At 64.2% G+C, this 55,785-nt stretch carries 54 protein-coding genes and 1 riboswitch (2 of these 55 running past the window's edge); of the genes, 28 read left to right on the top strand and 26 right to left on the bottom strand.

Going from position 1 to position 55,785, the window contains the following annotated elements:
• The 6 genes from AC3IR3_RS18105 to rph all read right to left on the bottom strand — a co-directional run.
• On the bottom strand, nt 1-193 hold the 5' portion of the coding sequence (locus AC3IR3_RS18105; RefSeq protein ID WP_489194189.1) for a PilZ domain-containing protein. It extends 152 nt beyond the left edge of the window; 193 of the gene's 345 nt are visible here — the first part of the coding sequence; its start codon is at nt 191-193; the stop codon falls past the left edge of the window.
• Nucleotides 190-2,397: a DUF1631 family protein gene (locus AC3IR3_RS18100; RefSeq protein ID WP_489194188.1), complete on the bottom strand. Its 2,208-nt coding sequence runs from the start codon at nt 2,395-2,397 to the stop codon at nt 190-192. Before AC3IR3_RS18100 ends, AC3IR3_RS18105 begins: the two co-directional genes overlap by 4 nt.
• A gap of 99 nt (nt 2,398-2,496) precedes the next feature.
• The gene (hemW, locus tag AC3IR3_RS18095; RefSeq protein ID WP_489194186.1) at nt 2,497-3,654 is read right to left on the bottom strand and encodes a radical SAM family heme chaperone HemW; all 1,158 of its coding nucleotides are present in this window, start codon (nt 3,652-3,654) and stop codon (nt 2,497-2,499) included.
• On the bottom strand, nt 3,654-4,244 hold the full coding sequence (gene rdgB / locus AC3IR3_RS18090) for an RdgB/HAM1 family non-canonical purine NTP pyrophosphatase (RefSeq protein WP_489194184.1): 591 nt from the start codon (nt 4,242-4,244) through the stop codon (nt 3,654-3,656). The genes hemW and rdgB overlap by 1 nt, the downstream gene beginning before the upstream one ends.
• A 4-nt stretch (nt 4,245-4,248) precedes the next feature.
• A complete protein-coding gene (locus AC3IR3_RS18085) occupies nt 4,249-4,758 on the bottom strand; it encodes a GNAT family N-acetyltransferase (RefSeq protein WP_489194182.1) in 510 nt (169 codons plus the stop codon).
• Nucleotides 4,758-5,486 carry a ribonuclease PH gene (gene rph / locus AC3IR3_RS18080; protein ID WP_132146358.1) on the bottom strand — a complete coding sequence of 243 codons (729 nt, stop codon included), beginning with the start codon at nt 5,484-5,486 and terminating at the stop codon, nt 4,758-4,760. Before rph ends, AC3IR3_RS18085 begins: the two co-directional genes overlap by 1 nt.
• 77 nt (nt 5,487-5,563) lie before the next feature.
• On the opposite strand from rph, the gene AC3IR3_RS18075 reads away from it, so the two are divergent.
• Nucleotides 5,564-6,427, top strand: a complete 864-nt coding sequence (locus AC3IR3_RS18075) for a YicC/YloC family endoribonuclease (RefSeq protein WP_489194181.1) — start codon at nt 5,564-5,566, stop codon at nt 6,425-6,427.
• A 98-nt stretch (nt 6,428-6,525) separates the two neighbouring features.
• Here the strand turns inward: AC3IR3_RS18075 and AC3IR3_RS18070 are convergent, their stop codons facing one another.
• Together AC3IR3_RS18070 and AC3IR3_RS18065 are read right to left on the bottom strand one after the other, a co-directional pair.
• Nucleotides 6,526-7,227: a lysozyme inhibitor LprI family protein gene (locus AC3IR3_RS18070; protein ID WP_489194179.1), complete on the bottom strand. Its 702-nt coding sequence runs from the start codon at nt 7,225-7,227 to the stop codon at nt 6,526-6,528.
• Nucleotides 7,228-7,265: 38 nt separating this feature from the next.
• Nucleotides 7,266-8,525, bottom strand: a complete 1,260-nt coding sequence (locus tag AC3IR3_RS18065) for a hypothetical protein (RefSeq protein ID WP_489194177.1) — start codon at nt 8,523-8,525, stop codon at nt 7,266-7,268.
• A gap of 244 nt (nt 8,526-8,769) precedes the next feature.
• Here AC3IR3_RS18065 and gmk point away from each other — a divergent pair, with 244 nt between their 5' ends.
• From gmk to AC3IR3_RS18035, 6 genes are all read left to right on the top strand, one after another.
• Nucleotides 8,770-9,387, top strand: coding sequence for a guanylate kinase (gene gmk / locus AC3IR3_RS18060; RefSeq protein WP_489194175.1), 618 nt, complete (start codon nt 8,770-8,772; stop codon nt 9,385-9,387).
• A gap of 78 nt (nt 9,388-9,465) precedes the next feature.
• Nucleotides 9,466-10,299 (top strand): ABC transporter ATP-binding protein, encoded by an 834-nt coding sequence (locus AC3IR3_RS18055; RefSeq protein WP_132146412.1) that lies wholly within the window; start codon nt 9,466-9,468, stop codon nt 10,297-10,299.
• Complete coding sequence (gene mlaE, locus AC3IR3_RS18050) at nt 10,296-11,066, top strand: lipid asymmetry maintenance ABC transporter permease subunit MlaE (RefSeq protein WP_132146415.1); 771 nt, start codon at nt 10,296-10,298, stop codon at nt 11,064-11,066. Before AC3IR3_RS18055 ends, mlaE begins: the two co-directional genes overlap by 4 nt.
• A gap of 61 nt (nt 11,067-11,127) precedes the next feature.
• On the top strand, nt 11,128-12,003 hold the full coding sequence (gene mlaD / locus AC3IR3_RS18045) for an outer membrane lipid asymmetry maintenance protein MlaD (RefSeq protein ID WP_489194173.1): 876 nt from the start codon (nt 11,128-11,130) through the stop codon (nt 12,001-12,003).
• Between the two features lie 25 nt (nt 12,004-12,028).
• Nucleotides 12,029-12,697 (top strand): MlaC/ttg2D family ABC transporter substrate-binding protein, encoded by a 669-nt coding sequence (locus AC3IR3_RS18040; protein WP_489194171.1) that lies wholly within the window; start codon nt 12,029-12,031, stop codon nt 12,695-12,697.
• A complete protein-coding gene (locus tag AC3IR3_RS18035; RefSeq protein ID WP_489194170.1) occupies nt 12,694-12,990 on the top strand; it encodes an STAS domain-containing protein in 297 nt (98 codons plus the stop codon). Before AC3IR3_RS18040 ends, AC3IR3_RS18035 begins: the two co-directional genes overlap by 4 nt.
• A gap of 188 nt (nt 12,991-13,178) precedes the next feature.
• Here the strand turns inward: AC3IR3_RS18035 and AC3IR3_RS18030 are convergent, their stop codons facing one another.
• Nucleotides 13,179-13,997, bottom strand: coding sequence for an MlaA family lipoprotein (locus AC3IR3_RS18030; protein WP_489194169.1), 819 nt, complete (start codon nt 13,995-13,997; stop codon nt 13,179-13,181).
• A gap of 178 nt (nt 13,998-14,175) precedes the next feature.
• Here AC3IR3_RS18030 and rpoZ point away from each other — a divergent pair, with 178 nt between their 5' ends.
• The 4 genes from rpoZ (at nt 14,176) to recG (ending at nt 19,493) form a co-directional block, all read left to right on the top strand.
• Complete coding sequence (gene rpoZ, locus AC3IR3_RS18025) at nt 14,176-14,466, top strand: DNA-directed RNA polymerase subunit omega (protein WP_132146430.1); 291 nt, start codon at nt 14,176-14,178, stop codon at nt 14,464-14,466.
• A gap of 121 nt (nt 14,467-14,587) precedes the next feature.
• Nucleotides 14,588-16,753, top strand: coding sequence for a RelA/SpoT family protein (locus tag AC3IR3_RS18020; RefSeq protein WP_489194166.1), 2,166 nt, complete (start codon nt 14,588-14,590; stop codon nt 16,751-16,753).
• A 240-nt stretch (nt 16,754-16,993) separates the two neighbouring features.
• Nucleotides 16,994-17,377 carry a RidA family protein gene (locus AC3IR3_RS18015; RefSeq protein WP_489194164.1) on the top strand — a complete coding sequence of 128 codons (384 nt, stop codon included), beginning with the start codon at nt 16,994-16,996 and terminating at the stop codon, nt 17,375-17,377.
• Between the two features lie 7 nt (nt 17,378-17,384).
• On the top strand, nt 17,385-19,493 hold the full coding sequence (gene recG / locus AC3IR3_RS18010; protein WP_489196963.1) for an ATP-dependent DNA helicase RecG: 2,109 nt from the start codon (nt 17,385-17,387) through the stop codon (nt 19,491-19,493).
• Nucleotides 19,494-19,532: 39 nt separating this feature from the next.
• Here the strand turns inward: recG and AC3IR3_RS18005 are convergent, their stop codons facing one another.
• The 3 genes from AC3IR3_RS18005 to AC3IR3_RS17995 form a co-directional block, all read right to left on the bottom strand.
• Nucleotides 19,533-19,946 (bottom strand): hypothetical protein, encoded by a 414-nt coding sequence (locus AC3IR3_RS18005; RefSeq protein ID WP_489194163.1) that lies wholly within the window; start codon nt 19,944-19,946, stop codon nt 19,533-19,535.
• 57 nt (nt 19,947-20,003) lie between these two features.
• Nucleotides 20,004-20,441, bottom strand: coding sequence for a hypothetical protein (locus AC3IR3_RS18000; protein WP_489194161.1), 438 nt, complete (start codon nt 20,439-20,441; stop codon nt 20,004-20,006).
• A gap of 155 nt (nt 20,442-20,596) precedes the next feature.
• Nucleotides 20,597-21,574 (bottom strand): mitochondrial fission ELM1 family protein, encoded by a 978-nt coding sequence (locus tag AC3IR3_RS17995; protein ID WP_489194159.1) that lies wholly within the window; start codon nt 21,572-21,574, stop codon nt 20,597-20,599.
• Between the two features lie 145 nt (nt 21,575-21,719).
• Here AC3IR3_RS17995 and AC3IR3_RS17990 point away from each other — a divergent pair, with 145 nt between their 5' ends.
• The 6 genes from AC3IR3_RS17990 (at nt 21,720) to AC3IR3_RS17965 (ending at nt 26,897) form a co-directional block, all read left to right on the top strand.
• Nucleotides 21,720-22,313 carry a malonic semialdehyde reductase gene (locus AC3IR3_RS17990; RefSeq protein WP_489194157.1) on the top strand — a complete coding sequence of 198 codons (594 nt, stop codon included), beginning with the start codon at nt 21,720-21,722 and terminating at the stop codon, nt 22,311-22,313.
• A gap of 66 nt (nt 22,314-22,379) precedes the next feature.
• Nucleotides 22,380-22,982, top strand: a complete 603-nt coding sequence (locus tag AC3IR3_RS17985; protein WP_489194155.1) for a YceI family protein — start codon at nt 22,380-22,382, stop codon at nt 22,980-22,982.
• Nucleotides 22,983-23,273: 291 nt separating this feature from the next.
• On the top strand, nt 23,274-23,480 hold the full coding sequence (locus AC3IR3_RS17980) for a zinc-finger domain-containing protein (protein WP_132146451.1): 207 nt from the start codon (nt 23,274-23,276) through the stop codon (nt 23,478-23,480).
• Nucleotides 23,481-23,575: 95 nt separating this feature from the next.
• Nucleotides 23,576-24,673, top strand: a complete 1,098-nt coding sequence (locus tag AC3IR3_RS17975) for a glycosyltransferase (RefSeq protein WP_489196962.1) — start codon at nt 23,576-23,578, stop codon at nt 24,671-24,673.
• A gap of 228 nt (nt 24,674-24,901) precedes the next feature.
• The gene (locus tag AC3IR3_RS17970; RefSeq protein ID WP_489194153.1) at nt 24,902-26,158 is read left to right on the top strand and encodes an O-antigen ligase family protein; all 1,257 of its coding nucleotides are present in this window, start codon (nt 24,902-24,904) and stop codon (nt 26,156-26,158) included.
• Nucleotides 26,151-26,897, top strand: a complete 747-nt coding sequence (locus tag AC3IR3_RS17965; RefSeq protein WP_489194151.1) for a glycosyltransferase family 2 protein — start codon at nt 26,151-26,153, stop codon at nt 26,895-26,897. The genes AC3IR3_RS17970 and AC3IR3_RS17965 overlap by 8 nt, the downstream gene beginning before the upstream one ends.
• Here the strand turns inward: AC3IR3_RS17965 and AC3IR3_RS17960 are convergent, their stop codons facing one another.
• Nucleotides 26,898-27,815, bottom strand: a complete 918-nt coding sequence (locus AC3IR3_RS17960) for a VirK/YbjX family protein (RefSeq protein ID WP_489194149.1) — start codon at nt 27,813-27,815, stop codon at nt 26,898-26,900. It lies immediately after the preceding gene.
• Between the two features lie 90 nt (nt 27,816-27,905).
• Nucleotides 27,906-28,832 carry an LpxL/LpxP family Kdo(2)-lipid IV(A) lauroyl/palmitoleoyl acyltransferase gene (gene lpxL, locus AC3IR3_RS17955; RefSeq protein ID WP_489194148.1) on the bottom strand — a complete coding sequence of 309 codons (927 nt, stop codon included), beginning with the start codon at nt 28,830-28,832 and terminating at the stop codon, nt 27,906-27,908.
• An 86-nt stretch (nt 28,833-28,918) separates the two neighbouring features.
• Here lpxL and waaA point away from each other — a divergent pair, with 86 nt between their 5' ends.
• Nucleotides 28,919-30,184: a lipid IV(A) 3-deoxy-D-manno-octulosonic acid transferase gene (gene waaA / locus AC3IR3_RS17950; RefSeq protein WP_489194146.1), complete on the top strand. Its 1,266-nt coding sequence runs from the start codon at nt 28,919-28,921 to the stop codon at nt 30,182-30,184.
• Nucleotides 30,185-30,277: 93 nt separating this feature from the next.
• Here the strand turns inward: waaA and AC3IR3_RS17945 are convergent, their stop codons facing one another.
• The 4 genes from AC3IR3_RS17945 to AC3IR3_RS17930 all read right to left on the bottom strand — a co-directional run bounded on the left by AC3IR3_RS17945 (nt 30,278) and on the right by AC3IR3_RS17930 (nt 33,513).
• On the bottom strand, nt 30,278-30,646 hold the full coding sequence (locus AC3IR3_RS17945; RefSeq protein ID WP_489194144.1) for a hypothetical protein: 369 nt from the start codon (nt 30,644-30,646) through the stop codon (nt 30,278-30,280).
• A 229-nt stretch (nt 30,647-30,875) separates the two neighbouring features.
• Entirely contained in the window at nt 30,876-32,231 is a 1,356-nt protein-coding gene (locus tag AC3IR3_RS17940; RefSeq protein WP_489194142.1) for a TolC family outer membrane protein, read from the bottom strand.
• 37 nt (nt 32,232-32,268) lie between these two features.
• Nucleotides 32,269-32,928, bottom strand: coding sequence for a protein-L-isoaspartate O-methyltransferase family protein (locus AC3IR3_RS17935; RefSeq protein ID WP_489194140.1), 660 nt, complete (start codon nt 32,926-32,928; stop codon nt 32,269-32,271).
• Between the two features lie 252 nt (nt 32,929-33,180).
• Nucleotides 33,181-33,513, bottom strand: coding sequence for a hypothetical protein (locus tag AC3IR3_RS17930; protein ID WP_132146478.1), 333 nt, complete (start codon nt 33,511-33,513; stop codon nt 33,181-33,183).
• 96 nt (nt 33,514-33,609) lie between these two features.
• Between AC3IR3_RS17930 and AC3IR3_RS17925 the strand changes: the two genes are divergently transcribed.
• The 4 genes from AC3IR3_RS17925 to AC3IR3_RS17910 all read left to right on the top strand — a co-directional run bounded on the left by AC3IR3_RS17925 (nt 33,610) and on the right by AC3IR3_RS17910 (nt 38,171).
• Nucleotides 33,610-34,272, top strand: coding sequence for a TetR/AcrR family transcriptional regulator (locus tag AC3IR3_RS17925; RefSeq protein ID WP_489194138.1), 663 nt, complete (start codon nt 33,610-33,612; stop codon nt 34,270-34,272).
• A 48-nt stretch (nt 34,273-34,320) separates the two neighbouring features.
• Nucleotides 34,321-34,411: riboswitch (TPP riboswitch) on the top strand.
• A 66-nt stretch (nt 34,412-34,477) separates the two neighbouring features.
• The gene (gene thiC, locus AC3IR3_RS17920; protein WP_489194137.1) at nt 34,478-36,355 is read left to right on the top strand and encodes a phosphomethylpyrimidine synthase ThiC; all 1,878 of its coding nucleotides are present in this window, start codon (nt 34,478-34,480) and stop codon (nt 36,353-36,355) included.
• Nucleotides 36,356-36,516: 161 nt separating this feature from the next.
• Nucleotides 36,517-37,089: a ferritin-like domain-containing protein gene (locus AC3IR3_RS17915; RefSeq protein WP_489194135.1), complete on the top strand. Its 573-nt coding sequence runs from the start codon at nt 36,517-36,519 to the stop codon at nt 37,087-37,089.
• Between the two features lie 65 nt (nt 37,090-37,154).
• A complete protein-coding gene (locus tag AC3IR3_RS17910) occupies nt 37,155-38,171 on the top strand; it encodes a DUF2333 family protein (protein ID WP_489194133.1) in 1,017 nt (338 codons plus the stop codon).
• A gap of 718 nt (nt 38,172-38,889) precedes the next feature.
• Here AC3IR3_RS17910 and ppa read toward each other — a convergent pair.
• The 7 genes from ppa to AC3IR3_RS17875 form a co-directional block, all read right to left on the bottom strand.
• A complete protein-coding gene (gene ppa, locus AC3IR3_RS17905; RefSeq protein WP_489194132.1) occupies nt 38,890-39,426 on the bottom strand; it encodes an inorganic diphosphatase in 537 nt (178 codons plus the stop codon).
• Between the two features lie 219 nt (nt 39,427-39,645).
• Nucleotides 39,646-41,724 (bottom strand): prolyl oligopeptidase family serine peptidase, encoded by a 2,079-nt coding sequence (locus AC3IR3_RS17900; RefSeq protein ID WP_489196961.1) that lies wholly within the window; start codon nt 41,722-41,724, stop codon nt 39,646-39,648.
• A gap of 209 nt (nt 41,725-41,933) precedes the next feature.
• Entirely contained in the window at nt 41,934-43,982 is a 2,049-nt protein-coding gene (locus AC3IR3_RS17895; RefSeq protein ID WP_489194130.1) for a sodium-translocating pyrophosphatase, read from the bottom strand.
• Nucleotides 43,983-44,151: 169 nt separating this feature from the next.
• Entirely contained in the window at nt 44,152-44,601 is a 450-nt protein-coding gene (locus AC3IR3_RS17890; protein WP_489194129.1) for an RcnB family protein, read from the bottom strand.
• 23 nt (nt 44,602-44,624) lie between these two features.
• Complete coding sequence (locus AC3IR3_RS17885; protein WP_489194128.1) at nt 44,625-45,059, bottom strand: RcnB family protein; 435 nt, start codon at nt 45,057-45,059, stop codon at nt 44,625-44,627.
• Between the two features lie 120 nt (nt 45,060-45,179).
• Nucleotides 45,180-46,466: an amidohydrolase family protein gene (locus AC3IR3_RS17880; RefSeq protein WP_489194126.1), complete on the bottom strand. Its 1,287-nt coding sequence runs from the start codon at nt 46,464-46,466 to the stop codon at nt 45,180-45,182.
• A gap of 79 nt (nt 46,467-46,545) precedes the next feature.
• Entirely contained in the window at nt 46,546-47,802 is a 1,257-nt protein-coding gene (locus AC3IR3_RS17875) for a 6-phosphofructokinase (protein WP_489194124.1), read from the bottom strand.
• 163 nt (nt 47,803-47,965) lie between these two features.
• Between AC3IR3_RS17875 and AC3IR3_RS17870 the strand changes: the two genes are divergently transcribed.
• From AC3IR3_RS17870 to AC3IR3_RS17845, 6 genes are all read left to right on the top strand, one after another.
• The gene (locus tag AC3IR3_RS17870; RefSeq protein WP_132146508.1) at nt 47,966-48,550 is read left to right on the top strand and encodes an adenylate kinase; all 585 of its coding nucleotides are present in this window, start codon (nt 47,966-47,968) and stop codon (nt 48,548-48,550) included.
• 81 nt (nt 48,551-48,631) lie between these two features.
• A complete protein-coding gene (gene mpl, locus AC3IR3_RS17865) occupies nt 48,632-49,990 on the top strand; it encodes a UDP-N-acetylmuramate:L-alanyl-gamma-D-glutamyl-meso-diaminopimelate ligase (protein WP_489194122.1) in 1,359 nt (452 codons plus the stop codon).
• 10 nt (nt 49,991-50,000) lie between these two features.
• Nucleotides 50,001-50,603 (top strand): LON peptidase substrate-binding domain-containing protein, encoded by a 603-nt coding sequence (locus tag AC3IR3_RS17860; RefSeq protein ID WP_489194120.1) that lies wholly within the window; start codon nt 50,001-50,003, stop codon nt 50,601-50,603.
• Nucleotides 50,604-50,620: 17 nt separating this feature from the next.
• The gene (locus tag AC3IR3_RS17855) at nt 50,621-51,436 is read left to right on the top strand and encodes an SDR family oxidoreductase (protein ID WP_489194117.1); all 816 of its coding nucleotides are present in this window, start codon (nt 50,621-50,623) and stop codon (nt 51,434-51,436) included.
• Nucleotides 51,437-51,656: 220 nt separating this feature from the next.
• Nucleotides 51,657-52,997 carry a sigma-54 interaction domain-containing protein gene (locus AC3IR3_RS17850; RefSeq protein WP_489194115.1) on the top strand — a complete coding sequence of 447 codons (1,341 nt, stop codon included), beginning with the start codon at nt 51,657-51,659 and terminating at the stop codon, nt 52,995-52,997.
• Nucleotides 52,998-53,526: 529 nt separating this feature from the next.
• Entirely contained in the window at nt 53,527-54,768 is a 1,242-nt protein-coding gene (locus AC3IR3_RS17845) for an acetylornithine transaminase (RefSeq protein WP_489194113.1), read from the top strand.
• Nucleotides 54,769-54,837: 69 nt separating this feature from the next.
• Here the strand turns inward: AC3IR3_RS17845 and hemL are convergent, their stop codons facing one another.
• A protein-coding gene (gene hemL / locus AC3IR3_RS17840; protein WP_489194111.1) for a glutamate-1-semialdehyde 2,1-aminomutase crosses the window boundary here: on the bottom strand, nt 54,838-55,785 show its 3' portion. Its footprint extends 336 nt past the window's final position; the window shows 948 of its 1,284 coding nt (coding positions 337-1,284); its start codon lies beyond the right edge, outside the window — the gene reads right to left on this strand; it ends in the stop codon at nt 54,838-54,840.

The following is a 55,785-nucleotide window of genomic DNA, read 5'->3' as shown; positions in this document are numbered from 1 at the left end:
GCTGGGTATCGCGCAGCGCGAAGGCGACCTGGTAAATGCCGGCCATGCGCGGCGCTTCGAGTCCGATGAGCATCATTCCCGTGGCGGAAAGATTGCCCAGCTGGCCGACGACGCGATCGGTCATGACGTCGACCACGGGCATGGGCGATGTGGCGCGTTTTCGCGGTGCGCGACGCTGTTCGAGTTCGTTCATGCGGAGTCCGCCAAGGAATCGGTACGCAGGCCCGCCCTGCGGAGGTTGCGCGCCACGGCCGCCCAGGCGCGATCGATGAAGGACGCGCGCCGGTCGGTCCATTCCTTTGCTTCGCCACTGGCGACGAGACGTGCGAGCCGGGTCAGGTCGATGTCGTCGCAGCGCACGCCGCGCGCATTCACGAAGAGACAGCGTCCCGTCGCCGGCGAGAACCAGGCGAGTTTGCGGTGCGTGGCCGTGCCATCGGCATAGCGGAATTCGAACCAGGTGCCGAAGCGAAGATCCGCGAAGCCGTCGTAAATGCGTTTGGACCGCGGGTCCAGCGGTGTCGGACGAACATCCGGCGCGGGCTCGTGTCCGGAGACGCTGCTTTCGCCCAGGCGCGGCCGTTGTTTCAGCCGCATGGCAACATCGGTAGGCGTCAGCCGTTCGGCATTCCCCGTGGGCGCGTCGGGCGTTTCCAGAAGGCCGCGCGCTACCTGCGACGCCTCGTCCCGATGCATGCCGAGGTGTTCCAGCCCGGCTTCGACATCCGTGCGCAGGCGCTCGGCATCGACGACCGGGTGCCGGCCAAGCAGCTGATCGGTGACATCGAGGCAGGCGGCGAAGGCTTCGCCGGTTTCTCCGCCGCGCAGGATGTGCAGCGCGAGCACGTCGGACCAGGTACGTTCCAGCAGGATGCGCAGCACACCGCGCGGCGCGGCCGGCCCGAAACCCAGGCGTTCGCGCATCAGTTCGCCGGCGCGACGCCGCGCCCGATCCAGGCGGTCGCGTCCTTCCATCGTTTCGATCTGTCGACGTTCGGCGACATGCGCCTTGCGCTTCAGCTGCGCGACCTGTTGTTCGATATCGGCGCGCCAGGCCGGATCGATGACCTGGCCCTGTCCGGCGTCGAGGACAAGACGTTCGAGACGGTCGACCAGCCCGCGGTCGGCTTCGCCGTCGGCGGGATCGAGCCAGTCGTGGGCCGCTTCCGCGACGGTGTCCAGAAGTTGACGCGCGGGATGTTCCCGCTGGTCGAAGAAACCGCGATCGTTCACGGCCGCCCGCAGGATCGGCCATTGCAGACCGCCCAGTACCGAGCGGCCGGCGCCGTGCGTCTGCAGTTCGCGCGCCAGATTCTCGAACAGCATCGCGGTCAGTTCGACGGTATCGCCGTGTTCCGGCGTCAGTTCGGCGGGCGCCGAACCGGCCGGGCGAACACTGTCGAGCTGGGCGAGCAATTCGTCGCGCAGTCGCTGGGCGCTGCGGATTTCGCGCGACGCCTTGTCGGCGACATCGGTCAGATGGCCTTGCAAGGCCGAAAGCGCCGTCTGCAGTTCGTCGTCGGTCGCCAGGCGAGCTTGTGTCGCTACCGGTGCATGGCCGTGTTGCGCGCGTTGTGCGAGCAGATCGCGCAGGCTTTCCAGTACGCCGATGTTCTGACGGGTTACCGCATCCGCGAGGGGCGTATGCGCGTTATCGCCCGGCGCCGCGGTTTCCGTGATGCGTGCTCGTGGCGTGGATGCCACGCGCGCATGCGGAAAAATACGAAACCCGGCGAGAATGCCGCGTGTCTTGTAGTACTCGTTGAGTGCGCCGTAGAGCGAATCCGCCGCGGTTATCAGACGACTGTCGACAGCCTGGAAAAGCAGGATTCTGTGTGCGGCCGACAGCTCGATCGGCTCGGCCGCGACGCGCAGGGCGGCGGCAAGAGCGCGCGGGCCGACCGGCAACGCGTCGCCTTCCAGCGGTGGCGTGCCCGCCAGAACGGCCATGCGATAGCCCAGTTCGAAAAGTGTGCTCGCGTTGCGTGCCTCGCCACGCGCCGCGATGCTGGCCAGCGCGTCGCCCTGTTCCTGTTCGACGGGGTCGACGAGGCTCAGGGCCAGGTGCTCGGTGGGAGCGGTGTGTTCTTCGGGCGTATCGCCCAGGGAACGGAAACGCTGCACTACGTACGCTGCGAAGCGTTCCTGGAAGCCACCGGCTTCACGCTGGATGGCGGCGCGGCTGTCGAAGCATGCCTGCTGATCGAGATGGTCGCGGATGCTCTCGGCCCGGGAAAACAGGCGCTGATCGAAGTCGCGCAACGATTCGCGCAATGGCATCTGCAACCAGTGCAGGCACAGGCTCAGTCCTTCGCCGACCTCGTGTTCCGCGCGCGCGGAAAGAGCGACCCGGGTCGCCCGTTGCCTGTAAGAAGGGGCCTGCGGCTCTGCGCTCATGACATTAAAGGTCCTCCCCGACCTTCAATGCAGTCTAAGGGCGTCGCCGTAGGCGCGCCAGCGCGACCCGCATCCACCATCCGGCCTAGACCGGACCGGTTAGTGCATGAACGCGCCGATGACGTCGTTGAGGAATCGTTGGCCGAGCGCCGTGGTATGCAGCGCTTCCGGATCGTTCTGGAGCCAGCCCCGGGCGACGCATGCGGCGATATCCGTGGCGATGGTGTCCGCCGGCAGGCCCGTGCGTTGCGCAAAATCGGCAAGCGGCACGCCGTCGATCAGACGTAGCGCGTTGAGCATGTATTCGAAGGGCAGGTCGGATGCGTCGATGACGGTGTCGCCGCCGATCCGTTCGGGTTGTCCCGGCGTTTGCAGATACGCGTTCGGATGGCGCGTCTTCCAGCGCCGGCGTACGCCGTTCGCATCGCTGATCTTTCCGTGCGCACCGGCGCCGATGCCGAGGTAATCGCCGAAGCGCCAGTAGTTGAGATTGTGCGCGCAGCGTCGATCCGGCCGGGCATAAGCCGAGATTTCATACTGGCCGTAACCTGCCGCGGCGAGCCGCGCCTCGCAGGCTTCCTGGATCGCCCATGCGTCGTCGTCGTCGGGCAGCGGCGGCGGATTGGCCGCGAATGCCGTGTTCGGCTCCAGCGTGAGCTGGTAATGCGAGATATGCGTGGGCGCGAGTGCGATGGCGCGCTCGACATCGTTCAGTGCGCCATCCAGCGTTTGTTTCGGCAACGCGTACATCAGGTCGAGATTGATGTTGTCGTAACCGGCATCCTGCGCCTTGCGAACCGCGTCGGCTGCTTCATCCGAGGAATGGATGCGTCCGAGGCGACGCAATGCGTCGTCGTCGAAACTTTGTACGCCGAAGGAAATGCGGTTCACGCCAGCGGCGAGATAACCGTCGAAACGACCGTGCTCGACCGTGCCGGGATTGGTTTCCAGCGTCACTTCGGCGGCATCGACGAAAGGCAGACGTTCGCGCGCGCCATCGAGGAAGCGCGCGACTAGTTCCGGGGAGAACAGGCTTGGCGTACCGCCGCCAAAGAAAACCGTTTCGATCGGACGGCCTTCCACAGCTTCGCCGAAGTCGCGAAGATCGGTATCCAGATCGGCCAGCAGCGCGGCGATGTAATCGTCGTAAGGCGGCGCACCGCGCAGCCCGTGCGAATTGAAATCGCAGTAAGGACACTTCTTTACGCACCACGGCATGTGGACGTAAAGCGAAAGCGGCGGCGGCCGGAGGATCATCAGAATTCCGCGAAGCGCGCGCGAAGGGTCTCGAGCGCCTGGCCACGATGGCTCAGCCGGTTCTTGGTGGCCGGATCGAGTTCGGCGGCGCTGACGTCGTGGCCGTCGGGAAGGAAGAGCGGGTCGTAACCGAAGCCCTGTTCGCCGCGCGGCGCTTCGAGGATGCGGCCATGCCAGCGTCCTTCGGCGATCAGCGGCGCCGGATCGTCGGCATGGCGCAGCAGGACCAGTACGGCGATGAAGTACGCGCGACGGAATTCGGGTTGTACGCCGTCGAGTTCGCGTAGCAGCTTTGCGTTATTCGCCGCGTTGTCGCCATGCGTGCCGGCGTAGCGGGCCGCGTAAAGTCCCGGGGCGCCCCCGAGCGCGTCGACGCAGATGCCGGAGTCGTCGGCCAGCGCGGGAAAACCCGTGACGCGCGCTGCGTGACGCGCCTTGATCAGCGCGTTCTCGACGAAGGTCAGGCCCGTTTCGTCGGCGTCGGAAACGCCGAGCGAGGACTGGGTGACCAGGTCGATGCCGCTGCCATCGAGCAGTTGGTTTAGTTCGGCCACTTTGCCGGCATTGCTGGAACCCAGGACGATACGCATGCGATTACGTTCCGAGCGAGGCGAATTCGGGCGCGTACTCGACGCGTCCGCGATAGTCGCCGAGACCGTCGACTGTCAGCGGCATGACCTGGAATGCGTTGCCGCCTTCGTAGGCGTCGTGCAGGTCGTGCGCGGACGCTTTACCGAAACCGAAGCCCGAGTAATACACCGGCGAGCCGAGCACGAAGATCGCACGCGCATTCGCGACGAAGCAGGCGCCGATGCCTTCTTCGATCAACAAGCGGCCGATGCCCTGGCGCTGGAGTTCGGGCAACACGCCGACTGGCGCGAGGCCGAGCGATTTGCCGTCGTCGCCGTGTTCGATCGTCACGGGCGAAAACAGCACATGGCCCACGATGGCGCCGTCGTCGTCGGCCACCAGCGAAACGGTGGCCCGGCCGGCTTCATGGAGAAGAATCGCGAGATTCGCCTCGCCATCGCGACCGAACGCGGCGCGGTGTACCGCGGCGATGCCTTCGAGGTCGTCTGGTGTAGCGGCGCGGATATCGACCATTACGGCAGTTCCAGTGCGGCGCGCTGGGCGACGACCAGTTCGGTGACGCCCTTGCCGGCCAGTTCGAGCAGCGCGTCGAGTTCGTCGCGACGGAAGGCATGGCCTTCGGCGGTGCCCTGCAGCTCGATGAAGCCGCCGCCGTCGTTCATGACAACGTTCATGTCGGTATCGCAGTTCGCGTCCTCGGCGTAGTCGAGGTCGAGTACCGGCATGCCCTGGTAGATGCCGACCGAGACGGCCGCCACGGCGCCGAGGATCGGATTGCGCTTGATGGCGCCGCGCTTGGTCAGCGTGGCGACGGCATCCACCAGTGCGACGTACGCACCGGTGATAGCGGCGGTACGGGTGCCGCCATCGGCCTGGATCACGTCGCAATCGAGCGTGATGACACGCTCGCCGAGGGCGGCGCGGTCGACGCAGGCGCGCAGCGAGCGGCCGATCAGACGCTGGATTTCCATGGTGCGACCGCCCTGGCCGCCGCGCGCGGCTTCGCGCTGAGTGCGGTCGGAGGTGGCGCGGGGGAGCATGCCGTACTCGGCCGTGACCCAGCCCTCACCCTTGCCGCGCAGCCAGGGTGGCACGCGTTCTTCGATGCTGGCCGTGCACAGGACGCGGGTGTCGCCGAAGGAGACCAGGACGGAACCCTCCGCGTGGCGGGTGTAGTGGCGCTCGATGGTGACGGCGCGCAGCTGGTCGGCGGCGCGTCCGCTGGGTCGGGAGACGGTCATAGGAATGGCTTGAGTTGGGGCGGCGGGTGGGAAAGTTTACCATTGCCACCTTTCCCTCCGTGCAAGCAGGCTTCCCGATGATTCGCAGCATGACCGCCTACGCCTCCGCGGAGCACGCCGGCCCTTCCGGGTCCCTGACCTGCGAACTGCGCACGGTGAACCACCGTTACCTCGAAATCAGCCCCCGGCTGCCCGAGGACATGCGCAACTTCGAAGGCGCGCTGCGCGAGCGGATCGCCAGCCGCCTGTCGCGCGGCAAGGTCGACGTAACCGTGCGCCTGCGCAGCGAGGGCCTGGCCGCCGATACCCTCAAGATCAACGGCTCGGTGCTGGCGCGTCTGTCCGAGCTGGCGCTGGACATGGAGGCGCGGTTTCCGCGCATGTCGATCGAATTCACCGAACTGCTGCGTTTTCCGGGCGTGCTCCAGCAGACGGAAACCGATACCGACGCGTTGCAGGCGGCGCTGATGGACGTTCTCGACCGCGCGCTGGTCGCGCTGGCCGATACCCGCGGCCGCGAAGGCCAGAAGCTGGGGGAGATGATCGCCGAGCGCCTGGACCAGATCGAACGCATTGTCGGCGACGTGCGCGGCTGGCTGCCGGAGATCCGCACCGCCCTGCGCGCCCGCCTGGAAACGCGGCTGGCCGATGTGCGCCAGCCGGTCGAACCGGGCCGGCTGGAGCAGGAACTGGTACTCCAGATCACCCGGGTCGACGTCGACGAAGAGCTGGATCGCCTGAAAACCCATATTTTCGAGGCCCGCCGCGTGCTGGCGTTGAAGGAGCCGGTGGGTCGCCGCCTGGACTTCCTGATGCAGGAGTTCAACCGCGAAGCCAATACGCTGGGCTCCAAGTCCATCGACTCGCGCACGACCAATGCCGCGGTTGAGCTCAAGGTGCTGATCGAGCAGATGCGCGAGCAGGTTCAGAATATTGAGTAATGTTCAAGGTCGTCCGAACTGGTATGACTTTTCCTGGAATCCACTTCAGGTCGGAACCGGACCCTCAATGAGGGGTCTGCGACCGACATGCGGATGTCTCATCGGCTTTCGTCGATGAGTAGGTACGGCTTGCCGTGCTCCCGTTGGATTGTGCCCGACCACCATGCGAAGGGCTTCTGATGGCACAGGGTCTCGATCTGTGCCTGCTCCAGTTGGGCGAAGCGCACCGGTAGGATGGCACCCTTGTGTTGAATGCGGCCGTCGAGCGATGTCGCGTAGCGGATGTCGCAGGCATCCAACTGCAAGGAGCCGAACGCCTTGACCTTGCGCCTCTCGTAAGGTTCGGCGAACTGGTTAATGTAGGCTGGTTCGACGAAACGATAGCTCGCCACGGTGGTCATCAGCGCCTCGTGGGTGGGCACCAGGTGCTCGAGCAAGCTGGCCCTTTCCTCCATTTGCCTGGCGAGGCAGCTGCGGACATCCGGGAACTCGCCGGTCGCCGGGACATTGGCGCAATTGTTGCGCTCGACCAGCCAGAGTTTCTGACCGGCGACGAAGCTGCCGGCATCCACGCCTTTAAAGGCCGCTCGCAAGCGGCCGAAGGCGACTGCGATCCGCCGATCCGCTTCCAGCAATTCGGGACGCGAGCAGATCGATGCTTCCACACCCTGGCCGGCGTGCGAACAGGCTATGCCGCCCGGCGCTTCCTCGGCGACCGCCCTGGGCGACGCGAGAGATAAGCAGAGCCCGAACGCTGCCAGCAGCGAGGTGAGAATGGATATGGGATTCGATCGAAGCATGGGCAAGCAAGATTCCTGGTTGAGCCGGTACTGCAAAATCAGTGCGCGTATCCTATGGGCAAGCCGTGGTCGGGCTGCGGATTGTCCGGCCCATAACCGGGATAGCCGAGACGTTTCAGGCCTTCCGGCGTCAGCTGTTCGATAGAGAGCCGCGGCGCCGGCACGTCATCGTTCTCCGGCATGCCCAGGTCGAGATGTCCATCGAGCCGATTTACAACGTACACGCCGTCCTCGACATGGAGCAGCGCATCCGGCGCGGAGACTCCGGTTGCGGGGCCGCGCAGCCGATGTTCGTCGCCCGAGCCGTCCTCGACGATCCACGCGTTGGCGCGCACGGTCGCCGGACAGCCGTCCCGCGTGACGCCGGGCAGCAAGACATTGGCCCATAGCGCCACGAAAATGAGCCGCCGCTTGTCGTCCACGCCAGCGAGCTGCCACATCCGGGCGGCATCGGCACCGCTGCGGGTATAGTCGTCCAGGGTTGCCTCCGCCAGATTGGCGATCGGCGCGAACTGCACGTCGCGGCCGGACATGCCCGGCTGCCGGCATTGCCGCCCATAGGCAGCGCGCGCGGAAGCATCGGCCAGTTGCGCGCGCGTCTCGTCCACCAGGGCCTGGCGAACCATCGGCCATAGTTTTTGCCGCAAGGCGGAGATCCGGTTGCCCGGCATGAGGTCTTCCAACGGTCGGAAGGGCTGGACGCTGGCATGCGAGGAGGTGCTGACCGGAATCGCCGGGTCGCCTGAGAAGCCCGAGGTCGTTAGTTTGCCGCAGTCGACGGTGGTCGCCGCCAGCGACAGCTCGCGCACCGGAACCTCGGTCGGCACGCCATCCGCGCTGTCCTGAAAGGCGGCTGTAGCATCTCGCGTGTCGGTCCGGTATGCGCCGCAGTACCAGGTCAGGCCATGCAGCCCCTGTGCGTTGAATCCAAACTTCCCTTCGGCGACCGCAAGGCGGCACGCGGCGCGCGTGTCCGGCTTATCCGCGGCACAGCGCGAAAGCGCCTTGCCGTAAGCATCCATAGCCTCCTCGCGCAGCGGTGCGCCGACGCCGGCGAACCGCCCATCGCGAAGAAACCCCCATGGTCGCAGTGCCGACAGCGGCTGTGTGATGCGCGCGCCAGGCCCCGGCGGGTCCTGGCTATCGCTGAAGGGCATGCCGGATCGCAGGCGCGCCGGAAAGGCGCCGGGAACGTATTCGCCCAGCCAGATCGCACCATCGCGAGCCGGCGTGGCTGGATACGATGGCGCTGCGATGGTGGCCGTGGCGAGTATGCATGCCAGTGCCACTCGCTTCATTCGAGACTCGTTGCAGTTGCCGGATGGGTCCGCATGGACGGGCGACCCATGCGATCTTCGCAGTACCCTGCTTGCCCTGAACTTCATAGCCATCCCCCGATGCCACTGTCTTGCGTTGCAGTGCGATTTAGTGAATGTACTTCGGGTTTAGGTGCAATATCGAGCGAGAGGGCAGGGAAGCCGCTACCCCGCTATAATCCATGGCCACCCACGAAACCCGACCCCGGATAGTGCGGAATATCGAATGATCGAAGGCACCCTTTTCGTGGTCGCAGCCCCCTCGGGCGCCGGCAAATCCACGCTGGTCAACGCGCTGCTCGACTGCGAGCCGGATATTTCGCTGTCCATCTCCCATACGACGCGGCCGCCGCGCGTGGGCGAGGAATACGGCCGGCACTATTACTTCGTCGAGCGCACCGAGTTCGAGCGCGAGATCGCCGAGGACATCTTTCTCGAGCATGCCGAGGTCCACGGCAACCTGTACGGCACGTCGCGCACGGTAGTGCACGACAAGCTCGGGTCGGGTGCCGATGTCCTGCTGGAAATCGACTGGCAGGGGGCCCGTCAGGTGCGCGCCCGCAAACCCGACTGTGTCAGCGTGTTCATCCTGCCGCCCTCGCGTCCGGAGCTGGAACGCCGCCTGCGTGGACGGGGTTCGGACGCACCGGAAGTCATCGAACGCCGGCTGTTCAACTCGCGCGAGGAAATCGCGCATGCCAACGAATTCGACTACATCATCATCAACGATCGCTTCGAGGACGCCCTGGGCGACCTGCGCTCCATCGTGCATGCGGTGCGCAAACGCGCACCGTTGCAGTGGCGCCGCCACGAATCGCTGATCGAGGAACTGCTTGCGCCCTGACCTGTCCCATCACCGGCCGGATAGCTTGCCCGGACGGCTTCCGCTACTTTGTCCTCTTGCCATGCGAATGACCTGCCCATGACCGACCCCGTCAGTTCCCGTTCCGACGACACGATCGTCCGCGTGCGCGGGCTCACCACGGTCCTGAACGGCAAGACGATCTTCGATTCGCTGGATCTCGATATTCCGCGCGGCAAGATCACGGCCATCATGGGCCCCAGCGGCACGGGCAAGACGACATTGCTCAAGCACATCACGGGCCAGATGCGCGGCGATCGCGGCGAGGTGTCCGTCGATGGCCAGAACGTGCCGGATCTGTCCCGCGAGAACCTGTTCCGTCTGCGCGAGCGCATCGGTTACCTGTTCCAGAATTCGGCCTTGCTGACCGATTTCGACGTTTTCGAAAACGTGGCCTTTCCATTGCGCCAGCATACGAAGCTGCCGGAAGTGCTGATTCGCAACATCGTGCTGACCAAGCTGCAGGCCGTGGGTTTGCGCGGTGCGGCGCGGCTGATGCCGACCGAACTTTCCGGCGGCATGGCTCGCCGCGTGGCGCTGGCGCGCGCCATCGTTTTCGACCCGGCGCTGATTCTCTACGACGAACCCTTCGTCGGTCTGGACCCCATCGCCCTGAACCAGGTCCTGAAACTGATCCGCACACTGAACAAGACGCTCGGCATCACCAGCATCCTGGTGGCGCACGAACTGGCCGCCGTGCAGCACGTCGCCGATCACGTATTCCTGATCGCCAACGGCAAGGTCGTGGCTCAGGGCGATGCGGCCACGCTGGCCAACGACGGATCGCCGTGGACGCGGCAGTTCTTCGGCGGCGAAGCGGACGGTCCCGTGCCGTTCCAGTATCCGGCCGGCGATTACGGCACGGCACTCGGTTTCCCCGGAGGTTCCCTATGAGCGCCCGTATGGATCGCGGCGTTGTCACCCAGAGCCTGGCGCAGATCGGCGCATGCGGGCTGTTCCTGCTGACGCTGCTGGCGGCCATTCCGCGCAGCTTCCGCTACGGTCGCGAAACCGTGCGGCAGATCTGGTTCGTGGGTGCGATGAGCCTGACCATCGTGATGACCTGCGGCCTGTTCGTCGGCATGGTGCTGGGGCTGCAGCTGTACGACGTGCTGTCGATCTTCGGCGGTACGTCGGCGACGGGTACGGTCGTGGCCATCGCCATTTACCGCGAACTGGGGCCGGTGGTCACCGCGCTGCTCTTCGCCGGTCGCGCGGGTACGTCGATCACGGCCGAGATCGGCCTGATGCGTGCCACGGACCAGCTCGACGCCATGGAAATGATGGCGGTCGATCCGATCGCCTATGTCGCCGCGCCGCGTTTCCTGGCCGGTATCGTGGCGTTGCCGCTGCTGGGCGTCGTGTTCTGCGCCATGGGCGTGTTCGGTGGACACCTGGTCGGCGTGACCTGGCTCGGCATCGACAACGGCACGTTCTGGTCGAATATGACCGCGACGGTCGACGTCCACAAAGACATCATCAATGGCGTACTGCTCAAGAGCATCGCGTTCGGCATCGTGGTTTCGCTGATCGCCGTGTACCAGGGCTATACCACGCCACCCACGAGCGAAGGCGTCGCCTATGCGACCACCCGCACCGTGGTCGCCTCGTCCATCGCCATTCTGGCGCTGGACTTCGTCCTCACCTCGTTCCTGATCTGAGCGACGGAGACCTCGCCATGACGCTTACCCATCTTCCGTTTTCCCATTCGAGGATCGTGCCGTGACCCAGAGACGTTCCTATGCCGTCGGCACCGGTCTGTTCATCGTGCTTGGCTTCGCCGCGCTCGCCTATCTGGCGACGCAGACCACCTCGGTGGCCAACGCGCGGCAGGGCGACAGCTATACGCTGGAAACCCATTTCGCCAACGTCGGGCAGCTGAAGGCCCGCGCGCCGGTGAAAATCGCCGGCGTCCGCGTCGGTTCGGTACAGGCCATCGACCTCGTTCCGGGCAAGGAAGAGGCGAAGGTCACGCTGTCCATCGACAAGGCACACGAGGACATTCCCGACGATTCCGTCGCGACGATCTTCACCAGCGGCCTGCTCGGCGACCAGTACGTGGGCATCCAGTTCGGTCAGTCGAAGAAGGCGCTTGCCGAAGGTGGCACCATTGGCCTGACCCGTCCGGCGCAGCAGCTGGAAGAGATGATCGGCAAGTTCTTCGGCGGCGGCAGCGCGGCCGATCGCCTGGGCGGTACCTATAAGGTCACCGGCCATTTCACCAACGTCGGCTCGTTGCAGGCCGGCGCGGCCGTGAAAATGTCCGGTGTGCCGATCGGCAGCGTCGATACGGTGGTGATCCAGCCGGGGCATCTCGATGCCTTCGTGACCCTTGCTATCGACAAGCGCTATGCCCAGATACCTGATGACTCGGCAGCGGCGGTGTTCACCAGCGGTTTGATCGGCAGCCAGTATGTTGCGATCCAGCCTGGCGGCTCGCCCGAGTTCCTGAAGGAAGGCGACGAGATGGTCCTTACCCAGTCGGCATTGCAGCTGGAAGACCTGATCGGCAAGTTCCTCGTGAACGGCTCGCCGAGCGACAACAAGAATGGCGCCGGTAAGAGCGGCGGCCAGCCCGATGCATCCTCCGGCAAGTAGAAAGCCGGTACCAGGAGAAGATTCAATGGTGCGTAAACTTACTCTGGCCCTCGCGCTCGCCCTTGGCGGCGCGGTTGCCACTCCTGTCTTCGCGCAGGCACAGGCCACCGCCAGCGCCCAGCAGGCGCCGACGCAGATCGTCCAGGTCATCGCCGATCAGCTGTCGAAGGCCGTCGAAGGCCATCAGAAGGAATTGCAGGCGGATCCCGACAAGATGATCGCCGTCATCGACGACGTTTTCCTGCCGCACTTCGACATCGACTACGCGTCGATCCTGGTGCTTGGCCAGAATGCCTCGAAGGCTACTCCGGCCCAGCGCGAGCGCTTCGCCAAGGCGTTCTACAACTCCATTACGCACCGCTATGCGGAAGGCCTGGTCAACTACACGCGTGGCCGCGTGAAGGTGTTGCCGACCACTGGCGATATGAACGACAAGCGCACCATCGTCCGGACGCAGGTCATGCTCGACGATGGCAAGTCGGTTTCGGTCGACTACGCCTTCCGCAAGAGCAAGTCGGGTGACTGGAAGGCTTTCGATGTGATCATCGAAGGCATTTCCTACGTCACCAACTACCGCAACCAGGTCGATGCGGAAATCAAGAAGGAAGGTCTGGATAAGCTGACGACCGACCTGGAAACCCAGGGCGCCAAGGCCATCGACACCTTGTCGAAGGAAGGCGGTCAGGGCAAGTGAGCGTCGGCGCTTTCTCGCTAGAGACCCGCGCACCGGACACCCTTGCGGTGACCGGTGCGCTGTCGTTCGCCACTGCGGCGGCGGCGCTGGAAGCTGCCACCGCCGAACTGACGCGGGGCGGCCAGACGACGCTGGATCTGGCAGGGGTTACCCATGCCGACAGCGCCGGGCTTGCCTGCCTGCTGGCGGTTCTGGCCAGCGCCCGCTCGCAGGGCCGTACCTTGACGGTGTCGAACGTGCCGGCCGGATTGCATGCCCTGGCGCAGGTCTCCGGCGTAGATCAACTGGTCTGAGCCCGTGTTGTTGTAGGAGCGCTCTCGAGCGTTATCCGACGCGAAGCGGAATGCGAAGGATCGCCGATTCACCCCTTAAACGAAAAACGCCGCCGGTCCGAGAGGACCGGCGGCGTTTTTCGTTTCTTCCTGCGTTTCGCTCCGGCCAGATCGCGCTCGAGAGCGCTCCTGCAAAGAAGCCGGGTCGCTTACGGCTTGTCGTTCTTCTGTTCCCACTTGTGCTGCTCGTCCAGCAGCTTGTCGGGATCGAAGTTTTCTTCGTTCAGGCCCTGCATCTGTTCGATCACTTCCGCTGGCGGATTGCCGTCGTAGATCTGGTACAGGCGCTGCTGGCGGTAGGCGTCGCGCATGAAGACGTACGGATCGTACGCGGAGGCCAGGAAGCTCTCTGCGTCGATGGCGCGTGCGCGCAGGGTTACCAGGTAAAGCACCTGCGGCAGGTACTGCTGGCCGAACTTGTAGTCGTGGTTACGCGCGTAAATGCTGAGCGGGTCGAAGAAGTAGCTGTCGACCGGCAGGCGCCAGACGTCGCGAACCGTGGTCGGGCCGATCAGCGGCAGGACCAGGTAGTCGCCCTCGGGGACGCCCCAGCGAGCCAGGGTCACGCCGAAATCGTTGTCTTCCAGCGGAATACCGAGCTGGCTCGCGGGATCCATGAAGCCAGCCGCACCGATCGTCAGGTTGACCAGGAAGCGCCCGGTACTCTGGACCGCCTGTTTCGGGCGGAACTGGAGCAGGTCGTTGGCCACCGTGATCGGCAGGCGGATATTGGTGTAGAAATCGCTGAACGCGCGACGCACCGGGGGATTGGTGATCTTCCGGTAGCCGACGGCGACCGGGCGGATGACCGCCTTATCGACCGAATCGTTGAAGTTGTACATCGTCCGGTTGAACTTCTGGGCCGGATCGTCCGTACGTGGCTTCGCGATGGTGCAGCCCGCCAGCAGGGCTATCGCCAATAAGGGTAAAGCAGCGCGGAAGGCTTTCGAAATGGCGGTGGCTGGCATTCTGGCGGCTTGAATGGGGGAGGGGGACCACTTTATTGTACCGCGTGGTTCTTTAATTTGCACTGAGGCCGTCCTGGCGAGCGATAACCGGGCATCATACGCCTAGGCCAATTGCCAGCCAACGGCCCGGACCGCTAAACTGCACGGCCAGAAGTGTCTTTATTGTCAAGGATTTGAAATGGCCCGTATTACTGTCGAAGACTGCCTCGAGGTAGTCGACAACCGCTTCGAGCTCGTGCTCATGGCGACGAAGCGCGCCCGCCAGCTGTCGAGGGGCGCGGAGCCGACCATCGATCCGAACAACGACAAGCCCACCGTCCTGTCGCTGCGCGAGATCGCCGAGGGTCGCGTCACCAACGAAATGATTGAGGAAATCGACAAGGCCGCTCGCGAGCGCGCCGAGCGCGAAGCCCTCGAGTGGGCCGCGACCGAAGTTGACGACGACCTCTCGAAGGGCGGAGATGACTGATGGCGCCGGGTCGCTGTCGACCCAGGACTTCATCTAATACCGCACGACATCTCGACGCGCGGCGCGTTTCGCCGCGCGCATCCGGGGAGGCCGTCGCCTGACGGGCGACGCGAGGCCTCCCGTGGAAGTTATCCCCGCCATCGTTCCCGTCGACGACATACCCGTGCCGCCCTATGTGCAGGCACTGGAAGAGCGCGTTGGCGGTTATCTGCCGCACGCGCAGGTCATGCGCATCCGCCGCGCGTATATCGTTGGCGCCGAAGCGCACGCGGGGCAGACGCGTAAGTCGGGTGAGCCGTACATCACGCATCCCGTTGCCGTCGCGCATATCCTGGCCGAGCTCGGCCTCGATGCCGAAACGATCATCGCGGCCATCCTCCACGACACGCTGGAAGACACCAAGCTCGGCCGCGCGGAGCTGGAAAGCGAGTTCGGCGTGGCGGTGGCGGAACTGGTCGACGGCGTCACCAAGCTGGACAAGATGCGCTTCAGCAGCCGGCAGGAAGCCGATGCGGAGAGTTTCCGCAAAATGCTGCTGGCCATGGCGCGCGATCTTCGCGTCATCCTGATCAAGCTGTCCGACCGTCTGCACAATATGCGCACGCTGGGAGCGAAGGACGCCGAATCGCGCCGCCGAATTGCGCGCGAGACGCTGGAAATCTACGCCCCCATCGCGCAACGCCTCGGCATGAACAAGTTCAAGGCCGAGCTGCAGGACCTGGGCTTCCGTGCGCTGTATCCCGACCGCCATCGCGTGATCGGCGAACGCATCCGCGCCGCGCTGGGCAATCGTCGCGAGGCGATGGCGAAGATCGAGATGGCGCTGGAAGCGCGTCTTGCCGCGGAAAAGATTCCCGGTCGCGCGGTCAGCCGGATCAAATCGGCGTGGAGCATCTATTCGAAGATGCGCAACGAGCACAAGACGTTCGCGCAGCTCATGGACGTCTACGGGTTCCGCGTGATTACCGATTCGGCCATGCACTGCTACCAGGCGCTCGGTGCCGTGCATGGTCTGTACAAGCCGGTGGACAGTCGCTTCAAGGACTTCATCGCCATTCCCAAGGCCAACGGCTACCAGTCGCTGCACACGGTATTGCTGGGCCCCTTCGGTGCGCCGATCGAAATCCAGATCCGCACGTCGGAGATGGAGTCGGTCGCCGAGCGCGGCGTGGCGGCGCACTGGGCGTACAAGAGCGATTCGGGTCCCGCGAACAGCGCGCAGGCGCGTGCCCGCGAATGGCTTTCCGCCCTGGCCGATAGCCAGGCCAATACGCCGTCGGCGTCCGAGTTCCTCGAAAACGTAAAGATCGACCTCTTCCCAGACGAGGTTTATCTGTTCACGCCGCGCGGCGAAATCTTCTCGTTGCCGCGCAACGCCACCGCGCTCGACTTCGCCTATGCCGTGCATACCGACGTCGGCGATCACGCCGTCGCCGCGCGTGTCGACAAGAAGCTGGTGCCGCTGCGCACGCGTCTTACCTCGGGTCAGCAGGTCGAAATCATTACCGCGCCGTCCGCTGTGCCGAATCCGGCGTGGCTGGAAGCGGTGGTCACGGGCAAAGCCCGTACGGCGATTCGCCAGTACCTGAAACACCTGCAGCACGAGGACGCGGTCGACTTCGGTCATCGCATGCTCGATCGCGCGCTCGATGCGCGCGGCATGAACCTCGATGCCGTGCCTGCGAAAACACTGGATCGTTTCCTCGAGGAAGCCAAGCTGAAACGGCTCGAGGAACTGCTGTCGGAAATTGCTCTCGGCAATCGCATGCCCGATCAGGTCGCCGCGCAACTGGTCGCCATGCTCGGGCCGCGCGAGGAAGTGGATACGTCCACGCACGTGGCGGAAAAGATTCGCATCAGCGGTGCGGAACGCGGCGTGCTGAGTTTCGGCAACTGCTGCCATCCGTTGCCCGGCGACGAGATCATCGGTTATCTCTCGTCCGGCAAGGGTATCGTCGTCCATCGCGTCGAATGTCCGAACGTGGTCGAGTTCCGCAAGTCGCCAGAACGCTGCGTCGCCATCGAGTGGGGCCGCGACGTTACCGGCGATTACCGCGCCGAACTGCGTATCGAGGTGCTCAATCGTCCCGGTGTGCTCGCGACGGTCGCGGCGGCGATCGCGGCCGCCGAATCGAACATCGAAAATGTCGAATACATCGAGCGCGACAGCACGGCGGCGACGTTGTTGTTCGCGATCGAGGTCAAGAACCGCAAGCATCTGGCCGATGTGATGCGTCGGGTTCGCCGCACGGGCGTCGTCAGTGGCGTGTATCGGCATCCGTTGTAAACAACCCGTCGGTTCGTTTGCCGGGAACCGCTTCCTGTAGGAGCCCGCTTGCGGGCGAGAGCCGACAGGGCGGTGAAGATGTGCGTGACATCCGCAGCCCGTAGATCGGGCTCGCGGATGTGAGCATCCAGCGTCCTCGCCCTGTTGGCTTTCGCCCGCAAGCGCGGCTCCTACACGATGAAAGCGCGAGCGGCTTCTCTCCATTAAACTCGGGCATCACGCCCGCTTCGAGAGCCCCTCATGACCCGCAGCATTATCGCCACCGACAAAGCTCCTTCCGCCATCGGCCCTTACTCGCAGGCGGTACGCGCGGGGCAGACCGTGTATTTCTCCGGTCAGATTCCCCTCGATCCGGCGACCGGCGAACTCGTCACGGGCGATATCGCCGCGCAGACCCGTCGCGTGTTCGACAACCTGACCGCCGTGGCGCAGGCTGCTGGCGGCTCGCTTTCCGACATTGTGCGCGTCGGCATCTACGTCACCGACCTGGGCAATTTCGCCGCGGTCAACGCCGTCATGGCCGACTATTTCCAGCAGCCGTACCCGGCGCGCTCCACCATCGAAGTCTCCGGCCTTCCCAAGGGCGCGCAGGTCGAAGTGGACGCGATCCTCGTCCTGCCCTGATCGATTGATCGCGCGCGTGCCGCCGTCTCCATCCCTGTCCGGCGATCCCGGACACGCGCCGCTCACGTCGCTGGGCGGTGTCGGACCGGCGCTGGCGGAAACGCTCGGGCGACTTGGCCTGCGCGAGGTACAGGACCTCTGGTTCCACCTGCCGCTGCGCTACGAGGACAAAACCCACGTGTTGCCCATCGCCGATTTACGCCCGGGCGATCGGGCGCAGGTCGAAGGGACGGTGGAAGCAGTCGAGCGCGGATTTCGTTATCGCCCGCAGCTGAAGGTCCTTATAAGCGACGAATCCGGGCGTTCGCTGCTGCTGCGGTTTTTTCATTTCCGCAAAGCGCAGATCGACCAGTTCGCCGTCGGTGCGCGCATCCTGTGTTTCGGCGAAGTGCGCTATGGCGCACAGGGACTGGAGATCGTCCATCCGCAGTATCAGCGCATCGAGGCGGACGAAGCGGTCATCGTCGACGAACTGCTGACCCCTATCTATCCGACGACCGAAGGGCTGGGCCCGAAGCGTCTGGCGGGCGTGATCGGCAAGGCGTTGAGCCGCCTGCCTCCGGATGATCGTCTGGAGCTTATTCCCGAGGATATCGGTCGTTCGCTCAACCTGGTCTCGTTGCGCGAAGCGCTGCTATACGTGCACCGGCCGCCCCCGGATACCCATCTGGGCCAGCTCGGCACCGGCCGTCATCCGGCACAGCAACGGCTGGCATTCGAAGAGCTGCTGACCCAGCACCTCACGTTGCGGCGTATGCGTGCTGCTGTGAAGCGGCGTCGCGCACCCGCGCTCAAGAGTGCCGGAACGTTGCGCGATCGTCTTCTGGATGCCTTGCCGTTCGCGCTCACCGGCGCGCAGCATCGAGTCGCGAAAGAAGTCGCACGCGACCTTTCCCGCGCGCATCCGATGCTTCGCCTCGTGCAGGGCGATGTGGGCAGCGGCAAGACCGTCGTCGCGGCGCTGGCGGCGCTGGCCGCCGTCGAAAGCGGTTATCAGGTCGCCCTGATGGCACCGACCGAACTGCTGGCCGAACAGCATCTGCGCAACTTCCGCGCGTGGTTGGAGCCGCTGGGTCTCGAGGTCGTCTGGCTGGCCGGCAAGGTGCAGGGCAGGGCGCGCAAAGCCGCGCTGGAACGCGCCAACGGCGGCGCGCACGTCGTTGTCGGTACGCATGCGTTGATGCAGGAAGGCGTCGCGTTTTCGAAGCTTGGACTTGTCATCGTCGACGAGCAGCATCGTTTCGGGGTGCACCAGCGGCTGGCCTTGCGCGACAAAGGTGCGGAAGCCGATCTCGTGCCGCATCAACTCGTGCTCACCGCTACGCCTATCCCGCGCACGCTGGCCATGAGCGCTTACGCCGATCTCGATGTTTCGTCGATCGACGAACTGCCTCCGGGGCGCACGCCCGTGCATACCATCGCCCTGTCGAACAGCCGTCGCGGCGAAGTGATCGAACGGATCCATGCCGCGTGTGCCGAAGGGCGGCAGGTTTACTGGGTCTGTACTCTGATCGAGGAGTCCGAGCAGTTGAACGCGCAGGCGGCGGAAGTCGCGCATGCCGAACTCACGGCGGCGCTCCCGGACCTGGCGGTGGGACTGATCCATGGGCGTCTTAAGCCGAAGGAAAAGCAGGCCGTCATGGACGCCTTCAAGGCGGGCGAACTGGCGGTACTGGTGGCCACCACGGTGATCGAGGTGGGCGTCGATGTACCTAATGCCAGCCTGATGGTGATCGAAAACAGCGAGCGCCTGGGGCTGGCGCAGCTGCATCAACTGCGTGGCCGCGTCGGGCGCGGTGCCATCGCGTCTAACTGCGTGCTGCTCTATCAGGGGCCATTGTCGAGATTGGCGAAGGAACGATTGCAGGTGATGCGCGAGACGAACGATGGGTTTCGCATCGCCGAGAAAGACCTCGAACTGCGCGGTCCGGGCGAAGTGCTCGGCACGCGGCAGACGGGGCAGTTGCAGTTCCGTATCGCCGACCTGACCCGCGACGCGCATCTGATGCCCGAAGTGCAGCGGGTGGCGGAAGCGATGATGAAAAATCATCCCGCGCGGTGTGAGCGATTGATCGATCGGTGGGTGGGGGATGCTGCGCGGTATGTGCATGCCTGAGCGGCAACGGGAGCCGTTCGCGACGACTCCCGTGTTCAGTCAGGCTTCGCCGCACATCAGGTAAAAATCCTGTACGTCGAATTTGTCGTCTGGATAGTACGGAGAGCGGTATCCGCTTTTGACATTCACGCTGACACGCGTGCTATCGGTTGTCCGAAGTTGTGCCGTATTTTTCAGGGCGCTATCGTTATCGTTGACGATACCGCTGACTGTGCAGACGGGTGCGGTCTGGAAATTTCCGTCGTGAACGCGAAGGTGGTACGTGGATCCGCGAAGAGGATGGCGTTCGATGGTGACGGCGTCGATCCAGCCGCTACCGGCTGTCAAGGTGCCATCCGCCATGATATGTGCCTTGAACAACATGCCGGAGGGCGTCAGCGTGGGGCCGCTGCTCTGCGCGTTCGCGGAAAGTGCGGCAAGAAGGGTGGCAAGGAAGAGCATGGAACGTTTCATGTGGGGTCCTTGTGCAGGAGAGCGGCGTGGCTGTAGGAGTGGCCTGGCCAGAAGACGTCAACGGGCGGGTTCGACGCAGATGAGGTCGAAGTCCTGGCGGTTCTGCCGATCGGCGGGATAGTCGGGAAGCAGCGTCGTCGACGCGATTCTTACGAGCAACCGATCGGCCATGGTCGCGGCGGTGAACTCGACGACATTCCCGTTGGCCCTCTCCACGTCGTCGAGATCGATTTTCGAAAGGCTGCAGACAGGCGCCCGGGAAAATACGTCCGGTGCGATCCGGAGCGTGTAGGTGGACGGCCGGAAGTCGGCGAAGGCGGTGTCCACTCCTTCGATCCAGTCGGCGCCGCTTTCGACGGCACCGGATGCATCGATGTGTGCGGCGTAGGTGCGATGCGCTGTCTGCGGCATCGACGGTGTAGCCAGTGCGGGTAACGCCGCGGTTGCCAGTATCGCTGCAACGGAAGCTCTGAGACATGAGGAGACAATGGGCATGATGTTTCTCTCGACGTGGACGAAGCGCGGTATTGCGCATTCGCGCGCGGCCGGAAGGCCGCGCACGTCGAAATTACGCAGGGATGCGAACTGGCCGTATCGGCCGTGGCTGATCGTGCTGCGGGTACGTGGCCAGGTGCCTGTAGCCGTTGTGTCTAACGTGAGGTCGCCTCATGCCGGGTCCGAAGGTTCGCTCGCACCGTGGCGGCGATAGCTTCGGTCTCTCTCAGCGTCGGCTGGCTCGCCGACGTGGCCGCGCCCACGTCGTGCAGTCGTCCGCTTGCACGTAGTTCGTCGTGGAACCGCGCGATCCTCGAAGGCAACGTCCCACTGGCCATCGTATGTACCGGCCGCCCCGTCGCGCAGGCTTCCGACAGCATGTTCACCGAATCGGGCGTCACCAGAAACCGGTCGGCCCAGCCGAGCACGCCCGGATAGGGATTCGGACCGTCGCCTTCGTTAGCCCAGATGAAGCCCGGCAATCCGTCGAGCGCTTCGCGCAGTGCGGCGATGGCGTCGGGTGGCGTGCGCCGCGACGCGACGGCCATGACGCTGCCGCCGTCGAGAATGTGTCGTCTGGTGACGGCATCGACGAATCCGGCGATAGTGCGTCCGTCGAATGGCATGCCGCGACGGGGGCCTCCGAGGAGCACGGCCAGACGCGGGCCCTTGAGGTCGGTCAGATAGGCGAACGCTTCGCGTCCGTCGTCGAGCCAGACATCGTCGACCGGATTGAGCGATCCGATCGGCGTGAGTACATTCGGTCCTTCGAGCCCGTCGTGGCGGGGGGCGACCACCATGTCCCAGTGCCCGGGCGAAATATGCGGATCGAGAATCTGTACGGCGAACGTCCGTCCCTCCGAACGGACGCGCAGGCGCCGGGTGAGCAGGGCCGAAGCCCGCCCGCAGCCGATGACGACCGGTGGCCAGGGAGGGGAGAAGCGCGAACCGTCGCGCCGGCAGGCAACGTCCACGCCGGGGAGCATGCGCGGGGCGAACCATGACCAGGGGGCGCGTAAGGCGACGATAAGTTCGCGCACAGGCATGTTCAGCGCTTCGGCCAGCGCCAGCGCCTGGCGCCGGTTGCCCGCCGCGCCGTCGGTGACGACCCAGCATTCGCCTGGAATCGTCACCTTCCGGAACCCTTTCGCAGGGCGATTGTTATCGTATTTCGCACACTACGTTCCCTGGAGCCATGGTTCACGAGGGCATTGTCGCGCTTACACTGTCCGGATGCCGACCGGATCGGCAACGACAGACCAGACCCAAAGGATACCCATGAGTGCTCCGCTGAACGACGCCGCCCTCGACCAGTTGTTCCTGGCCGCCCGCACCTACAACGCGTGGCTGCCGAGGGAAGTGACCGACGAACAACTGCATCGTCTGTACGATCTGGTGAAATTCGGTCCGACCTCCGCCAACTCGTCGCCGATGCGCGTGGTGTTCGTGAAGTCGCAAGAAGCCAAGGCGAAGCTCAAGCCGGCGCTTTCGGACAGCAACAGGGCTAAGACGATGGTGGCTCCGGTCACGGCGATTGTCGCCACGGACTTCGAGTTTTACGAAAAGCTGCCGAAGCTGTTCCCGCACACGGACGCACGGAGCTGGTTCGTCGGCAACGACGCGTCGATCCAGTCCACCGGTTTCCGCAACGGTTCGCTGCAGGGCGCTTACCTGATCGTAGCGGCCCGTGCGCTCGGTCTGGACTGCGGTCCGATGTCCGGTTTCGACAATGAAACCGTGGACAAGGCGTTCTTCGCAGGCACCCAGATCAAGTCCAACTTCCTCGTTAATATCGGCTACGGCGACGCCAGCACGAATCTTTTCGGACGCCTTCCGCGTCTGGATTTCGACGAAGCCGTTACCATCGCCTGATTCCAGGCGGGCGCCTCCCGGCATCCGCCCATCCCTGGCAGTACCCACCCGCAGCTGGAGAAAACCATGCGCGCAATCCGTTACCTCGCTCTCGCCGGTCTGATCGCCGCCGGTTCGGCTCAGGCCGCTCCGGTTACCTACACGCTCGACCCGGGCCACACGATGGTCCTGTTCAGCTGGAACCACTTCGGTTACTCGAACCCGACCGCCAACCTTGGCGGCGTCCAGGGCACGCTGGTTTATGACGCCGCGGCGCCGACCAAGTCGTCCGTCGACGTAACCCTGCCGCTGGCCAGCCTCGACACCCACGTGCCGGCCCTCGACGAGCACCTGAAGAAGCCGGACTTCTTCGACGCCGACAAGTACCCGACCGTCACCTTCAAGAGCACGAAGGTCGTGGCAGCCGGCAAGGACAAGCTGAACGTCACGGGCGACCTGACGGTCCATGGCGTCACCAAGCCGGTCGTCCTCGCCGTGACGGTGAACAAGGTCGGCGAACACCCGATGCTGAAGGCCCCGGCCGCCGGCTTCGACGCCACCGCCACCATCAAGCGTTCCGACTTCGGCGTCGGCGCTTATGTGCCGAACGTTTCCGACGACATCAAGATCCGCATCACGACCGAGGGTCTCGAGTCGGCAGCCTATAAGGCGAAGATGGGCGGTAAGTAAGTTTCAGGGGCTCCCGTAGCCTCAGCTTCAGCCCGCGCCGGCGACGGCGCGGGTTTTTTTTGCCTGGGTAAAGAGCGGGGATGGGGGATGGGAAGTGGGCGCGCGTTTCCGGCGATCGCTTGAGGGGACGGCAAGCGCCCCGCAGGCGCTACATCCGCCGGACAATATCGGGCCCTCGGGCGAGCGCCGGATTTACGCCCCCGCTTCCCATCCCCCATCCCCGCTCTTTCGCCCTTCCAGCCCTGCTAACATCTGCGCCCTGACCGAATCGCTTTCTTCGGAGCACTTTTCATGACTACGACCGACGCGGCCCTGCCGCTGAAACTGGCAAACGCCGAAAATCGTTACGAAGTGACGCGCGCGGATCTGCCGTTGTCCTGCCCGATGCCTGGCATGCATCTGTGGAATTCACACCCGAAGGTGTATCTGCCTATCGAAGACGATGGCGGCGAGTCGGTTTGTTCCTATTGCGGTGCCCGCTACATCCTGCGTGACTGATTCGACGAAAGTCGGCACGTAACCTGCTTGCCGTTTCGGCAGACCATTCCGGATACCCCACCTTGGCCGCCGAAGTTACCCAAAGCCCGAAGGCGATGACGGTCGTTCAGCTGATCCCCGCGCTGCATGCCGGGGGAGCGGAACGCTCGACGCTGGAAATCGCCAGGGCGCTCGTCCAGGCGGGGCATCGCTCGGTCGTGGTGTCGGCTGGCGGACGGCTGGTCGCCCAGCTCGAGGCGGAAGGCAGTCGGCACATCGCCTTGCCGATCGGCCGGAAATCGTTCTCCACCCTGTTTACCGTCGGCAAGCTGCGCCGGGTTCTGCGCGAGCTGAAACCCGATGTCGTCCACGCGCGCTCGCGTCTGCCGGCGTGGATCGGCTGGTGGGCGATGCGCGGGGTGAAGCCGCGTCCGCACTTCGTCACCACCGTGCATGGGCTCAACAGTCCGGGGCATTACAGTGCCGTATTGATGCGTGGGGAGCGGGTCATCGTGGTGTCGCAGACCCTGCGGGACTACGTGCTGCGGCATTACCCGAAACTGGATACGGCGCGCATCGCCGTCGTTCCGCGGGGCATCGACACCGAAGCCTTTCCCTATGGCTATCGTCCCGACGACAGCTGGCAGCAGGCCTTTTTCGAACAGTATCCGCAACTGGCCGGCGCGCCGCTGTTGACGCTGCCCGGCCGTGGCACGCGCCTGAAAGGGCATCGCGATGCCATCGAACTCCTGGCCGACCTCGAACACCGTGCCATCGATGCGCGTCTGCTCCTGCTCGGGGCCGACGAGCCGGGGCGCGAGGCTTATGTTGCGGAACTTCGCGAACTGATCCACGAGCGCGGGCTTGACGATAAGGTCGTCATCTCGCCGACCCGTTCGGACGTGCGCGACGTTTACGCCATGTCCGACCTGATCCTGCAACTGTCGATCCGGCCGGAGTCCTTCGGGCGGACGGTGGTCGAAGCCCTGGCGTTGTGCCGGCCGGTCATGGGCTATGCCCACGGCGGCGTCGGCGAGCTGCTGGCTGAGCTCTATCCGGCAGGCCGGGTGCCGTTGGGCGATCGCGAGAAACTGGTCGAGCGCGCGGCGGAACTGCTGCGCTTCGCGCCGCCAATCCCGCCGCCGCGCAGCTATCGCCTGGTGGATATGCAAACGGCGACGCTGACGCTGTATGGCGAGGTGGTTGGCTCGTAGAACAACTGGCCCGGTGTTGCGTGTGTAGGAGCCCGCTTGCGGGCGAAGGCCAACGAAGCGGCGATGCCATGCGTGACATCCGCAGCCCACAGAACGGGCTCGCGGATGTGAGCCTCCATTTTCCTCACCCTGTTGGATTTCGCCCGTAAGCGGGCTCCTACGATCCGCGCTTACCGACGCCTCGCAAGCGCCCGTCTATAATCGGGCCTTCTCTGCACCGGTCATCCCATGTCGCTGAAAGCTGCGCTCCGCTCGCCCCTTCTGCCGATCTGGCTGGTGCCGGCGCTCCTGCCCTTCGGCCGTAGCGCCGAGCTGGGTGTGTTTCTTGCGCTGGTGGGTGCCGTTCTGCTGCTGGTGCGCGAGCCGCGTGCGTTGGAAACCCACGCCGGTGCCCGGCTATTCCTCTGGCTGTTCGGGGCATATGTTGTCGCCGCGCTTGTCTCGGCGGTCGATGCCGTGGCGCCGGGCCGCAGCTGGAGCACCGTGGCGGGCCTGCTGCGCTTTGCGCCGCTAGGTATCTACACATGTTTCGCTATGCGGCGACCGTCCAAAGTGCAGGCGCTGTATGTCGCCACGGCCGCCGTGGTCGCGCTGTGGGTACTGGACGCGTGGGTGCAGGCGTTGACGGGCTGGGGGCTGCGCGGTCTGTCCAATGCCGAGCGCCTGTCCGGGCTGTTCGGTGCCGAGAACCTGAAGCTCGGTCCCGCGCTGGCGGCGTGCGCGCCATTCCTGTTGTGGGCCGCTCGCGAACGCTGGGGCTGGCGCGGTCTTGTCGCTACTTACCTGCTGACCCTGGGCCCGGTGTTGCTCGCAGGTTCGCGCGCCGCATGGCTTTGTTACGGACTGGTCGGCGTTGCGTTCCTATGGCGCGAGAGTCGCACACCACTGCGTTTCCTGGCGTTCTGTGCCGGCGGCTGCGTGACCCTGTTTCTGGCCGGGGCGCTCGCCTGGCAGGTGTCGCCTCGCATCCACGAGCGCATCGAACGCACACTGGTGGTCGCGCAGGGTTCGACCGCGTCTCTCGATGCCGCGTTGACCGGGCGTCTCGATATCTGGCGAACCAGCCTGCGCATGTTTGCGGATCACCCCATCAACGGTGTCGGCGTGCGCTCGTTCCGCTATGCCTATCCGTCCTATACGACGGCGAACGATCATTTCGTCACGGCCGAAAAATGCAGCGAGGGCGAGGGCGCGTGTCACGCCCATCAGGTGATCCTCGAGGTAGCGACGGAAACCGGCGTTATCGGTCTGGCGTGCTGGCTGGCCGCTGTGGTCATGGCATGGCGCGCATGGCGACGCGTTGGCTACGCCGGGCGTGAGCGCGCTTTCCCGGCAACCGTCGCGCTGGCGTCCATATTGTTCCCGCTCAATACGCACATGGCGTTCTATTCCGCGTGGTGGGGATTGCTGTTCTGGTGGTTGCTGGCGGTGTGGTGCGCGGCGCTCTATGCCGATGTGCCGGATGCGGAGCCCGCGGATGCGTGAGCTGCTGTCCGTTGTCGTGACGACGTTCGATAACGAGGACACGCTGGACGCGTGTCTTGCGTCGGTACGTTGGGCGGACGAGATCGTGGTACTGGATTCGGGGTCTACCGACCGTACGCTTGCCATCGCCGACTCGTACGGTGCCAGGGTCCGGGTGCAGCCCTTCGCGGGATACAGTGCGCAGAAGCAGGCGGCTATCGATCTGGCGAGTCATCGCTGGGTGCTGTTGCTGGATTCGGACGAAGCGCTTCCCGCGGTTGCCGTCGAGGCGATCCAGCAGGCACTGGCCAACCCTGCCGTGGCCGGGTTCGAGCTGTGGCGTCGCGAATGGGTTTTCTGGCGCTGGCAGGCCGGACGGACGCGCCTGAATCACTATGTGCGCCTGTTCGATCGCACTCACGCGCGCATGAGTGGCCACGAAGTGCACGAAAGCGTGGTGGTCGACGGGCCCGTCGCGCAGCTGGACGCCACCATCGACCATTACGGCGAACGCGATATTGCCGGCCGCGTCGAGAAAGCCAACCGCTACTCCACACTTCAGGTCGATGACCGCCACACCCGTACGCCCCGTTTCCTCAGGCTGCGCATGGTGTTTTATCCCACCGTCGCGTTCATTCGTTACTACCTGCTGCGCGGTCACTATCGCGCAGGCTGGGCGGGCTTCGTCGCCGCCCGGGTGCATGCGTTCTACGCGTTCCTGAAGTACGCGAAGTTGTACGAGCGCCGGCGTCGCGGCTGATCAGGCGGCCATCGGCACGTCGCGGACGGCATGCTCGAAAGCCATGGCCATCACGGCGCACGCCTGGCGACGCAAGGCCTCTCGCTTGCGGAACGCACTGCGATGTTTGCTTTCTACATCGAGTTCCGAACGTACCGGCTCGAAAGGCGGCAGGTCGAACAGGCCGTCGTCCGAAAGAATCCCGTCATTCTCGGACCAGAACCCGTCGTAGTCGGCCTTGATCTTGTTCGCGATGCCGGCGAACGGATGCACCGTGTTGCCCACGGCGCGGATGCGTTCGATGCCGAATCCTTCGGCGAGCGCATAGATCAGCGACAGCAGCAGGTTCTTCGGACGCAGGCCGTGGCACTGCTTCGTCAGATCGCGGATAACCTCGCGCCCCGCACCCGCTGCGGCGCCCTGAATGCATCCGATCAGCAGTGTGCTTCCGTCGTCCGCGATGGTCACGGTGGCGAAGGACAGCTGCAGGCCGTTTTCGTCGAACAGGTAAATAGATAGCTCGCCCTCGCGTCCACGCAGCGCTGGCGCTTTGAGTACGATCCGGAGCGCTCCGCCATCGCGCAGGGCGATGGCGCCGATGTCCACGGTACGGCGCAGATAGATGGCGTCGAACAGTTCCCGCGGAAAGTGCTGGACGGCGAAGGCGTAGTGATCGCTCAGGATCGCCAGCCTGCGACGGGTGCGTAGGCTGCGGCTGATGAATCGATGCTGGTAGCGCTCGACCAGCGTCGGGTCCGCGACAGCGACGCCGGCCATGCCGGGCGTTTCTTCGAGGAAAGCCAGCCAGCGGCCATGGGGCTTCCAGGCGCGCAGGCAGCGGGCGGCATATTTGACAGCAGCTTCCGCGCCGCGCAGGCGGGTGCTGTGCCACTGGCTTCTGCCACGTAGCGAGCGGATGAAGCGGGAGAGCGACAGCATTGGAAGATCCGTCAACCAAATGGGGATACGAACGTTTTACGCGCCGATGTTTTCATGAAGCTTTCTTTAGAAAGCTGTCTCGACACCGATTCAGTAAACGGACGGCTCGCCGGGCGGTCGCGTTTTGAAGCGCTTATGCACCCACAGATATTGTTCCGGGGCTTCCCGCACCATCTGCTCGATGGCGGCATTGACGCGGGCGGTATCGATCGCGGCGTCCGTGCCCGGGAAATCTTCCAGCGGGGCACCGAGCCGCAGCACGTAGCCGCCGGTACCGGGCAGGCGACGATGGAAGAAAGGGATGACGGCCGCGCCGGACAGGCGCGCGAAGTGATGCGTGGCGGTGATCGTCGCGGCCGGCACGCCGAAGAACGGGACGAAGACGTTGTCCTTGCTGCGCATGTCCTGGTCGGGCGCGTACCAGAGCGTGCCGCCGGCCCGCAGGTACTTCACGGTGCCGCGCAGGTCGTCCTTGTCGAACATGGCGTCGGCGTAACCCAGGCGGGCACGCAATACCGTCCACTCGAACACGTCCGAATCCATCCTGCGATACATGCCCGCGATGCGGATGCGCTGGGAGACCAGTCGCGCACACAGTTCCAGATGCGAGAAATGGCCGCCGACCAGAAGCACGCCGCGGCCAGCGGCGCGTGCGGCTTCCAGGTGTTCCAGGCCTTCGATCGTCACGGGCACCTTCGCGATGGCGCGATCCGTCCCCAGCCAACCCAGTGCGAACTCCACGAGCATCATGCCCACGTCGCGCAGGTTCGCCGTGACCAGGGCTTTCTGTTCCCCGGGACTGAGTTCGGGAAAGCACAGGCCGATGTTGATAGCGGCGATGCGACGGCGCCCGGAGTTCAGGTGCAGGGCGAGGCCACCGGCCATACGGCCGAGTCCCAGCAGCGCACGAAAGGGCAGGTGGGCGATAAGCCAGATGACACCTACACCGATCCACGCCGCCCAGTGACGGGGCGCGAGCAGGCGGCGATCGAACGTGGGGCGTGGGGTACCGGGCATGACCTGCCATTGTAACGTGCCGCGTTCGGGCGGGTACGGTTCGCCCCGCGGGCTATAATCCATGGCTTCCGACGCGGAACCTCCTCTTGCGCCTTCTGTACAACCTCGCCATGTACCTGTTCACGCCGCTGGTCATGCTGCGGCTGATGGCGCGTGGCATGCGTTACGGCGACTATCACCTGCGCTGGCGCGAGCGCTTCGGCACGTTCTCGGCGCCCCGGTTGAATGGCTGTCTGTGGGTGCATGCGGTATCGGTGGGCGAGGTCAATGCGGCCGAGCCCCTGGTAAAGGCCTTGATGGTGGCCTACCCGCAGGCGCCGCTGCTGGTGACGACCGTGACGCCTACCGGATCCGAACGTGTGCGTCAGCTTTTCGGCGATTCGGTTTACAGCGTCTACCTTCCGTACGACCTGCCTTTCGCGGTCCGGCGCTTCCTGCGTAGCGTGCGTCCGCGACTTGCCATTATCGTCGAAACCGAGATATGGCCGAATCTCTATTTCGCTTGTCGCCGGCATGGCATCCCCCTGCTTATCGCCAACGCGCGCTTGTCCGAACGATCCCTGCGCGGCTACGCGCGCATGCGTTCGCTGGTGCGCAAGGCGTTGCGCTGCGTGAGCCATATCGCCGCCCAGTCCCGTACCGATGCCGCCCGCTACCGGTTGCTGGGTGCCGAACCCAGCCAACTCACCGTATGCGGCAACCTGAAGTTCGACATGCCGGTTCCCTGCGATGCCCTCGCCGATGGCACGACGATGCGTGCGACCTGGGGCGCGGGACGGCCTGTCTGGATCGCGGCCAGTACGCACGAGGGCGAGGAACTGGCGGTGTTGCAAGCGCATCTGGAAGTGCTCCGGCGCATCCCCGATGCGTTGCTGCTGATTGCTCCGCGACATCCGGAGCGGTTCCGCGCGGTCGAGGCGTCCATACGCAGCCTGGGCTTCCAGACAGGAACCCGTAGTGGCGACGGCGTGCCGTCGTTGCACACCCAATGTTTCGTCATTGATGCCATGGGCGAGCTTCTTCGTTTCTTCGCGGCGTCGGATGTCGCCTTCGTCGGCGGCAGTCTGGTGCCCATCGGCGGACACAACGTGCTGGAACCCGCTGCGCTGGGCAAGCCGGTCCTGGTCGGGCCGAATACGTTCAATTTCGAAGAAATCACTCAGGCGCTACTGGATGCCGGTGGCGGCGAGCGTGTCGCTACGCCCGAATCGCTCGGTGAGGACGTGCTTCGTTTGTTGCGCGACGAGGTCCGTCGAAAAAGCATGGGCGAGGCCGCGCGTAAGGTGTTCGACAGCGAGCGTGGTTCTGTCGAGCGCGTGATGAAACTCGTGGATAACCTGCTGCAGGAATAAGCCTGACCCTATGCCGCAGCGGGGATCGAAAGATCCCCGCTGCGGTTTGCGGTTGCCTGCGCCGAATAAGGAGCCGGGTGCGGAGGAAGATAGTCAGGGAGTGCGGGTTTCGCACGTCACGGTCCCGTTTGCACGCACTGGTCGAACGCCGCCGAAAGTCGCGAAGTACGCAATGCTTATGTTGGTAACGGTACCGTTGGCAGCCACGCACTCGTCGGAGACACGCTGTTGCATGTCGAGGAAGGCTCCGGTTGTCGAATCGCCACGGCCCTGCAGCCGATAGGTAAATGCGTTCGTAATGGCGTTGGCGTTGCCACCGGAGAAGCCGTCGCTGTTGTCGGAGAAATTGCTGTTCCCACCGTTGCCGCCCGATACGCCATCCTGGCCATGGGTGGCTGCGCTGGCAGTTCCCGCGAACGCGAGCGCCAGACACGTGGTGGCGATAAGCGAAATCTTCTTCATGATGTCTCCAGGGGATAAGTGAAGGGGTACCGTAAGGACGAGCCCTTAAGGTGCCGTCAGTCTCTTTCCTTTGCCGGAGGGGCGGCATCGTCGAAGCAGGCTTTCGTGCGTAGGCGGGGTACTCGTTTCGCCATGCGAATAGGGCAGGACCGCGGTGGGTGGATGCCGTCGATCTCAAGCAAAAAAAACGGCGCTTACGCGCCGTTTTTTTTGCTATGACTTGCGGGCTCTATTGAAGCAGCGAGTTGATCGCTTCCAGATCCTTGATATCCACCGAACCGGCGTTCTGCTTCAGCAGCAGCTTGTCGAGGATGAACTGGTGGCGGGCCTGCGAGTAGTTGCTCAGCGACTGCGTGAGGTTCTGCTGCGCGATCAGCACGTCGACGATGGTTCGCGTACCGACTTCAAAGCCAGCCTGCGTGGCATCGCGTGCGCTTTCGGCGGATTCGACGGCGGCCTTCGTGGCTTCGACCTTGCTGATACCGGCGACCACGGAGCGGAAATAGTTCAGCGTGTTGCGAACCACCTGGCGGCGGGTCGATTCCAGCGAGTCCTGCGCCGAATCGCGGTCGTAGATCGACTGACGGACGCGCGACTGGGTGGCGCCACCGGAGAAGATCGGCACCGAGAGGGTCAGGCCGACGGTCGTCTGTCCGCGTCCGTTGGAGGCCCGCGCGACGGAGCTCAGGCCGCCGTTCTCGTTCCAGGTGCTCGACTTGCCGTACTGGGCGGTGGCATCGATGGTCGGCAGATGACCCGCGCGCGCGGCGCTGATGCTGTGCTCGGCCGATTCGACGCTGAACTGGGATGCCAGGATCGTCGGGTTGTGCTGGACCGCCTGGTCCACCCATGCCTTCGCGTCGTTCGGTGCCGGGGCGTCCATCGGCAACTGCTCGCGCAGCTTCTTCAGGTTGTCGGCTGGCTTGCCGGTGATTTGCGTCAGCGCTTCGCGGGCATCCGAAAGGGTGTTCTCGGCCGTGATGACGGAGGCGACCGCCGAGTCGTGCTGCGCTTTCGCGTCCTGCACGTCGGTGATGGCGGACAGGCCTACGTCGAAGCGCTGCTGGGCCTGCTCGAGCTGCCGGGCCAGCGCCTGCTCGTTCGCCTTGGCGAACGTGAGTGCATCGTCATTGGTCAGCACGTTGAAGTACGCCGTGGCGACACGGGTCGACAGCTGCTGTACCGCTGCTTCGTACGTCGCCGTCTGTGCATCCGCCGTCGAATGAGCCGCCTTGAGGTTGGCGTATTTGCTGAAGTCGAGGACGCTCTGCGACACCGTTGCGTTGAGGCTGCGGTTGCGCGAGTTACCGGTGTCCGGCGTCACGATGTTGCCCGCGGCATCGGTGCTCGGCGTGGGCCCGGCTATCTGGGTCTGGTTCAGCGACAGCTGGGCGGTGACCTGGGGAAGCAGCAACGCGCGCGACTGCACGACGTTTTCGCCAACGGACAGACGGGTGGAATCGGCCTGCGACAGCACCGGATCGTTTGCCCGGGCCTGACGGTAGGCGTCCAGCAGATCTTCCGCGTGAACCAGCATCGGGCTCGCGGCCAGTGCCAGCGCGACGGTAAGGAGCTTCAAACGCATGGGGTCGCCTCGTGAATGGTGTAGGGAAATCGTGGGGTCAAAGCACGAAGCGCTTCACCGGCGCAGCATGCGCCAGATAGGGAAGGTCCGTTTCAAAGAGCGACTCCTCGCGATAGCGGCCATCACCCTCGTGGGTGAGGAGAACCGCCGTCTGCGCGGGAGAATCGCCACGTACGACAAACATCCGGCCACCGACCTTCAGCCAGCGGACAAATTTTTCAGGAACGGTGTGCACTGCGCCCGTGACGACGATGGCATCGAAAACGGCGTTCGGCGTGTAACCGTTGACGGCTTCGGCGACGTCGAAGCGAACATTCGCGAAGCCGGCACGGCCAAGGCGCTCGCGTGCCGTTTCGACGAAGTCCGCGTGCATGTCGATCGTGGTCACGCGCTGCGACAGGTGCGCCATGCAGGCGGTGAGGAAGCCCGAGCCCGTGCCGATCTCCAGCACGTCGTCGGTCGGCTGCAGTTCCAGGGCCTGGAGTACGCGGCCTTCGACGACCGGCTTCATCATCACTTCGCCGTGGCCCAGCGGAAGGGTGAGGTCCGCGAACGCCATATTGCGATGTCCGGCAGCCACGTAGTCTTCGCGGCGCACGTGGGACAGCGCGTCGAGCACGCGGAAATCCAGTACTTCCCACGGACGAACCTGGTTTTCCACCATGTTCTGCCGTGCCTGCTCGAAATTCATCGCCATGATGTCGGTGCCTTGCGAAATCGGAAAAAAGGGCTGAAAGGATAAGCGCTTAGGGCACGAGTTCCTATAGATAAGGCTGCGGCCTGCAACACTCCCGACGAAGTGCCGGAAGTCATCGGAGCAACCTGACGGAAGTCATGCCCGTACTCATGGGGCGGTCCGATTGGTGCGTCAGACACCTGAACGGAGTTGTAGGACGAAACGCCGACCTATGGAAGCGGCCCGTGAACGCCCCCACCAATGATAAGGTAATCAGGCACTCAGCCGGACCCGTCCGGCTATGCCGGTCACTGCCCCAGGCAACCGGTCGAGCGCTTCGTAAACACTTGTGTACAGCGCACCGTCCAGGCGGCGCAACCGACCGATAAGCGAGGGCTCGCCGCGGGATTCGCCCGCGATACAGAGCCACGCTATCCACCTTGCCAGGCGGCCGCGCTCGAAAGCGGCCAGTCCGCTGAGGCTGGACCGCGCTGTGAAGGCATGGCGGCGGGCTCCCGCTCCGGTCTGCTCGATCCAAGCCGACAGCGCGCGTTGCGACTGGCGGTAGGCCGGGCTCAAGGTCAGTTCCGAAGTGGTGTTTGACATAGTAAATAGGTCGCCAGGCTGTTTGGCTGGTGTTATGGAAATAACTAAACCGACGCGTATAATAAAACCATGTTTCCTGTTTGTGAAGGTGCGACCATGAACGCCAGCCCGAAAGTGAAGACCCAGGGTCCGGGGCGTCCAAAGGATATGGAGAAGCGCGCGGCCATTCTCGAAGCCGCCAAGGCGCTTTTCACGCAGGGCGGCTTCGCCGGTACCAGCATGGATGCCGTGGCCGCGGCAGCTAGTGTCTCGAAACTCACCGTCTATAGTCACTTCGGCGACAAGGACAACCTGTTCCGCGAGGTGATCCGTTCGCACGTGCAGGATCGCCTGCCCGACGATCTGTTCTCCGCGCCGCCGGGCACCGACATCCGGGCCACGCTCACCAGCATCGCGCGCCGCCATTCCGCGATGGAGACGAATTCCGAGTCGGTGGGTACCTTCCGCGCCATCCTTTCCGACTGCCAGCAGGGTGGTAATCCGCGCTTCGGGCGTCTGCTGTGGGAAGAGGGTCCGGCTCGCATGCATGCGCTATTGCAGCGGCTCATCCAGGGCGCCGTCGAAGCCGGGCAACTGGAGATCGCCGACGTTCCTCGCGCAACCACGCAGTTCCTCTCCCTTTTGAAGGGCGATCTGGTGCTGCGCCGTCTGTTCGGTTGCGAGGACTGCGTGGTTCAGTTCGCCGATGAGGTGACCTCCAACGCCATGGCCGCCGTCGATATGTTCCTGCGGGCATACGCACCTCGCGACGGCGCTTAAGCGTTTCCCTTGGCCCTCGCTTACGCACCCCGCTTCGTGCTTGAATAGCCGTTGAAGCGGGGGTGCCTACCAAGGCTGAGAGAGTCCCTTCGAACCTGATCCGGTTAGCACCGGTGTAGGGAGCTTCGTCCACGGCCCGCGCCCTAGCGGTAAGGCCGTGCGCGGTGCCGTCGCTTCGTCTACTCCCCCCAGAGGACGCAAGCCGATGAATGCCATGCCTTCCGATCTCGCGCGTGCCGCGCAGGAACTCTCCGAAGCCGTCACCCGCCCGATGCCGGGCTCCCGCAAGATCCATGTCCAGGGCAGCCGCCCGGACCTACGTGTGCCATTGCGCGAGATCGTGCAGGCCCAGACCCCGACGCTGTTCGGCGGCGAGGAAAATCCCCCGATCACCGTTTACGACACGTCCGGTCCGTATACCGATCCGGACTACGCCGTCGATCTGGCCGTGGGCCTGCCCCCGCTGCGTGCCGCCTGGATCGCCGAGCGTGGCGACGTCGAGCGCCTTGACGGCCTGAGCTCCGAATTCGGCCGCGCCCGTGCCGTCGATCCGAAGCTGGCGGCCTTCCGTTTCACCGGTCTGCGCGCGCCCCTGCGTGCGAAGGCTGGCGCCAACGTCACGCAGATGCACTATGCGCGGCGCGGCATCGTCACGCCGGAGATGGAATACATCGCCCTCCGTGAAAACCAGCGCATCGAAGCGTTGCGCGACAGTACGCTGCGCAACCAGCACCCTGGCGAATCCTTCGGTGCGGCGCTGCCGAAGCTGATTACACCCGAGTTCGTGCGCGACGAAGTCGCCCGCGGCCGCGCCATCATTCCCGCCAACATCAACCACCCGGAAGCGGAGCCGATGATCATCGGCCGCAACTTCCTTACCAAGATCAACGCGAACATCGGCAACAGCGCCGTGAGTTCGGGTATCGCCGAGGAGGTGGAAAAACTGGTGTGGTCGATCCGCTGGGGTGCCGATAACGTCATGGATCTGTCGACCGGCAAGCACATCCATGAAACGCGCGAATGGATCATCCGCAACTCGCCGGTTCCGATCGGGACAGTGCCCATCTATCAGGCGCTGGAAAAAGTCGACGGCGTGGCTGAAGACCTCACCTGGGAGATTTTCCGCGACACGCTTATCGAACAGGCGGAACAGGGCGTCGACTACTTCACGATCCACGCCGGCGTACTCCTGCGTTTCGTGCCGCTGACCGCAAAACGCGTCACGGGCATCGTTTCGCGCGGCGGTTCGATCATGGCGAAGTGGTGCCTCGCGCATCACCGCGAAAACTTCCTCTACACGCACTTCGAAGACATCTGCGAGATCATGAAGGCATACGACGTGTCCTTCAGTCTTGGCGACGGCCTGCGTCCCGGCTGCATTGCCGACGCGAACGACGCCGCGCAGTTCGGCGAACTCGATACGCTTGGCGAGTTGACGCAGATCGCATGGAAGCACGACGTGCAGGTGATGATCGAGGGGCCGGGGCATGTCCCGATGCATCTCATCAAGGAGAACATGGACCGGCAGCTCGAGAAGTGCCACGAAGCGCCGTTCTACACTCTCGGGCCGCTGACGACCGATATCGCTCCCGGCTACGACCACATCACCAGCGCGATCGGCGCGGCGATGATCGGTTGGTTCGGCACGGCGATGCTCTGCTACGTCACGCCGAAGGAACACCTTGGCCTGCCGAACAAGCAGGATGTTCGCGACGGCATCATCGCTTACAAAATCGCCGCCCATGCCGCGGACCTGGCCAAAGGCCACCCCGGTGCACAGGTACGGGACAACGCGCTGTCCAAAGCCCGCTTCGAGTTCCGTTGGGAAGATCAGTTCAACCTGGGCCTCGATCCGGATAAGGCACGCGAATTCCATGACGAAACGATGCCGAAAGACGCGCACAAGTCGGCGCATTTCTGTTCGATGTGCGGACCGAAATTCTGTTCGATGAAGATCACGCAGGACGTCCGCGACTACGCCGCCGAACACGGCACGGAAGCATTCGAGGCCATCGACGAAGGCATGGCGGAGAAATCGGCAGAGTTCCGCGCGATGGGCTCGGAGGTTTATCGCAAAGCCTAGCCGCATCCGGCTCTGTTCTCCGTGGGAACGTGCAGCTGTGTTCCCACGGAAATAGGAAGCGTTCTCGCAAGATCGCCGCTCTTCACCCAACCTTCCCAAGCCAGTCCCTAACGTTCGACGGTCACCGAGAGCCCAACCCACTCATCGCGAGGAGGCAGGTCATGGCCGTCAGCAAGCCGTTTCAGACAGACATCGAAAGTATCCGCAAGCGTGCCCGTGAACATATCGACAAAGGTGCGGTTACCGACGGATATAGGGCAGATCGCGCGACGGTCGTGAAGTTGCTCAACGAGGCGCTTGCCACCGAAATCGTATGCGTGCTGCGCTACAAGTATCACTATTACATGGCACCGGGCATCAATTCGCAGAGCGTGAAATCCGAATTTCTCCAGCACGCCAACGAAGAGCAGGTGCATGCCGACCGCATCGCCGAGCGCATCACGCAGCTCAACGGCACCCCGAATTTCAGCCCCGAAGGCCTGCTGAGTCGTAGTCATGCGGATTATGTGCCGGGCGAAGACCTCGTCGACATGATCAAGGAAGACCTGGTGGCCGAGCGCATCGCAGTCGACAGTTATCGCGAAATTATCCAGTACCTGGGCAACGACGATCCGACCACGCGGCGCATGATGGAAGATATCCTGGCCCAAGAAGAAGAGCACGCCGAGGATATGTCGACTCTGCTGGAAAATCTCGGCAAGAAGGGCGAGCCGGCCAAAGCGGCGAAACACTGATTCCAAGCGGCGCCGGTGCCTGCGGTATAAGCTTCCGTTCGACCTCACCGTACGAAGGAAGACCCATGGAAGCGTCCACCCCGAATACCGCGGCCCGGCGCCGTCGTCCGCTGGCGACGTTGATCGTCGCGGTGATCTTCGTCCTCGCGATTCTCACCCTGGGATTCATGTGGTGGTGGGATACCGAGCCGCCGCAGTTCGATCCGGTAGCCGTCACGACGGAACATATGAAATCCATCGACCGGCCCGTGAGCACCGGCGCGGTGACGACGTATACGCTGATCCGCTCTGTGGATACGTTGCTGCACAAGCGTGGCGGCTATATCAGCAACGATAAACTGCCGCCCGGCGTGTTCCTCGACAACATGCCCAACTGGGAATTCGGATCGTTGACCGCCTCGCGCGATCTCGTCCGGGCGTTGCGCAACGACTTCAGCCGTTCGCAGACCCAGTCCATCGAGGACAAGGACCTGGGCGAAGCCGATCCGCTGCTGTCCAGCCCGAACGATCGCTGGCTGCTTCCGAGTTCCGAATCGCAGTACGGCAAAGCGATCGACCGGCTGGAGGGTTATCTGTCCCGCCTGGGCGACGCGGAAGGTGCTGGCGCGCATTTCTATGCACGTGCCGACAATCTCGCCGACTACCTGCAGATCGTCTCCACGCGGTTGGGCTCGCTGTCGCAGCGGCTTTCGGCGAGCGTGGGCCAGTTGCAGATCGATGCGGCGCCCAGCGTCGATGCGTCCGGCAAGCCGATACCCGCCGGCGCTCAGATCGTCCGGACGCCGTGGAGCAAGATCGACGACAACTTCTATGAAGCCCGTGGCTATACCTGGGCATTGCTCGAACAACTGAAAGCCATACGCCAGGACTTCGGGCCGATCCTGCGCAGCAAGAATGCCGATGCCGGATTGCAGCAGGTGATCCGCGAACTGGAGGAGTCCCAGAAAGCGTTGGGCAGTCCGGTGGTGCTGAATGGTTCGCCGTTCGGATTCTTCGCCAATCATTCGCTCGTGATGGCGAATTACATCTCGCGCGCCAATGCAGCGATCATCGACTTGCGGGCGTTGCTGGCGCGCGGGTGACTCCTCTTCGGTCTCCGGATTTTCGTGGGAACCCTGAGAGAGGTTCTTCAAGAGGACTCGGCTTTGCCATCGCTATTGCCGTAGCGCTGGGACGCTTCGAGGAGAGCCGTCGGCCACCGCCCTCGACGCGCCGTCTCCACCGTCGCTCGGGGAGGGATAGCCGCTGCGCGGCTGGTGCTTTAATGGCTGCGCCCCGTCGCGCCCGCGCGGCGGGCGGGGGTTTTCGATTCGGCTCCTGCCTCAGCGAAAACGGCGGACCGTCCTGGTCCGCCCCCTTCGGGCCTTTTCCGCCCGCCGCGCTCGGTTCCGCAAGTCGCGTCGAGGGCGGTGGCCGACGGCTCTTCCGGGGGTTGCGGTTGCGTGGGGGAAAGCAGCGCGTGACGCGTGACCCGTCATGGCCGCATCCGGTCCCGTCCGTCACCTGCTTAGCTCGTGCTCTGCCCACAACAAACCGCAGTCGACGGTGCCGTGGCCGGGTTGGCCCTTGGGGCCGCCTTAGCCGAGGGCCGCGATCACCCACTGACGGAGCGAAAATGGGGTTACGGCCCGCTCCCGCAGGGACGGCGCCGAAGGCCCCAAGGGCCAACCCGGTCGCGGCTTCCCCAACACACGAGCGTGAGCCGACTGTCCCCGACCGAAGCTCGACAAGACACGTCAAGCCGTCCCCGCTAATGCCAGAAGAACCTAAAAAAAGGCGCCCCGTGTGGACGCCTTTTCGTTACTTGTTGTCAGCGGTATAGCGCTTCATGCCGGCCTCGATCTCGGCCTTCGCCTCGTCGGCGCCGACCCAACCGTCGATCTTGACCCACTTGCCCTTCTCCAGATCCTTGTAGTGCTCGAAGAAGTGGCCGATGCGCTCCAGCCAGTGGCCGGAAACTTCCTTGATGTCCTTGATGTGCGAATAGCCCGCGAATACCTTGGAGATCGGCACGACGACCAGCTTCTCGTCGGCGCCAGCTTCGTCGGTCATCTTGAGCATGCCGACCGGATGGCAGCGAATGACCGAGCCCGGGACCAGCGGCAGGGGAAGGATGACCAGCGCGTCCAGCGGATCGCCGTCGCCACCCAGGGTGCCCGGCACATAGCCGTAGTTGCAGGGATAGCGCATCGGGGTCGAAAGGATGCGGTCGACGAAGATGGCGCCGCTTTCCTTGTCGACTTCGTACTTGACCGGCTCGGCGTCTTTCGGAATCTCGATGATGACGTTGATTTCGTTCGGCACGTCACGGCCGGCTGGAACGAGATGGAGGCCCATGGGGGGATCCTTGATCGGAGTGGCTAAAGATTGGCCGATAAGGATACCAAGAGCGGGGGGTGGGGGTGGGAAGTGGGCGCGCGGCTTCGGATGCCTGAGGGCACTGGTGACGTTGCTGTGGACGTATCGCCGACTCTTGTCGCGTTGTGCAACTGTGCGCCCCCACTTCCCATCCCCCATTCCCAGAAGCGGGGCACCCCAAAGCGCCCCGCCCTCCAATTACTTCAGATGATCCCAGAGATACGTGTACGCCAGTGCCGACATAAACGCGGCCTGCTTATTGTCCGCCGCAGCCCCATGGCCACCCTCGATGTTCTCGTACAGGCTGGCGTCGAAGCCCATGGCCTGCATTTCCGCGGCCATCTTGCGGGCGTGGACGGGACCTACCCGGTCGTCCCGGGTCGAGGTCGTGAAGAGGACCGGCGGGTACCTGGTGCCGGCTTTCACGTTCTGGTACGGGGAGAAGGTCTGGATATAGGCCCATTCGTCGGCTTTGTCCGGATCGCCGTACTCGGCCATCCAGGAGGCACCCGCCGACATGTGCGTATAACGCTTCATGTCGAGCAGGGCGACCTGACTGACCACCGCACCGTACAACTGGGGATACTTCGTCAGCATGTTGCCGGCCAGCAGGCCGCCATTGCTGCCGCCCATCATGCCCATGTGCTTCGGTGTGGTGATCTTGCGGTCGATCAGGTCCTGCGACACCGCTGCGAAGTCCTCGTAGGCGCGCGGACGATTCGCCTTCAGCGCCGCCTGGTGCCAGCGCGGACCGTATTCGCCGCCGCCGCGGATATTGGCGATGACGTAGACGCCGCCCTTGTCCAGCCAGGCGCGGCCGACGCTGCCCGAATACGCGGGTTGCAGCGAAATTTCGAAGCCGCCGTAGCCGTAGACCAGCGTCGGATTGTTTCCGTCGGCCTTCATCGACTTCGGTGCGATCTCGAAATAGGGCACGCGAGTGCCGTCCTTCGATGTGACGAAGTGCTGGCTCACGGCGTACTTCGACGCATCGAAGAAGGCCGGGCTGTGCTTCAGCGCTTCCTGTTTGCCCTGGCCGAGCGTGCCGTAGTACAGCGTCGTGGGCTGGAGGAAGCCGCTCACGGTGAGGAAATACTCGTCGGTATCGTCAGCGTCGATGCCGCCCGCCTGCACCGTACTGAGCGCTGGCGCGCCGCCCAGCGTTTCGCGTTTCCACGGGCCGTTCGCTTCCGGCGTGAGTACCTCGATGCTGCTGACCACATCGCGCATCACGTTGACGAGCAGGTGGTGACGCGTCCACGAATAGCCGGCCAGCGAACTATGGGCGTCGGGTTCGAACAGGACGGCGATATCGCGCTTGCCGGCCATGAAATCGTCGAATTTCGCCACCAGCAGCGAGCCGGACGCGTACGTCTTGCCGTTCACGGTCCATGCCGTGCGCGGTTCGATCAACAGCCATTCGCGTTGGACGTCGGTGGTCGCATCGTTCGGCACGTCGATGCGCGTGAGCTTGCCGTCCTTGCCGCGAACATACGTCTCGCTGTTGTAGAACTCGAGCGCACGCTGGACGAAGTCGCGTTCGAAGCCAGGCGTACGATCCCGGAAGGCGGATATCGACATGTCCGTCGGCTTGCCTTCGTATACCGTCGTGGCGGACGCGAGTGGCGTGCCGCGCTTCCATTCCTTGACTATGCGCGGATAGCTCGACGTCGTCATGGAACCGGGGCCAAAATCGGTCGCCACGTAGATGTGGTCTTCGTCGATCCATGCGACCTGGCTCTTGGCCTCGGGTAGCGTAAAGCCGTCGGCGATGAAGGTCTTCGTGACGAGGTCGAACTCACGCACCACGTCCGCATCGGCACCGCCGCGCGACAGCGATACCAGGCAGCGGCGGTAATCCGGCTTCAGGCACTGCGCACCGTGCCACACCCAGTTTTCCTTCTCGCTGGCGGCAAGCGCGTCGATGTCGACGACCGTTTCCCAGGCGGGTTTGTCCTTGCGGTATTCCGCCAGCGTCGTGCGCCGCCACAGTCCCTTCGGATGCTGTTTGTCGCGCCAGACATTGTAGAAGTGGTCGCCGACCTTGCTGACCATCGGAATCTTCGCATCCGAGTCCAGCACTTCGAGCAGCCGCGACTGCAATGTCGAGAATTCGGGGCCGGAGGCGTATTTGCCGACCGTGTCGGCATTGCGTGCCTTGACCCAGTCGAGCTGCTTCGCGCCGTCGATATCGTCGAGCCAGAGGTTGGGATCGTCGCTCGCGGGCGTGGCCGCCGGGGCGGAGGAGGTTTTCGGGGCATCGTGTGCGTGGGTCATGCCACCCAAGGTAAGGGCGACGGCCAGCGCAATCCAGCGTCGGTGCATGGTGATTCCGTATTTGGGCGGAATTCCAACGATAGCGGAGTCGCTGCGGACTTTACCCATGACTTTTGGGATGGGCGGCCCACGCTACGTCTACCCATGGCATCCGAAAAAACGAAGGCCGGGGAGACGCCTGTCTCCCCGGCCTTCGTCACGGATCGGGATCAGAGCAACGGCACCAGCAGCAGCGCCACGATGTTGATGATCTTGATCAACGGATTCACTGCCGGGCCGGCCGTATCCTTATACGGATCGCCGACGGTGTCGCCGGTTACCGCCGCTTTGTGTGCGTCGGAGCCTTTGCCGCCAAGATGGCCGTCTTCGATATATTTCTTCGCGTTGTCCCATGCACCGCCGCCGGTGGTCATGGAAATGGCGACGAAGAGACCGGTGACGATCGTACCGATCAGCACGCCGCCCAGCGCCTGCGCACCGGCTTCCGCGCCGCCGAGGGCCTTGAAGCCGAAGACGACGACCACCGGCACCAGCACCGGCAGCAGCGACGGGATCAGCATTTCCTTGATGGCCGAGCGGGTCAGCATATCGACGGCGCGCGAGTAATCGGGCTTCGTCGTGCCTTCCATGATGCCTTTGATCTCGCGGAACTGCCGACGGACTTCTTCCACGACCGATCCCGCCGCGCGACCGACGGCCTCCATCGCCATGGCGGCGAACAGATAGGGAATCAGGCCGCCTATCAGCAGACCGATGATGACGTAGTGGTTCGACAGATCGAAGCGGATTTCCGCACCGCCGAAGTGTTCGCTGAGGTTGTGCGTGTAGTCGGCGAACAGGACCAGTGCCGCCAGACCGGCCGAGCCGATCGCATAGCCCTTGGTGACGGCCTTCGTCGTGTTGCCGACCGCATCGAGCGGATCGGTCACACCGCGTACTTCGGGCGGCAGGTCGGCCATTTCCGCGATGCCGCCGGCGTTATCGGTAATCGGTCCGTAAGCGTCCAGCGCGACGATCATACCCGTCATGCTCAGCATGGCCGTAGCGGCGATGGCGATACCGTAAAGACCGGCCAGTTCGAACGCGCCCCAGATCGCGGCGCAGACGGCCAGTACCGGAAGCGCGGTGGATTTCATAGATACACCCAGGCCCGCGATGATATTCGTCGCATGGCCGGTGGTGGACGATTGTGCGACGTGACGTACCGGTGCGTACTCGGTCGCCGTGTAGTACTCGGTGATGACGACCATGGCACCGGTCAGGATCAGACCGATGAGCGCGCAGCCATAGAGGTGTCCTACGCCATAAGCCGAATCGCTCATCAATGCTTTCGTGATGGGCCAGAAAGCAATGGCGGCAAGCAGTGCCGAGACGAACACGCCCGCATAAAGCGCATTCATGATCTTGCCGCCGCGCGTCTTCACGAAGAACGTACCGATGACCGAGGCGACGATCGATGCGCCGCCGAGTACCAGCGGAAACAGCACGCCGGAAGGGCCGGTCTGCGCGGCCATGATGCCGCCGAGCAGCATCGTGGCGATCAGCGTCACCGCATAGGTCTCGAACAGATCAGCGGCCATGCCGGCGCAGTCGCCGACGTTGTCGCCCACGTTGTCGGCGATCACGGCCGGATTGCGCGGGTCGTCTTCGGGAATGCCTGCTTCGACCTTGCCGACCAGATCGGCCCCCACGTCGGCACCCTTGGTGAAGATGCCGCCGCCAAGGCGCGCGAAAATGGAAATCAGCGACGATCCGAATGCCAGGCCGACGAGCGCATGCAGGGCGTGCGTCTGTTCATAGCCCAGATGGCGCAGCACACCGTAGTAACCCGCGACGCCCAGCAGACCGAGGCCGACCACCAGCATCCCGGTGACGGCACCGCCGCGGAAAGCGACGGTCAGGGCAGAAGAAAGGCCGCTTCTGGCGGCCTCTGCGGTACGGACATTGGCACGAACCGAAACGTTCATGCCGATGTAGCCAGCGGCTCCCGAGAGCAGCGCCCCCAGCGCGAACCCGATCGCGGTTCCCCATTCGAGGAAGACGCCCAGTAGCAGGAACAAGACGATGCCGACGGCACCGATCGTGGCGTACTGGCGGTTGAGGTAGGCGCGCGCGCCCTCCTGGATAGCGTCGGCGATCTCCCGCATTCGCTCGTTGCCGGGCGATTGCGCCAGCACCCAGCGTACGGACAATGCCCCGTACACAATCGCAACGACCGCACATCCCAGCGCGATCCATAAACCGTACTGCTGCAGCATCGAAGCCTCCCCGAATTGTAGGAGCCCGCATGGGGCCCGGAGCCGTGCGCATGGCACGTCTGGTCCGAGTATAGGCAGGGGAGGCGGGGAGGGGTGTTGTGCGCTGCGCAAGACAAACGAATCGCGGCGCCCCGAAGGACGCCGCGAAGGGAACCGATTGCAGCGGCTTTTACTGCGACTGCGAGACGATATCCGCGATTATGCCCGTGGTAATCGCGATCAGCAGAAAATCGTTATTGTCCGAACGCACCCAGTGATAGCCACGAGGCGGTTCACGCAGCCGGTACGAGCGATAGTCGTTCACGACGTAGTCGTCGCGACGGTACACATCGGGGGCGCGATGGCCGCGCTCCCAACGATCGCCATGATCGGGCGGCGGACCCCGGCGCTCGGCGCGATTGTCGTAGCGCTCGTCATGCCGGTCACCGTTGTGATTGCCGTTGTCGTGGCGATCGCCTCGCTGGTCGCCTCGTTGATCATCTCTCTGACCGCCTCGCTGGTCGTCGCGATGATCGCCGCGCTGCTGATCCTGGTCTTGCTGAGGGCGGTCCTGGGCGAAGACCGGCGCGGCGGCGCCGACGACGGCAAGGCAGAGGAAAGCACGGGTAAGCATTTTCATATCGATGTCTCCATAAACCCGCTTTAGCGGGTAGCGATATCGAGGATCACGCCCGTCGCGATGGCGACAAGCAGGAAATCGTTATTGTCCGAACGCACCCAGTGATAGCCACGCGGCGGCGGACGCAGGCGGTAGCCCCGATAGTCGTAAACGATATACCGGGGACCGTCATAGCGATGTCCACGTTCCCAATGGCCATAGTGGCCGTAATAACGCGGCGGAGGCGGGCGGTTGTAGTAGTAGCCCGGCGGCGGACGGTGCGCATAGCCGTCGTGACGCCAGCGACGGTCGTCGTAACGGCGATCGTGGCGACGGTCGTCACGGCGGTCGTCGCGTCGATCGTATCCATGCCGGTCGTGACCGCGCCCGTGGTCGTCGTCGCGTGGCTGTGCGTTCGCTGCGGAAACGGCGGCGACGCAAAGGGCCACGCTGGCAAGGGCGGTACGCAGAATGCTCATCCGGAGTCTCTCCTTCCGGTCGCGATGACCGGCGATTCGCATCCTAGGAATGCCAACCTGAACGAGGAGCAAGAAGTTGCGACGCGCCTTTACTTAAACGTCAGCTAGCAAAACAGGCGTTCAGCGAATCGAGCCGGGACGGAACTCGAGCGACAGTGACGATGGGCGGCCGTCGAGGCTTAGTGCCGTGCGCTTCTCGGGAGTCCGTGCGACGACGCGGCCCGCACGAACGACCGCCAGCCGCGTCGCTTTCAGGCGAATCGCCTCGAACGGATCGCTGGCCTGTAATAGCACGAGGTCCGCTCGGCACTCCGGTTCCAGACCGTAGTCGGTAAGTCCGAGAATATGGGCAGGATTGACGGTCACGGCGTCGAATGCGCGCCGCACGCCCCGTTCGCTGGTCATCTGCGCGACGTGCAAACCGACCGATGCCACGTCGAGCATGTCGCCCGAACCCATGCCGTACCAGGGATCCATCACGCAGTCGTGCCCGAAGGCGACGGTTACGCCAGCGTCCATCAGTTCCGGCACGCGTGTCATGCCGCGGCGCTTCGGATACGTGTCGTGCCTGCCTTGCAGCGTGATATTGATGAGTGGATTGGCGATGGCGTGTACGCCCGCTTCCGCGATCAGCGGCAGCAGCTTCGAGACATAGTAGTTATCCATGGAATGCATGGACGTCAGATGCGATCCGGTGACACGACCCTGCAAGCCCGTGCGTACGGTTTCCGCCGCAAGCGTCTCGATATGCCGCGACATCGGGTCGTCCGATTCGTCGCAGTGCATATCGACGGTCAGGCCGCGTTCGGCGGCTAGTTCGCACAACCAGCGGATCGATGCGGCGCCGTCGGCCATGGTCCGTTCGAAGTGCGGAATGCCGCCGACCACGTCTACACCCATGTCCAGTGCGCGAACGAGATTGCGTTGCGCGTTCGGCGAGCGCAGCAGTCCGTCCTGGGGGAATGCGACCAGTTGCAGATCGATCCACGGCGCGACCCGACGTTTGACGTCCAGTAGTGCTTCGACGGCGAGCAGGCGATCGTCGCAGACATCGACGTGGCTGCGGATGGCGAGCAGCCCCTGCGCGACCGCCATGTCGCAATAAGCCATGGCGCGCGCGGCGATAGCTTCGACGGTGAGGTCGGGTTTCAGTTCGCCCCATAGCGCGATGCCTTCCAGCAGCGTGCCCGACGCGTTCAGTCGCGGAAGGCCGAGGGACAGCGTGGCGTCCATATGGAAGTGCGCGTCGACGAAAGGTGGCGTGACAAGGCGGCCCGCTGCGTCGATTTCTTCCGTCCCCGTGGCAGGCAACGAAGGTTCCACCGCGACGATCCGTCCTTGCTGCATGCCGATGTCGATGCCGGTGCGGCCGTCGGGGAGGGTGGCGTTACGGAGGATCAGGTCCATGGGCTCAAGCTTTGTCGAATGTGGGGATGAATGTAGGGTGCGAGCGTCGCGTGCGCTCCCACACGAACCTTTTCGACGGTTACCCCGCCTTGAACGCCCTCAGCTTCTTCGGCACCGGCGTATTGCGTAGCGTCACATAGATTGGCAGGCCATCCGGTCCATACGGAGGCGGTGCCTCGCCCTGGATCAGCGGCGCAAGATAACGCCGCGCGGCCGCCGTAATGCCGAACCCATCCTTCGACATGAAGTTCTTCGGCATCTTCTTTTCATGGTTGGCGATTTTCTGCAGCGGCGCCGCTTCGATCTTCCATTTGTACGGCTCGTCGGACAGACGCACGATGACCGGCATCACGGCGTTCAGACCTTCGGCCGCGAATTCGACCGCCGCCTTGCCGACGGCATAGGCCTGGTCGGCATCGGTCTTCGATGCCAGGTGGCGCGCGGAGCGCTGAAGATAGTCGGGGAGGGCCCAGTGATATTTGTAGCCAAGCTTCTCGCGCACCAGCGCGGCAAGGATCGGCGCGGCGCCGCCCAGCTGCGCGTGGCCGAACGCATCGCGCGCGCCCGATTCGGCGAGGAACGTACCTTCCGGATTCTTCACGCCCTCGGAAACCACGACCGTGCAGTAGCCCACGCGCTCCACGGTCGCTTTGACTTTCGCGAGGAAGGCCGTCTCGTCGAAGACGTTTTCGGGGAACAGGATGATATGCGGCGCCTGGTCGGCCCCCTGACCGGCGAGCCCCGCCGCCGCCGCGATCCAGCCCGCGTGCCGGCCCATGACCTCGATGATGAAGACCTTGGTCGAGGTCTCGGCCATGGATGCGACATCGAGACTCGCCTCGCGTACGGATACCGCGGTGTATTTCGCCACCGACCCGAAGCCGGGGCAGGTATCCGTCACCACCAGATCGTTGTCGATCGTCTTGGGGACGCCGATGCAGTTCACGTCGTAGCCCAGCGAGTGGCCGATCTGGGAGACCTTGTACGCGGTGTCCGCCGAGTCGTTGCCGCCGTTATAAAGAAAGGTGCGGATGTCGTGCGCGCGAAACACCTCGATCAGGCGCTCGTACTCGGCCCGGTTTTCCTCCAGCGATCTGAGCTTGTAACGACACGAGCCGAACGCACCGCCCGGTGTGTGCCGGAGCGCGGCGATGTTCGCTTTCGCCTCCTTGGACGTGTCTATGAGGTCTTCGCGCAGCGCCCCGAGGATGCCGTTCCGGGCGGCATAGACCTTGATGCCCTTGTCCCGGGCGGTTTCGATGACGCCGGCCGCCGTGGCGTTGATGACGGCGGAAACGCCGCCGGACTGGGCGTAGAGGAGTTTTCCCTGGGCCATGCGTCGGTTCCTTTCGGGAGAGTGGAAGAGTCCTGCCGAGGGTAGCGCGACAGCACGTCTACAAGACAACGGTTTGACGGGGGGCAGGCGCTCCCGTTACTTTGACAGCCATTTTCTTGGGTTCGGCGACCGGCAAGCCTGGCCGTCGACGTTATGGAGCATTATGCGACTCGTGCTACTCGGTGCACCCGGTTCGGGCAAGGGCACCCAGGCTACCCGCCTCAAAGACCAGCTCGGCATTCCGCACATCTCCACGGGCGATCTGCTTCGCGCCGAGGTGAAGGCGGGGACGGACCTGGGCCTGAAAGCCAAGGCCATCATGGATGCCGGCAACCTTGTCGCGGACGAAATCCTGCTGGGCATGCTGAAGTCGCGTCTCGCGCAGGACGACGCCAAACCGGGTTTCATCCTCGACGGCTATCCGCGCAACCTGGTACAGGCCGATGCGCTCGACAGCCTGCTGGCCAGCATCGGACAGCCGCTCGACGTCGTCATCAAGCTCGAAGTGCCGGGCGAGGCGATCATCGATCGCTGCAAGATCCGTTTCGAGCAGGAAGGCCGCGCCGACGACAACCCGGAAACGGTGAAGAAGCGCCTCGATATCTACGCCGACCAGACCGCTCCGGTCGCTAACTTCTACGCCCAGCGCGGGAAGCTGAAGGAAGTGAACGGCGTCGGCGAACTCGACGAAGTGACGCAGCGTATCCTCGGCGTCCTGGCGACAGGCACCGCAGCCGCCAACGGCTGATCGCACGATCCGTCGCCCAGGGCGGCGGATCGTTCTCCGGAGCGCGACCCGGCGCCCGGATATTTCGGAAAGCATACAAGCATGCGTCTGCACATCCTCGGTATCTGCGGTACGTTCATGGGTGGTGTCGCCGCGCTAGCGCGCGAACTCGGCCTGACCGTCGAAGGCTCCGACGCCAACGTCTATCCGCCCATGAGCGACCAGCTCGAGGCGCTCGGCATCGGCCTGATGCAGGGCTATAGCGCCGACCATCTCAAGCCCGCGCCCGATCTGATCGTCGTAGGCAACGCAATGGTGCGCGGCAATCCGGCTGTCGAATACATGCTCGACGAAGGCATGTCTTACGTTTCCGGGCCTCAGTGGTTGGGTGAAACCTTGCTGGGCGGCCGGCAGGTGCTGGCCGTGGCCGGCACGCACGGCAAAACCACGACGACGAGTCTGCTGGCGCACCTGATGGAAAGCGCTGGGCTCGCTCCCGGCTTCCTCATCGGCGGCGTGCCCGGCAACTTCGGTGTGTCCGCGCGCATGGGGACGGGCAAGGCATTCGTGATCGAGGCCGACGAATACGATTCGGCATTCTTCGACAAGCGTTCGAAGTTCGTGCACTACCGGCCGCGCATCGCGATCCTCAACAATCTCGAATACGACCACGCGGATATCTTTCCCGACGTCGCCTCTATCCAGCGCCAGTTCCATCACCTGGTACGCACGGTGCCGCGCAGCGGCCGGCTGATCGTTAACGCCGAGGACCCCTATCTGGCGGAAGTGCTGGCCATGGGCGCGTGGACACCGGTGGAAACCTTCGGCATCGACAGTGGCGACTGGCGTGCCGAGGCGATCGCCGCGGACGGCTCGCACTTCCGCGTGCTGCGCGGTGGCGTCGTACTGGGCGAGATCCGCTGGGCGTCGCTCGGCCGGCACAACATGATGAATGCGTTGGCCGCTCTGGCTGCGGCAACGGCGGCAGGCGCCGATCCGGTCGCGCTGCTTCCCGCGTTCGCCCGTTTCGAAAGCGTCAAGCGCCGTATGGAACTCATCGGCGAGCGAAGCGGCGTCACCGTATACGACGATTTTGCGCATCACCCGACGGCTATCGCGACGACGCTGGCCGGATTGCGCGCGCGGGTCGGCACGTCGCGCATCGTCGTGGCGCTGGAGCCGCGTTCGAATTCCATGCGGCTGGGCGCTCATGCCGACGCACTCGCACCGTCGCTGGTCGATGCCGACAGTGTCGTGTTCCTGCACCGACCCGAGCTTCCCTGGGATGCGGGGAAGGTTACCGGTGCGCTCGCCGGTCGCGGTCATACGGCACCGTCGGTCGACGAGCTGGTGGCGCGACTGGTCACCGAAGCACGCCCGGGCGACCAGGTCGTATTCATGTCCAACGGGGGGTTCGAAGGTGCGCCGCGACGCTTCTTCGAAGCATTGAAGGCGGGTTAGACTGGCGGGCATGGCTGCGACCACGCCCGCGCTCGACTTACCGCTATTCCCGCTGTCCAGCGTCCTGTTTCCGGGCGGGCAGCTGCAACTGCGTATCTTCGAACCCCGTTACCTCGACCTGGTGCGCGAATGCGCGCGGACGGGCGGAAGTTTCGGCGTATGCATGATCCTGGAAGGCCGCGAAGCGGGGTTGCCCGCCGTGCCGGCCGCCGTTGGCACGCTGGCCACCATTACCGACTTCCATTCCCGTGAGGACGGCTTGCTCGGCATCGTCGCCGACGGTGGCCGCCGGTTTCGCGTCACCCGCACGCGGGTGCGTTCGGATGGCCTGGTGCGCGGCGACGTGAGTCCGTGGGCGGATGAAGAACTGATTCCCGTGCCGCCGGAATTCGGCTTGTTGCCTACCATCCTCGAGCGACTCGCGGAGCAGATGGCGCCGCCCTGGCAGAAGACCGACCGCAACCGCTACGACGATGCTAGCTGGGTCGGGTTCCGGCTTTCCGAATTGCTTCCGCTCGATCCGAACGAATGCCAGCACATGCTGGAACTCGACGACCCCCTGCAAAGGCTCGCGGAATTGCGCGACATCCTGCCGCGCTTCCAGCGGCCCTGACGATAAGGAACATCCCGATGTCCACCCTGGCGGGCAAGACCCTTTTCATTACCGGCGCATCGCGCGGTATCGGCCTGGCGATCGCGCTGCGTGCCGCGCGCGACGGTGCCAACATCGTCATTGCGGCCAAGAGCAGCGTCGCGAATCCGAAACTGCCCGGCACCATCCACACGGCGGCGGCCGAGATCGAAGCCGCTGGCGGCCATGCGCTGCCGCTGAAAGTGGACATCCGCGAAGAGGACGAAGTGAAGGCTGCGGCTGCGGCGGCTGCCGAGCACTTCGGCGGTATCGACATCGTCGTGAACAACGCGAGCGCGATCTGGCTCGCGGGTGTCGAAGGTACGCCGATGAAGCGCTTCGACCTGATGCAGCAGGTGAACACGCGCGGCACGTTCCTGACCACGCAAGCCTGTCTGCCGTATCTGAAGAAGTCGGACAATCCGCATGTGCTGATGCTTTCGCCGCCGCCGAGCATCGATCCGAAATGGTTCGCGCCGCACACGGCTTACACCATCGCGAAGTTCGGCATGAGCCTATGCGTGCTCGGCATGAGTCCGGAGTTCGCGCCCATGGGCATCGCGGTCAACGCGCTCTGGCCGCGCACCGTGATCGCTACCGCCGCGATCGCCATGATCGACGGCGTTCGCCCGGAAAACTGCCGTACACCGGATATCGTGGCCGACGCCGCACACGCGATACTTACGCGCCCCGCAATATCTTTCACCGGTCAGTTCTGCATCGACGAAGCCATTCTTCGCGAAAGCGGCATCGTGGATTTCGATCGCTACGCCGTTTCTCCCGGTCAGCCGCTACTTCCCGATTTGTTCCTCTGACGCCCTTTCCTTACACCTTAATGTCGATGGCGAAACCTGATGGCTAGCGCTTTTGGCGTATGGCCGCGTTCACACGATTGGGTATAACGTCAAAATCCATGGCGACGAGTGGTTGGCACTCGTGCTGGGGTGGGGCTGGCCGGTGTAACAGGGGATACCGGCGGCAGGTCTAGGATGTGCCCGCGTGACGCCGGCAGGCCGCGTCGGGCGAGGAGCAGGCATGTCGCGCGAGGTAGTCTCGGGGCGTTGCGTCGTTTGGATTGGCAGGCCGTCCGCCGAAGAACACTTCGGTCTGATTCGTGCTGGATGGCGAACGCTGGTTGCCGAACCCGGTCGGGGCGATGCGGAAACAAACGGCTGTTCGGACGCCGTACTGGTGGTGGTCGACCTGCGCTCCGCGGCGGTCGAAGCCCTCGCCGTACTCGATCGCGTGCTGGACGGTCGCAGCCTGCCCTGGGTCGCCATTGTCGGCGCCCATCGGTCGCGCAGCGATCTACGTGTCGATCGGCGCCTTACGGAGGCGGCCGAACTGATCGTCGGTCCGGCGGGCATGGCGGTGCTCAATCAGGCGCTGGCCCGCGCCATAGGACTGGCTGTCGTGCCGCCCACCGCGGACGACGAGCAGCTAGCGGTAATGACCGGAAGCAGTCCGGCGATCCATGCCTTGTCCCGCAACGTTCGTAAATTCGCGCCGGTGGAATTACCTCTGCTGATTACGGGCGAAACCGGCACGGGCAAGGAGATGGCGGCGCGCGCGCTGCATCGCCTGTCCCCGAGGGGCAATCGCCCGTTCGCGGCCATCAATTGCGGGGCGTTGCCCGCGAACCTCGTTCAGTCCGAACTGTTCGGGCACGAGCGCGGCTCGTTCACCGGCGCGACCGCACGGCGTATCGGTCACTTCGAAGCGGCCGATGGCGGTACCGTTTTCCTCGACGAGATCGGCGATCTGCCGCTGGACGCGCAGACCAATCTGTTGCGATTCCTGCAGGAGGGCACGCTGGAACGCATCGGTAGCTGTCAGTCGCTTCATGTGGACGTGCGCGTGCTGGCGGCGACGCACGTCGATCTGGAAAAAGCCGTGTCGCAGGGGCGTTTTCGCGAAGATCTGTTCTATCGCCTGAATGTGCTTCGTTTGCGCATGCCACCGTTGCGCGAACGTACGGGCGACATCGAACTGCTGGCCCAGCATTTCCTGGAGACCTTCCGCGAAAGCTACGGCACCCGGGCGCGCGCTTTCAGCAGCCATGCGCGACGGGCTATGAATGCGTTCTCATGGCCGGGCAATGTTCGCGAGCTGATGAACCGTGTGCAGCGCGCCGCCGTGGTGGCGGACGACGCATTGATTACGCCGGAAGACCTGGAACTGACCGGCGAGCAGCTCACCGGGACGAACGACAGCCTGGGCAGTGCGCGTATTTCCGCCGAGCGCGAAGCCATCATGGATTGCCTGCGCGCCAGTGCATTTAACGTAAGCGAGTGCGCACGCCGCCTGCGCGTGTCACGCGTAACGGTCTATCGCCTGTGCAAGAAACACCAGCTGGCGTTGGACCAGCTGAGATAGCAAGGCGTCGATCTTGCGCCGAGAGAAACCCCCGGTCCGGTAAGGACCGGGAGTTCCCGTTCGATCTCCCGGCTTGGCAGGGTCGTCGGGAGAACAAACACCGTTTTCGCCACGCAAGAGCAGGCCTCCGCGCGACGCTGGGGGCAAGGTATAGCGAGCAAGCGTTGTGCCATTCGCGTAAGTAATTGATTTGACGGTTCTTGGCCGGCTGGCATAGGCCATGCGGTCTACGTCGTGCCTTGCCGCCCCTGTTACACCGTCGGCTCGCAAGGGCCGTCAGGGCTGCGTTTTGGGGCACCGGGACGCTGTCTCAGTCCTGTTACAGCGCCTCAGTTACATGGACAACGCGTTGTCGTCGCGTCCTCCTCCTTATACGATGAGGGTTCCAGCGCCGTGCCGGGCGGTCTTTCAGACCCAACGCGCACCGCCGTACTGGGACCTACGGGTCGATGTCGGACTGCAGCGTACCGTGCGACCGCTTTTGTTCCTGTTGAGATTCCGGCGCTGCAGCCGGAGTCGGGAGTTGTCCATGTCTGATCCCCAAGCCACCGACCTCCTCGGGCTCGGCAAGCGTTACTGGCTGTCTGTCTACCGTCCCCGCGATGTGGTGCTCGACCACGGCAAGGGCGCGCGAGTCTGGGATACCGAGGGACGCGACTATGTCGATTTTGGCGCCGGCATTGCGGTGAACGCGCTGGGCCATCAGGACCCGGATATGGTCGCCGCGCTGGTCGACCAGGCGCATAAGCTCTGGCACGCCAGCAATGTTTTCTATTCGGAGCCGCCACTGCGCCTCGCCGAGGAAATCGTCAACGCGGCACCGTTCGCCGAGCGCGTTTTCCTGTGCAATTCCGGTACGGAAGCAAACGAGGCGGCGATCAAGCTTGTGCGCAAGTGGGCCACCGCGCAGGGACGTACGCCGGACAAGCGTGTGATCGTCACGTTCCGTGGTTCGTTCCACGGGCGCACGCTGGCAGCGGTTACCGCGACGGCGCAGCCGAAATACCAGGAAGGCTACGAGCCGCTTCCGGGTGGGTTCCGCTATGTCGAATTCAACGATGCCGCCGCGCTGGAAGAGGCGTTCTCGCATGGCGATGTCGCTGCGGTGATGCTGGAGCCGGTGCAGGGCGAGGGCGGCGTGATGCCGGCCGCGACCGGTTTCCTCGCGAAGGTTCGCGAGCTGTGCGACGCGAACGACGCGCTGATGGTGCTGGACGAAATCCAGTGCGGCATGGGACGCACGGGTACGTTGTTCGCGCATACGCACGACGGCGTGACGCCGGACATCGTCACCCTGGCAAAGGCACTCGGCGGCGGCTTCCCGATCGGCGCGATGCTGGTGGGGCCGAAGGTGTCCGAAGTGATGCAGTTTGGCGCGCACGGTACGACCTTCGGAGGCAACCCGATGGCTGCGGCCGTCGCGCGCGTGGCGCTGCGCAAGCTGGCCTCGCCCGAGGTGCTGCTGAATGTGGAGCGTCAGGCCAACGATCTTCGCGCCGGTCTGGCGAAGCTCAACACCGAATACCGTTTGTTTTCGGAAGTCCGCGGCCGCGGACTGATGATCGGTGCGGTACTGGACACGGCTTATAAGGGGCGTGCCGGCGAAATCCTGGATATCGCCGCCGCGCACGGACTGCTGGTGTTGCAGGCCGGTCCCGACGTGTTGCGTTTCGTGCCGCCGTTGACGATCACCGACGAAGAAGTGGCCGAGGGCCTGTCGCGGCTGGATGCGTCGCTGGCGGAATTCGTCCGGTTGGCGGCGGTAGCGTAAGGCCGCCCGATTGCTGGCAATCCCTGTGGGAGCGCGCCTGCGCGCTCCCACAGGACATTCGTCGTCGCGTTACGCAGCTACAAGCCTGAACGCCTCACGCGCCGCATCCAGCGTTTGCGCGATCGCATTGTCGTCATGCGCACTTGAAACGAAGCCAGCTTCGAACGCCGACGGCGCCAGATACACGCCGCGATCCAGCATGGCATGGAAGAACCGGTTGAAAGCGCCGACATCGGCCTTCGTTGCCTGCTCGTAGCTCTCGACTGTTTCCGACGTAAAGAACAGACCGAACATACCGCCCACGCGATTCACGCTGAAAGGGGTGCCGGTTTCGGCAGCCACGGCGACCAGGCCGTCGGTAAGCAGACGCGTGCGCGCGGCGAGACGTTCGTAGAAGCCTTCTTCGCGGATGAGTTCGAGCATCGCCAGGCCCGCGGCCATCGCCACGGGATTTCCCGACAGCGTGCCTGCCTGGTAGATGGGGCCGGACGGTGCGATCTGCCGCATCAGGTCGCGACGGCCGCCGTATGCGCCCACCGGCATGCCGCCACCGATGATCTTGCCGAAGCAGGTCAGGTCCGGCGTGATGCCGTAATGCGCCTGCGCCCCCCCCAGTGCCACGCGGAAGCCCGTCATCACTTCGTCGAAGATCAGCAGCACGCCATATTGCGTGCACAGGTCGCGCAGTGCCTGCAGATAACCGTCCTTCGGCGGAATGCAGTTCATGTTGCCGGCGACCGGCTCGATGATGAGGCCGGCGATGTCGTTACCTTGCTCGGCGAACAGGACGCGCGCCGCGTCGATGTCGTTATAAGGCAGCGTAAGCGTGAGATCGGCCGAGGCCTTGGGTACGCCGGGGGATGTCGGCACGCCGAAGGTCAGCGCGCCGGATCCGGCCTTCACCAGGAAGCTGTCGCCGTGCCCGTGATAGCAGCCTTCGAACTTCACGATCTTCGATCGATCCGTGGCGCCGCGTGCGAGGCGGATGGCCGACATCGTCGCTTCGGTGCCCGAATT

This window comes from Luteibacter sp. GL_149 (genome assembly GCF_057834065.1).
Note: the sequence above shows the minus strand (reverse complement) of the source record. Positions and strands in the feature narration are given on the sequence as shown.

Excerpts from the sequence above, each read along its gene's own strand:
- AC3IR3_RS18100 (WP_489194188.1), bottom strand. The coding sequence starts at position 2,397 with ATGAGCGCAGAGCCGCAGGCCCCTTCTTACAGGCAACGGGCGACCCGG.
- hemW (WP_489194186.1), bottom strand. The coding sequence starts at position 3,654 with ATGATCCTCCGGCCGCCGCCGCTTTCGCTTTACGTCCACATGCCGTGG.
- rdgB (WP_489194184.1), bottom strand. The coding sequence starts at position 4,244 with ATGCGTATCGTCCTGGGTTCCAGCAATGCCGGCAAAGTGGCCGAACTA.
- AC3IR3_RS18085 (WP_489194182.1), bottom strand. The coding sequence starts at position 4,758 with ATGGTCGATATCCGCGCCGCTACACCAGACGACCTCGAAGGCATCGCC.
- rph (WP_132146358.1), bottom strand. The coding sequence starts at position 5,486 with ATGACCGTCTCCCGACCCAGCGGACGCGCCGCCGACCAGCTGCGCGCC.
- AC3IR3_RS18075 (WP_489194181.1), top strand. The coding sequence starts at position 5,564 with ATGATTCGCAGCATGACCGCCTACGCCTCCGCGGAGCACGCCGGCCCT.
- AC3IR3_RS18070 (WP_489194179.1), bottom strand. The coding sequence starts at position 7,227 with ATGCTTCGATCGAATCCCATATCCATTCTCACCTCGCTGCTGGCAGCG.
- AC3IR3_RS18065 (WP_489194177.1), bottom strand. The coding sequence starts at position 8,525 with ATGAAGCGAGTGGCACTGGCATGCATACTCGCCACGGCCACCATCGCA.
- gmk (WP_489194175.1), top strand. The coding sequence starts at position 8,770 with ATGATCGAAGGCACCCTTTTCGTGGTCGCAGCCCCCTCGGGCGCCGGC.
- AC3IR3_RS18055 (WP_132146412.1), top strand. The coding sequence starts at position 9,466 with ATGACCGACCCCGTCAGTTCCCGTTCCGACGACACGATCGTCCGCGTG.
- mlaE (WP_132146415.1), top strand. The coding sequence starts at position 10,296 with ATGAGCGCCCGTATGGATCGCGGCGTTGTCACCCAGAGCCTGGCGCAG.
- AC3IR3_RS18040 (WP_489194171.1), top strand. The coding sequence starts at position 12,029 with ATGGTGCGTAAACTTACTCTGGCCCTCGCGCTCGCCCTTGGCGGCGCG.
- AC3IR3_RS18030 (WP_489194169.1), bottom strand. The coding sequence starts at position 13,997 with ATGCCAGCCACCGCCATTTCGAAAGCCTTCCGCGCTGCTTTACCCTTA.
- rpoZ (WP_132146430.1), top strand. The coding sequence starts at position 14,176 with ATGGCCCGTATTACTGTCGAAGACTGCCTCGAGGTAGTCGACAACCGC.
- AC3IR3_RS18015 (WP_489194164.1), top strand. The coding sequence starts at position 16,994 with ATGACCCGCAGCATTATCGCCACCGACAAAGCTCCTTCCGCCATCGGC.
- AC3IR3_RS18005 (WP_489194163.1), bottom strand. The coding sequence starts at position 19,946 with ATGAAACGTTCCATGCTCTTCCTTGCCACCCTTCTTGCCGCACTTTCC.
- AC3IR3_RS18000 (WP_489194161.1), bottom strand. The coding sequence starts at position 20,441 with ATGCCCATTGTCTCCTCATGTCTCAGAGCTTCCGTTGCAGCGATACTG.
- AC3IR3_RS17990 (WP_489194157.1), top strand. The coding sequence starts at position 21,720 with ATGAGTGCTCCGCTGAACGACGCCGCCCTCGACCAGTTGTTCCTGGCC.
- AC3IR3_RS17985 (WP_489194155.1), top strand. The coding sequence starts at position 22,380 with ATGCGCGCAATCCGTTACCTCGCTCTCGCCGGTCTGATCGCCGCCGGT.
- AC3IR3_RS17980 (WP_132146451.1), top strand. The coding sequence starts at position 23,274 with ATGACTACGACCGACGCGGCCCTGCCGCTGAAACTGGCAAACGCCGAA.
- AC3IR3_RS17975 (WP_489196962.1), top strand. The coding sequence starts at position 23,576 with ATGACGGTCGTTCAGCTGATCCCCGCGCTGCATGCCGGGGGAGCGGAA.
- AC3IR3_RS17970 (WP_489194153.1), top strand. The coding sequence starts at position 24,902 with ATGTCGCTGAAAGCTGCGCTCCGCTCGCCCCTTCTGCCGATCTGGCTG.
- AC3IR3_RS17965 (WP_489194151.1), top strand. The coding sequence starts at position 26,151 with ATGCGTGAGCTGCTGTCCGTTGTCGTGACGACGTTCGATAACGAGGAC.
- AC3IR3_RS17960 (WP_489194149.1), bottom strand. The coding sequence starts at position 27,815 with ATGCTGTCGCTCTCCCGCTTCATCCGCTCGCTACGTGGCAGAAGCCAG.
- lpxL (WP_489194148.1), bottom strand. The coding sequence starts at position 28,832 with ATGCCCGGTACCCCACGCCCCACGTTCGATCGCCGCCTGCTCGCGCCC.
- AC3IR3_RS17945 (WP_489194144.1), bottom strand. The coding sequence starts at position 30,646 with ATGAAGAAGATTTCGCTTATCGCCACCACGTGTCTGGCGCTCGCGTTC.
- AC3IR3_RS17940 (WP_489194142.1), bottom strand. The coding sequence starts at position 32,231 with ATGCGTTTGAAGCTCCTTACCGTCGCGCTGGCACTGGCCGCGAGCCCG.
- AC3IR3_RS17935 (WP_489194140.1), bottom strand. The coding sequence starts at position 32,928 with ATGGCGATGAATTTCGAGCAGGCACGGCAGAACATGGTGGAAAACCAG.
- AC3IR3_RS17930 (WP_132146478.1), bottom strand. The coding sequence starts at position 33,513 with ATGTCAAACACCACTTCGGAACTGACCTTGAGCCCGGCCTACCGCCAG.
- AC3IR3_RS17925 (WP_489194138.1), top strand. The coding sequence starts at position 33,610 with ATGAACGCCAGCCCGAAAGTGAAGACCCAGGGTCCGGGGCGTCCAAAG.
- thiC (WP_489194137.1), top strand. The coding sequence starts at position 34,478 with ATGAATGCCATGCCTTCCGATCTCGCGCGTGCCGCGCAGGAACTCTCC.
- AC3IR3_RS17915 (WP_489194135.1), top strand. The coding sequence starts at position 36,517 with ATGGCCGTCAGCAAGCCGTTTCAGACAGACATCGAAAGTATCCGCAAG.
- AC3IR3_RS17910 (WP_489194133.1), top strand. The coding sequence starts at position 37,155 with ATGGAAGCGTCCACCCCGAATACCGCGGCCCGGCGCCGTCGTCCGCTG.
- ppa (WP_489194132.1), bottom strand. The coding sequence starts at position 39,426 with ATGGGCCTCCATCTCGTTCCAGCCGGCCGTGACGTGCCGAACGAAATC.
- AC3IR3_RS17900 (WP_489196961.1), bottom strand. The coding sequence starts at position 41,724 with ATGACCCACGCACACGATGCCCCGAAAACCTCCTCCGCCCCGGCGGCC.
- AC3IR3_RS17895 (WP_489194130.1), bottom strand. The coding sequence starts at position 43,982 with ATGCTGCAGCAGTACGGTTTATGGATCGCGCTGGGATGTGCGGTCGTT.
- AC3IR3_RS17890 (WP_489194129.1), bottom strand. The coding sequence starts at position 44,601 with ATGAAAATGCTTACCCGTGCTTTCCTCTGCCTTGCCGTCGTCGGCGCC.
- AC3IR3_RS17885 (WP_489194128.1), bottom strand. The coding sequence starts at position 45,059 with ATGAGCATTCTGCGTACCGCCCTTGCCAGCGTGGCCCTTTGCGTCGCC.
- AC3IR3_RS17880 (WP_489194126.1), bottom strand. The coding sequence starts at position 46,466 with ATGGACCTGATCCTCCGTAACGCCACCCTCCCCGACGGCCGCACCGGC.
- AC3IR3_RS17875 (WP_489194124.1), bottom strand. The coding sequence starts at position 47,802 with ATGGCCCAGGGAAAACTCCTCTACGCCCAGTCCGGCGGCGTTTCCGCC.
- AC3IR3_RS17870 (WP_132146508.1), top strand. The coding sequence starts at position 47,966 with ATGCGACTCGTGCTACTCGGTGCACCCGGTTCGGGCAAGGGCACCCAG.
- mpl (WP_489194122.1), top strand. The coding sequence starts at position 48,632 with ATGCGTCTGCACATCCTCGGTATCTGCGGTACGTTCATGGGTGGTGTC.
- AC3IR3_RS17860 (WP_489194120.1), top strand. The coding sequence starts at position 50,001 with ATGGCTGCGACCACGCCCGCGCTCGACTTACCGCTATTCCCGCTGTCC.
- AC3IR3_RS17855 (WP_489194117.1), top strand. The coding sequence starts at position 50,621 with ATGTCCACCCTGGCGGGCAAGACCCTTTTCATTACCGGCGCATCGCGC.
- AC3IR3_RS17850 (WP_489194115.1), top strand. The coding sequence starts at position 51,657 with ATGTCGCGCGAGGTAGTCTCGGGGCGTTGCGTCGTTTGGATTGGCAGG.
- AC3IR3_RS17845 (WP_489194113.1), top strand. The coding sequence starts at position 53,527 with ATGTCTGATCCCCAAGCCACCGACCTCCTCGGGCTCGGCAAGCGTTAC.